Source organism: Roseicella aerolata (assembly GCF_020523605.1).
GTDB lineage: Bacteria > Pseudomonadota > Alphaproteobacteria > Acetobacterales > Acetobacteraceae > Paracraurococcus > Paracraurococcus aerolatus.
The window spans coordinates 54419-110237 of the sequence record NZ_JAJAQI010000008.1 but is presented as its reverse complement, the minus strand read 5'-3'; the positions used below and the strand labels follow the sequence as shown (position 1 = coordinate 110237).

General features: G+C 72.5%; 49 protein-coding genes and 1 tRNA gene (1 of these 50 only partly in view). 23 read left to right on the top strand and 27 right to left on the bottom strand.

All coding sequences use genetic code 11. The features are described 5' to 3' along the window. The 3 genes from LHA35_RS07345 to LHA35_RS07335 form a co-directional block, all read right to left on the bottom strand. Positions 1-772: the 5' end (the start) of a TRAP transporter permease gene (locus LHA35_RS07345; protein ID WP_226606412.1), read on the bottom strand. Its footprint begins 1175 nt before the window's first position; only the first 772 of its 1947 coding nucleotides appear in the window; it begins with the start codon at positions 770-772; the stop codon falls past the left edge of the window. 150 nt (positions 773-922) lie between these two features. Continuing rightward, positions 923-1912, bottom strand: a complete 990-nt coding sequence (locus LHA35_RS07340) for a TAXI family TRAP transporter solute-binding subunit (protein WP_226606409.1) — start codon at positions 1910-1912, stop codon at positions 923-925. Positions 1913-2010: 98 nt separating this feature from the next. Further along, complete coding sequence (locus LHA35_RS07335) at positions 2011-3078, bottom strand: LLM class flavin-dependent oxidoreductase (protein WP_226606406.1); 1068 nt, start codon at positions 3076-3078, stop codon at positions 2011-2013. Positions 3079-3158: 80 nt separating this feature from the next. Here LHA35_RS07335 and LHA35_RS07330 point away from each other — a divergent pair, with 80 nt between their 5' ends. Genes LHA35_RS07330 through LHA35_RS07320 form a run of 3 tightly spaced genes read left to right on the top strand, consistent with a single transcriptional unit; the run spans position 3159 to position 4953 of the window. Further along, a complete protein-coding gene (locus LHA35_RS07330) occupies positions 3159-4109 on the top strand; it encodes an AEC family transporter (RefSeq protein ID WP_226606403.1) in 951 nt (316 codons plus the stop codon). Between the two features lie 60 nt (positions 4110-4169). Then, entirely contained in the window at positions 4170-4418 is a 249-nt protein-coding gene (locus tag LHA35_RS07325) for a hypothetical protein (RefSeq protein ID WP_226606399.1), read from the top strand. A gap of 46 nt (positions 4419-4464) precedes the next feature. Then, positions 4465-4953, top strand: coding sequence for a hypothetical protein (locus LHA35_RS07320; protein WP_226606396.1), 489 nt, complete (start codon positions 4465-4467; stop codon positions 4951-4953). 13 nt (positions 4954-4966) lie between these two features. Here the strand turns inward: LHA35_RS07320 and pdxY are convergent, their stop codons facing one another. Then, entirely contained in the window at positions 4967-5815 is an 849-nt protein-coding gene (gene pdxY / locus LHA35_RS07315) for a pyridoxal kinase PdxY (RefSeq protein ID WP_226606393.1), read from the bottom strand. Positions 5816-6021: 206 nt separating this feature from the next. Here pdxY and LHA35_RS07310 point away from each other — a divergent pair, with 206 nt between their 5' ends. The 8 genes from LHA35_RS07310 (at position 6022) to LHA35_RS07275 (ending at position 13950) form a co-directional block, all read left to right on the top strand. Further along, positions 6022-7338 (top strand): ABC transporter substrate-binding protein, encoded by a 1317-nt coding sequence (locus LHA35_RS07310; RefSeq protein WP_226606390.1) that lies wholly within the window; start codon positions 6022-6024, stop codon positions 7336-7338. 63 nt (positions 7339-7401) lie between these two features. Further along, the gene (locus LHA35_RS07305) at positions 7402-8337 is read left to right on the top strand and encodes a branched-chain amino acid ABC transporter permease (RefSeq protein ID WP_226606389.1); all 936 of its coding nucleotides are present in this window, start codon (positions 7402-7404) and stop codon (positions 8335-8337) included. After that, positions 8334-9317, top strand: a complete 984-nt coding sequence (locus LHA35_RS07300; protein WP_226606387.1) for a branched-chain amino acid ABC transporter permease — start codon at positions 8334-8336, stop codon at positions 9315-9317. The genes LHA35_RS07305 and LHA35_RS07300 overlap by 4 nt, the downstream gene beginning before the upstream one ends. Further along, positions 9314-10138, top strand: a complete 825-nt coding sequence (locus LHA35_RS07295) for an ABC transporter ATP-binding protein (protein WP_226606385.1) — start codon at positions 9314-9316, stop codon at positions 10136-10138. The genes LHA35_RS07300 and LHA35_RS07295 overlap by 4 nt, the downstream gene beginning before the upstream one ends. Continuing rightward, positions 10131-10787, top strand: coding sequence for an ABC transporter ATP-binding protein (locus LHA35_RS07290; protein WP_226606383.1), 657 nt, complete (start codon positions 10131-10133; stop codon positions 10785-10787). The genes LHA35_RS07295 and LHA35_RS07290 overlap by 8 nt, the downstream gene beginning before the upstream one ends. Positions 10788-10908: 121 nt before the next feature. Continuing rightward, positions 10909-11880: a hydroxyacid dehydrogenase gene (locus LHA35_RS07285; protein WP_226606381.1), complete on the top strand. Its 972-nt coding sequence runs from the start codon at positions 10909-10911 to the stop codon at positions 11878-11880. An 11-nt stretch (positions 11881-11891) separates the two neighbouring features. Then, positions 11892-12494: a glutathione S-transferase gene (locus LHA35_RS07280; RefSeq protein WP_226606379.1), complete on the top strand. Its 603-nt coding sequence runs from the start codon at positions 11892-11894 to the stop codon at positions 12492-12494. A 130-nt stretch (positions 12495-12624) separates the two neighbouring features. Continuing rightward, a complete protein-coding gene (locus tag LHA35_RS07275) occupies positions 12625-13950 on the top strand; it encodes an LLM class flavin-dependent oxidoreductase (RefSeq protein WP_226606376.1) in 1326 nt (441 codons plus the stop codon). A gap of 184 nt (positions 13951-14134) precedes the next feature. Here the strand turns inward: LHA35_RS07275 and LHA35_RS07270 are convergent, their stop codons facing one another. From LHA35_RS07270 to LHA35_RS07260, 3 genes are all read right to left on the bottom strand, one after another. Beyond that, positions 14135-15784 (bottom strand): GMC family oxidoreductase, encoded by a 1650-nt coding sequence (locus LHA35_RS07270; RefSeq protein WP_226606375.1) that lies wholly within the window; start codon positions 15782-15784, stop codon positions 14135-14137. A 25-nt stretch (positions 15785-15809) separates the two neighbouring features. Next, positions 15810-16601 carry a 2-keto-4-pentenoate hydratase gene (locus tag LHA35_RS07265; RefSeq protein WP_226606372.1) on the bottom strand — a complete coding sequence of 264 codons (792 nt, stop codon included), beginning with the start codon at positions 16599-16601 and terminating at the stop codon, positions 15810-15812. A 166-nt stretch (positions 16602-16767) separates the two neighbouring features. Further along, complete coding sequence (locus tag LHA35_RS07260) at positions 16768-17529, bottom strand: ABC transporter substrate-binding protein (protein WP_226606370.1); 762 nt, start codon at positions 17527-17529, stop codon at positions 16768-16770. A gap of 40 nt (positions 17530-17569) precedes the next feature. Between LHA35_RS07260 and LHA35_RS07255 the strand changes: the two genes are divergently transcribed. After that, the gene (locus tag LHA35_RS07255; RefSeq protein ID WP_226606368.1) at positions 17570-19750 is read left to right on the top strand and encodes an ATP-binding protein; all 2181 of its coding nucleotides are present in this window, start codon (positions 17570-17572) and stop codon (positions 19748-19750) included. Between the two features lie 19 nt (positions 19751-19769). On the opposite strand, the gene LHA35_RS07250 is transcribed toward LHA35_RS07255, so the two are convergent. The 3 genes from LHA35_RS07250 to LHA35_RS07240 form a co-directional block, all read right to left on the bottom strand. Next, the gene (locus LHA35_RS07250) at positions 19770-20795 is read right to left on the bottom strand and encodes a zinc-binding alcohol dehydrogenase family protein (protein ID WP_226606366.1); all 1026 of its coding nucleotides are present in this window, start codon (positions 20793-20795) and stop codon (positions 19770-19772) included. Then, a complete protein-coding gene (locus tag LHA35_RS07245; RefSeq protein WP_226606363.1) occupies positions 20792-21970 on the bottom strand; it encodes an epoxide hydrolase family protein in 1179 nt (392 codons plus the stop codon). The genes LHA35_RS07250 and LHA35_RS07245 overlap by 4 nt, the downstream gene beginning before the upstream one ends. A gap of 83 nt (positions 21971-22053) precedes the next feature. After that, on the bottom strand, positions 22054-23139 hold the full coding sequence (locus LHA35_RS07240; RefSeq protein WP_226606361.1) for an AI-2E family transporter: 1086 nt from the start codon (positions 23137-23139) through the stop codon (positions 22054-22056). Positions 23140-23386: 247 nt separating this feature from the next. Between LHA35_RS07240 and LHA35_RS07235 the strand changes: the two genes are divergently transcribed. From LHA35_RS07235 to LHA35_RS07225, 3 genes are all read left to right on the top strand, one after another. Next, positions 23387-25336, top strand: a complete 1950-nt coding sequence (locus LHA35_RS07235; RefSeq protein WP_226606359.1) for a PhoX family protein — start codon at positions 23387-23389, stop codon at positions 25334-25336. Between the two features lie 117 nt (positions 25337-25453). Next, complete coding sequence (locus LHA35_RS07230; RefSeq protein WP_226606357.1) at positions 25454-25891, top strand: NUDIX hydrolase; 438 nt, start codon at positions 25454-25456, stop codon at positions 25889-25891. Further along, complete coding sequence (locus tag LHA35_RS07225) at positions 25888-26433, top strand: phosphatase domain-containing protein (protein ID WP_226606355.1); 546 nt, start codon at positions 25888-25890, stop codon at positions 26431-26433. Before LHA35_RS07230 ends, LHA35_RS07225 begins: the two co-directional genes overlap by 4 nt. Before the next feature lie 130 nt (positions 26434-26563). Here the strand turns inward: LHA35_RS07225 and LHA35_RS07220 are convergent, their stop codons facing one another. From LHA35_RS07220 to LHA35_RS07205, 4 genes are all read right to left on the bottom strand, one after another. Then, entirely contained in the window at positions 26564-26896 is a 333-nt protein-coding gene (locus LHA35_RS07220) for a carboxymuconolactone decarboxylase family protein (protein WP_226606528.1), read from the bottom strand. Between the two features lie 84 nt (positions 26897-26980). Further along, positions 26981-29326, bottom strand: a complete 2346-nt coding sequence (gene clpA, locus LHA35_RS07215; RefSeq protein ID WP_226606353.1) for an ATP-dependent Clp protease ATP-binding subunit ClpA — start codon at positions 29324-29326, stop codon at positions 26981-26983. A 219-nt stretch (positions 29327-29545) separates the two neighbouring features. Beyond that, positions 29546-29893, bottom strand: a complete 348-nt coding sequence (gene clpS / locus LHA35_RS07210) for an ATP-dependent Clp protease adapter ClpS (protein ID WP_226606351.1) — start codon at positions 29891-29893, stop codon at positions 29546-29548. A gap of 286 nt (positions 29894-30179) precedes the next feature. Further along, positions 30180-30701, bottom strand: coding sequence for a phasin family protein (locus LHA35_RS07205; RefSeq protein WP_226606349.1), 522 nt, complete (start codon positions 30699-30701; stop codon positions 30180-30182). A 438-nt stretch (positions 30702-31139) separates the two neighbouring features. On the opposite strand from LHA35_RS07205, the gene LHA35_RS07200 reads away from it, so the two are divergent. Beyond that, positions 31140-32267: a D-alanyl-D-alanine carboxypeptidase family protein gene (locus LHA35_RS07200; RefSeq protein ID WP_226606347.1), complete on the top strand. Its 1128-nt coding sequence runs from the start codon at positions 31140-31142 to the stop codon at positions 32265-32267. 177 nt (positions 32268-32444) lie between these two features. Here LHA35_RS07200 and LHA35_RS07195 read toward each other — a convergent pair whose 3' ends face one another. The 4 genes from LHA35_RS07195 to LHA35_RS07180 form a co-directional block, all read right to left on the bottom strand. Further along, on the bottom strand, positions 32445-33551 hold the full coding sequence (locus LHA35_RS07195) for a DSD1 family PLP-dependent enzyme (protein WP_226606345.1): 1107 nt from the start codon (positions 33549-33551) through the stop codon (positions 32445-32447). A 139-nt stretch (positions 33552-33690) separates the two neighbouring features. Further along, complete coding sequence (locus LHA35_RS07190) at positions 33691-34431, bottom strand: transposase (RefSeq protein WP_226606343.1); 741 nt, start codon at positions 34429-34431, stop codon at positions 33691-33693. 199 nt (positions 34432-34630) lie between these two features. Beyond that, the gene (locus LHA35_RS07185; protein WP_226606341.1) at positions 34631-34885 is read right to left on the bottom strand and encodes a hypothetical protein; all 255 of its coding nucleotides are present in this window, start codon (positions 34883-34885) and stop codon (positions 34631-34633) included. 111 nt (positions 34886-34996) lie between these two features. Next, the gene (locus LHA35_RS07180) at positions 34997-35917 is read right to left on the bottom strand and encodes a DMT family transporter (protein WP_226606339.1); all 921 of its coding nucleotides are present in this window, start codon (positions 35915-35917) and stop codon (positions 34997-34999) included. Between the two features lie 382 nt (positions 35918-36299). On the opposite strand from LHA35_RS07180, the gene LHA35_RS07175 reads away from it, so the two are divergent. From LHA35_RS07175 to LHA35_RS07165, 3 genes are all read left to right on the top strand, one after another. Further along, positions 36300-36911, top strand: coding sequence for a class I SAM-dependent methyltransferase (locus LHA35_RS07175; RefSeq protein ID WP_226606336.1), 612 nt, complete (start codon positions 36300-36302; stop codon positions 36909-36911). A gap of 587 nt (positions 36912-37498) precedes the next feature. Beyond that, a complete protein-coding gene (locus LHA35_RS07170; RefSeq protein WP_226606334.1) occupies positions 37499-37834 on the top strand; it encodes a PRC-barrel domain-containing protein in 336 nt (111 codons plus the stop codon). A gap of 8 nt (positions 37835-37842) precedes the next feature. Continuing rightward, positions 37843-39087 (top strand): MFS transporter, encoded by a 1245-nt coding sequence (locus LHA35_RS07165; RefSeq protein WP_226606333.1) that lies wholly within the window; start codon positions 37843-37845, stop codon positions 39085-39087. On the opposite strand, the gene LHA35_RS07160 is transcribed toward LHA35_RS07165, so the two are convergent. The 7 genes from LHA35_RS07160 to LHA35_RS07130 all read right to left on the bottom strand — a co-directional run bounded on the left by LHA35_RS07160 (position 39082) and on the right by LHA35_RS07130 (position 46720). After that, the gene (locus LHA35_RS07160; RefSeq protein WP_226606331.1) at positions 39082-39534 is read right to left on the bottom strand and encodes a gamma-glutamylcyclotransferase family protein; all 453 of its coding nucleotides are present in this window, start codon (positions 39532-39534) and stop codon (positions 39082-39084) included. The two genes, LHA35_RS07165 and LHA35_RS07160, sit on opposite strands and share 6 nt — an antisense overlap. 177 nt (positions 39535-39711) lie before the next feature. Beyond that, a complete protein-coding gene (locus tag LHA35_RS07155) occupies positions 39712-40686 on the bottom strand; it encodes a Bug family tripartite tricarboxylate transporter substrate binding protein (protein WP_226606329.1) in 975 nt (324 codons plus the stop codon). Positions 40687-41066: 380 nt separating this feature from the next. After that, a complete protein-coding gene (gene pgmG / locus LHA35_RS07150; protein ID WP_226606327.1) occupies positions 41067-42482 on the bottom strand; it encodes a phosphoglucomutase/phosphomannomutase PgmG in 1416 nt (471 codons plus the stop codon). A 48-nt stretch (positions 42483-42530) separates the two neighbouring features. Further along, entirely contained in the window at positions 42531-43850 is a 1320-nt protein-coding gene (locus LHA35_RS07145) for a UDP-glucose dehydrogenase family protein (RefSeq protein WP_226606325.1), read from the bottom strand. Between the two features lie 375 nt (positions 43851-44225). Further along, entirely contained in the window at positions 44226-45101 is an 876-nt protein-coding gene (gene galU, locus LHA35_RS07140) for a UTP--glucose-1-phosphate uridylyltransferase GalU (protein ID WP_226606322.1), read from the bottom strand. A gap of 193 nt (positions 45102-45294) precedes the next feature. Continuing rightward, complete coding sequence (locus LHA35_RS07135; RefSeq protein WP_226606319.1) at positions 45295-46008, bottom strand: J domain-containing protein; 714 nt, start codon at positions 46006-46008, stop codon at positions 45295-45297. Positions 46009-46018: 10 nt separating this feature from the next. Next, positions 46019-46720: a vWA domain-containing protein gene (locus LHA35_RS07130; protein ID WP_226606316.1), complete on the bottom strand. Its 702-nt coding sequence runs from the start codon at positions 46718-46720 to the stop codon at positions 46019-46021. Positions 46721-46946: 226 nt separating this feature from the next. Between LHA35_RS07130 and LHA35_RS07125 the strand changes: the two genes are divergently transcribed. The 3 genes from LHA35_RS07125 (at position 46947) to LHA35_RS28600 (ending at position 52377) form a co-directional block, all read left to right on the top strand. Next, a complete protein-coding gene (locus LHA35_RS07125; RefSeq protein ID WP_226606315.1) occupies positions 46947-48452 on the top strand; it encodes a hypothetical protein in 1506 nt (501 codons plus the stop codon). 428 nt (positions 48453-48880) lie between these two features. Continuing rightward, a complete protein-coding gene (locus LHA35_RS07120) occupies positions 48881-49753 on the top strand; it encodes a Hint domain-containing protein (RefSeq protein WP_226606314.1) in 873 nt (290 codons plus the stop codon). 14 nt (positions 49754-49767) lie between these two features. Further along, positions 49768-52377, top strand: coding sequence for a tetratricopeptide repeat protein (locus tag LHA35_RS28600; protein WP_338050846.1), 2610 nt, complete (start codon positions 49768-49770; stop codon positions 52375-52377). 23 nt (positions 52378-52400) lie between these two features. Here LHA35_RS28600 and LHA35_RS07105 read toward each other — a convergent pair whose 3' ends face one another. Further along, complete coding sequence (locus LHA35_RS07105) at positions 52401-54686, bottom strand: NADP-dependent malic enzyme (RefSeq protein ID WP_226606313.1); 2286 nt, start codon at positions 54684-54686, stop codon at positions 52401-52403. A gap of 303 nt (positions 54687-54989) precedes the next feature. Continuing rightward, positions 54990-55075, bottom strand: a tRNA-Leu gene (locus LHA35_RS07100). Positions 55076-55104: 29 nt separating this feature from the next. Between LHA35_RS07100 and lipB the strand changes: the two genes are divergently transcribed. Further along, positions 55105-55776 carry a lipoyl(octanoyl) transferase LipB gene (lipB, locus tag LHA35_RS07095; protein WP_226606310.1) on the top strand — a complete coding sequence of 224 codons (672 nt, stop codon included), beginning with the start codon at positions 55105-55107 and terminating at the stop codon, positions 55774-55776. The last annotated feature ends 43 nt before the right edge of the window (positions 55777-55819 follow it).

Here is a 55819-nt window from a genome sequence, read left to right as displayed (position 1 = left end):
CCGCCGGGCGGTAGCCGATGCGCTTCATCAGCGGGATGGTGATGGCGCCGGTGGTGATGACGTTGGAGACGGAGGAGCCGCTCATCGAGCCGAAGAGGCCGGAGGTGATGACCGCGACCTTGGCCGGCCCGCCGGTGTAGCGGCCGGCGATGGCGGCGCCGAGATTGCCGAACAGCCGCCCCGTGCCGCTGCCCTGCATGAAGGCGCCGAAGATGATGAAGACGGCGATGGTGGTGGCGACGATGCCGGTCAGCGGGCCATAGACGCCGCCCGCGGTCGGCACCAGCCAGGAGGCCTCCAGGATCTCCTCCGGCGTGAAGGCGCGCGAGTTCAGCACGCCCGGCAGCAGATGGCCCCACTGCATGTAGGCGAGGCTGGCGATGACCATCCAGGCCAGGCCGACCTCGACCGCGCGGCGCGTCGCCTCCAGCAATGTCGCGATCGCCAGGATGGAGAGCACCACCATGCCGGGGGTGAAGGGATCCACATATTCCATGCGGTCGGAGACGACATCCCAGTTCGCCATCACCCAGGCATGCGGCGCGGCGGCGGCGGCGGCCCAGAGCCAGTCGAACAGGCTGGGGCGATGCCGCGGGGAGGCCCTGCGCGCGGGATAGAGCAGGAAGAGCGGCGGGACGAAGACCAGCAGGTGGAAGCCCCGCATGGTGATCGGTTCGGGGAAGCCGAAGCCCCCGAAATAGAGATGGATGGCAGCGGCGGCGGCCATCCAGAGCGTCAGGGCGAGTTTCAGGGGCACGGCCAGGTCGCGCATCGGATGTCCTGCAGTCGGTCGGTCGCGGGGCCGCGTGTGGGTCTTGCGCCGCCGGGAGGGCGGCTGGTCTTGCGCCGCGCAGGCGATGGCTGGGTCCTGCGCCGCAAAATGGCGACGGGCGCGGGGGCGGCAGGCGCCGCCCCCGCCGCCTCAGGCCGGCATCACGCCGGCTTCCCGGAAGGCCTTCGCCGCGCCCGGATGCAGCGGCACGCCCTGATACTTCCAGGAGGTCGCGGGATCCCAGGCGCCCATGCTGGCATGGATGGTGACCAGCCGCTGGCCCTTGTTGCGGATCAGCGTGCGGGTGACCTTGGTGGCCACCTCCTCCGGCAGGCTCTCATGCACCAGGATGACGCTGTCCATGGTGGTGACCGGCACCTCCCCGCCCTGCAGCCCGGGATAGGTGCCGGCGGGGATGACGCCCTCGGCATAGGCGTACTGGTCGATCAGGTGCCGTCGCAGGTCCGCCGGGAATTCGACCAGCCGGCTGGCGCGGCGGCCCTGGGCGATCTCGGTCAGCACCGCCGCCGGCTTGGCCAGCGCGGCGTAGAGATAGTCCACCTGCCCATCGGCATAGGCGGCGCTGATATCGGCATAGCTGCCGTTCAGGTAGCGGCCGCCCTCGGCACGGATCTTCTCCGGGCTGGTGCCGTAGAAGCGCAGGATCCGCTGCAGCGTCATCTCGTCGGTCGAGGAGCGCTGCGGACAGCCGATCCTCAGCCCCTTCTGCGTCAGGATGGCCTTCATGTCCTCCGGCCCGCCATCGGCGCGGCGGAGGAAATTGTGCTCGGTCGGGGAATAGCCGGTGCCGAGGCAGCGCAGCGCCTCGTGCTTCTCGGAATAGGGTTCCTCGCCGCGGCGGGCGGCGGCGGCGAAGGTGTCGATGCCCCAGCCCATGGGCGACTGGTTGCGGTTGACGCGGGTGGAATTGGCCAGGCCGCCGCCGGGGACGACGCGGATCTGGATCTCCGGGTTCTCGTCCTTGATCAGGGCGGAAAGGCCGGCCGCCATGGTGTACCAGCCGCCGCCGAGCGAGCCCGCCACCCATTCGATGCTCTGCTGCGCCCGCGCCGTGCGGAGGAAGGGCAGGGCAAGCGGCGCGGCCAGGGCGCTGCCGGCGAGGAGGCGGCGGGTGAGCATGGGCGAGGTCTCCCGGGGGTGAATCGCGGGGGATGATGGCCGTGGCCGGGCGCGGCGGCAACCGCAGCGCAGCATGCCGCCGTCCCGCCCCGCGCGGCTCAGCGGAAGGCGCGCATGATTCGGCCCCAATCCTCGATTGCCTGCTCCTGCCCCGGGACGATCTGCACGGTGAACTCGGTGTAGCCGGCATCGCGCAGATCGCCGATCCGGCGCTTCAGCTCGGCCTCGGTCGCGGTGAAGCTGCTGATGCGGATCAGCTCCCCGGTGACGAAGGGCCGCTCCTCCTCCTTCACGAACATCAGGTGGCCGCGGTGGTTCTCCAGCCAGGGCGCGTCCTGCGGCGCGAAGCTCTTCGCCAGCTCCACATAGCCCGCCACCGCCGCCCGGCAGCTCTCCGGCACCGGGGAGATGTTGGGCAGGCCCGACAGCGCCTCATCCGCCGCGCGGTGCAGCAGCACCGCGGCGCGCGGCCCGGCCTGCGCGATGGCGCGCGGGCTGTCATGCGGCTCCCCCTCCTCCAGCACGCAGCCAAGGACGAAGGCGGTCGCCTCCGGCGCCCCCGGCTGGCCGGCCGCCTGCCAGGCCTGCCGCATCTCCCCCAGCATCGCGACCGCCGCCGGCACGTCGGAGAAGAAGTTGATCCAGCCGGCGCCGAGCCGGGCCGTCAGCGCCCGCGCCCGTGGCCCGGCGGCGGCCAGGTGCAGACGCATCGGCGTGCGGATGTCGATCAGCCCCAGCTCCGGGTTCAGCAGCCGGATCTTTCGGAGTTGCCCCTCGATGCGTGTCTCGACGGTCTCCCCCGCCAGGAGCCCGAGCATGACGCGGATGTATTCCTCGAACTCGCCAAGCCTCATGGCGCCGAGACCCATGGCCCGCCGCCCCGTGAAGCCGGTGCCGAGGCCCATATCCACCCGGCCCGGCGCCAGCTTGTTCAGCGTGGCGAAGGCATTGGCGGTGACGGCCGCGATGCGGTTGGAGGGGATGAGCACCCCGGTGCCGAGCCGGATGCGGCTGGTCTTCATCGCCGCGGCGCCCATGGCGACGAAGCAGTCCGCGCTCAGCATCTGGGTGTCGTAGAACCAGGCGGAGCGGAAGCCGAGCGCCTCGGCCCGCTCGGCCAGCCGCCAGCTCTCGGCATCGGTCGGCATGGCGATCCCGAATTCCATGGCGCGTCCTCCCTTCCCTTTCCCCAAGCCAAGCGCGCCCGGCGGCCGGGGGCAAGCTGGCGCCGGCGGCGCCAGCCGCTATGGTGCCGCTCGTGCTCGGCTTCCTTTCCCTCTGCCTGCCGATCTTCGCCGTGGTCGGCCTGGGCTGGGCCGCCGTGCGGCGCGGCATGATCGCCCCCGCGGTTACCGATGCGGTGGGCATCTTCGCCTTCCACTTCGCCCTGCCGGCCATGCTGCTGCGGCTGATGGCGGCCCAGCCCCTGGCCCAGAGCTTCGAGCCACGCTTCTTCGCCGGCTACCTCGCCGCCTGCCTGGTGGTCTTCTTCGTCCTCATGGCCGGCGCCATGCTGCTGGCCCGGCGCCGGCGCGGCCAGGGCGCGGCGATCGGCGCCGCCGCGGCCATGGGCAATGTCGGCTATCTCGGCCCGCCCCTGCTGCTGCCCCTGATCGGGGAGCGCGGCGCCGGCCCGGTCGCCATGGCGATCATGAGCGAGGTGGCGATCGTCATCGCCCTCGGCAGCGTGCTGATGGCCCCGATGGGCGAGCGCGGGGTGCTGGTGCGCGTGCTGCGCTCCCTGATGTTCAACCCGGTGCTGCTCTCGATCGGCGGCGGGGCGGTGCTGGGGGCGCTGGGGGTGGCGATCCCCGGGCCGCTGGACCGCTTCCTCGGCTTCCTCGGCGCCGCGGCGGGGCCGACCGCGCTCTTCGCCCTCGGCGGCACGCTCGGCCGGCTGAGCCTCGACCGGCGGCTGGCGCTGGCGGCCAGCGCGGCGACGTTCGGCAAGCTGGTCGCCTACCCGCTGCTCGCCTGGCTCTTCCTCGGCCCGCTGCTGGGGCTGGAGGCCTTCTGGGTGCAGGCCGGCGTCCTGCTGGCGGCGATGCCGACCGCGACCAATGCCTTCGTCCTCGCCCAGCGCTTCCATACCGGGGCGGATGAGGTCTCGGCCGTGGTGCTGCTCTCGACCGTGATCGCCGCGGTGGCCTTCCCGGCGACGGCCTGGCTGCTGACGGGGCCGGCGCCCGGGCCGTAACATTCGGTCTCTCGACCGTCACTTGCGCCCCAGCCCTCGCGATCTGTAGGGCGGTCTGGCATGAGACGCGGCATCACGACCTTGGCGGCCCTGCTGGCCCTGATCCCGCTCCTCGGGGCCTGTTCGGCCGCCGGGCCCGGGCCGGCCGGGACGACCGCAGGCCCGGAGGACATGCTGCCGCCCTTCGGGCGGACCGCCCCCCGGGCGCGGGAGCCGTCCTCCGAGCGACCGCCCTGGCTGCCGACCCTGCCGCCCAACCTGCCGCGCTACCGGGTGCCGGATGACGGGCACCGCGACAACCTGGCCTGAAGCGCGCCGGCTTGCGGCGTGGCGGCGCCGGCCTCACCTCCGCCGCATGCGCCGCCACCTGCTGCTGCTGCCGCTGGCGCTGCTGGCCGCATCCGGCGCCGCCGCGCAGGCGCCCTTCCGGCTGCCGGAGGGCGAGCGGATGCGCCTGGCCACGCAGGGCCTCGGCTGGACCGTGCTGCGCGACCTGGCGGCGCCGCGCGGCGCGGCGGAGACCGGGATGCTGCTGATCCGCGCCCAGCGCCCGGTGCCGCCCGCGGCACGGCGGGGCCATCTGGCCCGCACGCTGCGCCACCTGCGCCCCTTCCACTTTGATGCCCTGCCCGCCGCGACGCGCACGGAGATGGCCGGCCTGCCGGCCGACCGGCTGGAGGCGCGCGGCATCGGCCAGCCGAGCGGCGTGCCGGTGGTGGTGCGGGCGACCTGCCTCTATGGCCCGGCGCGGAGCTGGCTGCTGATCGCCTCCGCCCCGGTTGCGGACTGGCCGGGGCTGGAGCCGGAGCTCACGCGCCTGCTGGACGGCTTCCGGCCGGGGTGAGGCGGCGCGCCCCTCAGCACGCCTCCGCCGGGAAGAGATGGCCCGGCGCCACGAACTCCTCCTGCGCCGCGACCGTCAGCAGCTCGCGCGAGCCCGCCTCTGCCGTCCGCCGCAGCAGGCCATGGATCGAGGCGGCCGCCCGTTCCAGCGCGACGCGCGCGCTGCCCGTGCTGAGCCGGTGGTAGAGGAACAGGGCCGCGATCGCATCGCCCGCGCCATTGACGGCAAGCGGCAGCAGCGGCGTGCGCACCCGCCAGACCTCCCCACCCTCCGCCACCAGCAGGTCGAGCGCATCCGCCGGCGTCTCCGCCACGCGCAGGGAGGTCACCAGCACGCAGCGCGGCCCGCCCGCCTGCAGCGCGGCGACCGCCGCCCTGGCCCCGGCGAGGGTCGCGACCTCCCGCCCGGTCAGCCATTCCAGTTCGAACTGGTTGGGGGTCGCGATATCGGCCAGGGCCAGCGCCTGGTCGCGGAAGAATTCCGGGATGCCCGGCCGGACGAAGACGCCGCGCCCGACATCGCCGATCACCGGGTCGCAGCACCAGAGCGCGGCGGGATTGGCCGCCTTCACCCGCGCGACGGCATCGAGGATCGCCTCCCCCGTCGCGGCATCCCCGACATAGCCGGTCAGCACCGCGTCGCAGCGCGGCAGCACGCCGCGCTCCGCGATGCCCTGCACGCAGTCGCCGATCAGCGCCGCGGGCAGGACCTGGCCGCGCCAGGCGCCATAGCCGGTGTGGTTGGAGAATTGCACGGTGTGGATCGCCCAGACCTCGGCGCCGAGCCGCTGCAGCGGGAAGACCGCGCTGGCATTGCCGACATGGCCATAGGCGACCCAGGACTGGATCGAGAGGATGTTCACGGCACCGGACGCTAGAGCAAACCGCGCCGGCGCGGAACCATGCCGACACGGGTTTTCGCGCCTGCCGGTACGAACCGGCGGGGCCGGGCGCGCGCAATGGTGCGGGGCGCGGTGGCCGGGGCGGCCACCCGCCCCCTTCACACCCCGGCGACGCACCGGCATGCTGTCCGGCAATCCGGCCCCGACACGGAAGAGGAAACGCCGCCATGCCCCACGCCGTCAGCCGCCGCGCCGCCCTGCTCGGCGCCGCCGCCACCTCCGGCAGCCTGCTCTTCGCCGGCGGCAATGCCGGGGCGCAGCAGAAGCCGAGCGAGCTGCGCGTCGGCATCACCACCTTCCTCTCCGGCCCCGCCTCGGTCTTCGGCGTCCCGGCCCGCCAGGCCGCCGATCTGCTGTTCGAGGAGATCAACCGCGCGGGCGGCATCGGCGGCATCCCGGTCCGCCCCTTCTATGTGGATGAGGGACCGGGGACCGACCACCTCGTCGGCGAGTACCGCCGCCTCGTGCAGAACGAGGGCGTGCACATCATCTTCGCCTCCATCTCCTCCGGCTCCTGCCTCGCCTGCACGCCGCTCTCGGACGAGATGCGCAAGACCACCCTGCTCTGGGACTGCGGCACCCAGCGCATCTTCGAGGAAGGCAAGCACCCCTACGCCTTCCGCACCCAGGGCTACGGCACGCCGGAAATCCTCGCGCCGCTGCTCTACCTGCTGAAGACCAAGCCGGACTTCCGGACGCTGGCCGTCATCAACCAGGACTATGCCTGGGGCCGCGATTCCTGGGAGCTGTGGAAGGCCGGCATGGACGCGCTGAAGCCCGGCGTCCGGGTGGTGGCGGAGCTCTTCCCGCGCTTCAACTCCACCGACTTCTCCACCGAGATCACCCGCATGCTGGCGCTGCGGCCCGATGTCATCCTCTCGACATCCTGGGGCGGGGAGCTGGTGACGCTGATCCGCCAGGCCTCCGAGCGGCGGCTGCTGGACCGCTCGACCTTCGTCCTGCCGGTGGCCGAGGCCTCGTTGCAGCAGCTCGGCCGCGCCATGCCGCAGGGCCATGTCATCGGCGCCCGCGGCGACCACTGGAACAACCACCCGAAGCCGAAGGACCCGGCGCGCTTCCAGCGCTTCGTGGACAGCTACCGGCAGCGCCACAACGAATACCCGATCTATCCCTGCCACCACATGGCCCAGGCCATCGCCGCCATGCAGGCCGGCTTCGCCCGCGCGATCGAGGCCAAGGGCGGCGGCTGGCCGAACGACCAGGAGCTGGCGAACGCCTTCCGCGGCCTGACCTTCGACAGCCCGACCTCCACCATCACCCTGCGCGAGGACGGCCAGGGGCTGGAGGACCAGATCGTCGGCCTCAGCAGCTTCACCGACCGCTTCCCCTTCGCGGTGCCGAAGGACATGGTGATCTTCCCGGCCGCCATGGTCTCGACGCCGGTCGGGCAGAAGAGCGTGGACTGGCTGAAGACGCTGAAGCCCGACATGCTGGCGCAGGTGCCGGCGCCGATCGCGGGCTGAGGCAAGAGATGCGGGGGAAGGCGCTTCCCCCGCACCCCCTTCGTTTTCTGTGAGTTTTGCCGCATGGGCCAATGGTTCGCTGAGAATGGGCTGCTGATCGGGCTGGCCCTGCTGGATGGGCTTGCCTATGCCGCGCTGGTCTTCATGGTCGCCGTCGGCCTGAACATGGTGTTCGGCGTGCTGCGCATCGTGAACGTGGCGCATGGCAGCCTCTTCGCCATCGGCGCCTATGCGGCGGCCTCGATCGGCCTCTTCCTCGCCTCGCTCGGCCTGCCGCCCATTGCCGGCTTCGCCGCGCTGCTGCTGGCCGCGGCGCTGGTCGGCGGCATCCTCGGCCCGCTGATCGAGCGGCTGGTGCTGCGCCGGATCTACGGGCAGGAGGAGGTGCTGCAATTGCTGGTCACCTTCGCCCTCTTCATGATCCTCGAGGATGTGCAGAAGCTGATCTGGGGCGTGCAGCCCATCTTCCAGGACGCGCCGATGAAGGCGCTCGGCACGGTGGACGTGCCCTTCGGCGAGGATGTCATCCCCTTCACCGCCTACCAGCTCTTCGTCCTGCCGGGCGTCGCGCTGGCGACGCTCGCCGGCCTCGCCTGGTTCCTGCGGCGGACCCTGACGGGCCGGGTGATCGTCGCCGTTACCACGGACAAGGAGGCGGCGATGGCCATGGGCATCGACGCCGCCAAGGTGACGCTGCTGACCTTCACCTTCGGCGCGGCGCTGGCCGCGCTCGGCGGGGCGCTGGCCTCCCCCACCACCTCGCTGGTGCCGGGGATCGGGGCGCAGACCATCGTGCTCTCCTTCGCCGTGGTGGCGACGGCCGGGCTCGGCCAGATCGAGGGCGCAGCGATCTCCGCCCTCATGATCGGCCTCGGCCGCTCCATCGCGGTCTACCTGGCCCCGGAATTCGAGGTGGTGGTGCCCTATCTCATCATGGTGGCGGTCCTGCTGATCCGGCCGCAGGGGCTGTTCGGCCGGCTGGAGACGCGGCGGGTATGAGCGCCTCCGACCGCGACGCGCCGGGCGTGGCCGCGCCACGCCCCTCCATGCGCCTGCCGGAGGCCGGCCTGGCGCTCGCCGGCGCCGCCGCCCTGGTCCTCGCCGCCTGGGCGGTGCCCTGGCTGAAATTCGTCCTCACCATCGCCCTCGCCAAGGGCGTCGCCGTGCTCGGCATCCTGCTGCTGCTGCGCGCCGGGCAGGTCAGCTTCGGCCACAGCATGTTCCTCGCCGTCGGGGCCTATACCGTCGCCTTCCTGGCGCCCGCCGTGCCGGAGGCGCTGCTGCTGCTGCCGCTCGGCGCGCTGCTCGGCGGCCTGCTCGGCCTCGTCATCGGCCTCTTCATCGTGCGCTACCGCGACATCTTCTTCAGCATGCTGAACCTGGCGCTCAGCATGGTGCTCTATTCGCTGCTGGAGAAGCTCTACGACCTCACCAAGGGCACGGACGGCATCCGCGTCTCGGCCCTCACCTTCGCCGGCGCGGTGCCGGACCGCGAGACCCAGGAATGGGTCATGTTCGGCCTCGCGCTGGCGCTCGCCCTCGGCTTCGGGCTGCTGGTGCGCGCCTATCTCGCCTCCCCCATGGGCCGGGCGCTGGCGGGCATCAAGACGCGGGAGACGCGGCTGGAATTCATGGGCGTCTCGGCCCGGCGCGTGCTGCTCTTCGCCTATGTCTTCTCGGCCGTCATGGGCGGCGCGGCCGGCACGCTGGTGGCGATGACGACTCGGCACGTGACGCCGCAGCTCGCCTACTGGACCTCCTCGGGCGAGCTGGTCTTCATCGCCATCCTCGGCGGTGCCGGCAGCGCGCTCGGGCCCTTCCTCGGCGCGACGGCCTTCGAGCTGGTGCGGGTCTATGCCGCGGCCGCGGTGGCCGATGCCTGGCAGATGATCCTTGGCGGCGTCCTGCTGCTCGTCATCCTCTTCGCGCCCGGGGGGCTCTGGGGCATGCTGACCAGCCGGCTGCGGGGGCGGGCATGAGCGCGTCCGATCATCGCAGGGCCGAAGCGGCCGGAGATCCGGATCGGCCGCGCGAGGCGACACGCGCGCCGCTCCTCTCCGCCCGCGGCTTGCGCCTGGCCTTCGGCGGCGTGAAGGCGGCGGACGGCATCGACCTCGATGTCATGCCGGGCGAGTTCCTCGCCATCATCGGCCCGAACGGCGCCGGCAAAACCACCTTCATCAACATGACGACGGGCTATCTGCGGCCGCAGGCCGGCAGCATCGACTATGACGGCCAGCCCATCCTCGGCCTCTCGCCGCGGGCCATCGTCAAGCGCGGCATCGGCCGCAGCTTCCAGCTGCCGCAGCTCTTCTCCGAGCATACGGTGCTGGAGAATGCGGCGCTCGCCATCGCTGCCCATGCCGGCCTCTGGTCGCCGCTGACCCCGTTGCTGCGCCCGCGCTACCGGGAGGAGGCGATGGCGCTGCTCGACCGCTTCGGCCTTGCCCCCCTGGCCGAGGCGCGCGCCGATGCGCTGAACGAGGGCGCCCGCAAGCTGGCCGACATCGCCATGGCGGCCGCCCTGCAGCCGCGGCTGCTGCTGATGGACGAGCCGACCAGCGGCGTCGCCGCCACCGAGAAGATGGGCATCGTCGAGACGCTGGTGCGCGTGCTGCGCGACACCGGCGTCACGGCCGTCTTCGTCGAGCACGACATGGAGGTGGTGGAGCGCTTCGCCGACCGGGTGGCGGTCTGGAGCCAGGGCCGCATCGCCGCCCTCGGCCCGCCGGAGCAGGTGCTGAACGACCCGGCCGTGCTGCGCGACGTCATCGGCATAGAGCCCGCCCACCATGCTTGAGCTGCACAATGCCTCGGTCGACATCGCCGGCGTGCCGGTGCTGCGCGACGTGCACCTGGTGGTGCCGCCCGGCGGGCGCGTGGCGCTGATCGGCCGCAACGGCGCCGGCAAGACCACCACGCTGCGCACCCTGATGGGCCTGCTGCCGATCCGCGCCGGCCGCGTGCTGATCGACGGGCAGGAGGTGACCGGCCTGCCCGCGCATCGCCGCGCCGCCCTCGGCATCGGCTATGCGCCGGAAGAGCGGCGGCTCTTCGGCAGCTTCTCGGTGCGGGAGAACATGCTGCTGCCGGCCGAGGTGCTGCGCCTGCCTTCGGCCGAGACGGCGCGGCGGCTGGACGGCGTCTTCACCCTGCTGCCGGAGCTGAAGGACCTCGCGCCGCGGCGCGCCGCCGGCCTCTCGGGCGGCCAGGGCAAGATGGTGGCGCTTGGCCGGGCGCTGATGGTCGGGACGCGGGCGGTGCTGCTGGACGAGCCCTTCCAGGGCCTCGCCCCGGCCCTGGCGCTGCGCTATGCCGAGGCGCTGAAGCGCCTGCACCAGGCGCTGCCCGACGTCGCCATCCTGATCACGGAGAGCAATCCGGAACTGCTCCGGCCCTTGGTGGAGCGCACCTTCGTGATCGAGCGCGGAGAGATCGCCCCGGCCTGAGGCCCGCACCCGGTGCCGCGCCGGTGCGCCAGGGCACGGAGGCCGGGCCGCGGCCCCCCTTTCCCGCGCGGCGGATTGCCGCCACCCTGGGCGAAATACCCATGGGGGGAATCGTCCGCCGATGCCGCATCGCATCCTGCTCTGCCGCAGCCTGCACCCGGCCGGGATGGCCGTGCTGCAGGCGCGCACCGATCTCGACATCGTCGCCCTGCATGATCCGCCCGTCGAGCAGTTCCACCAGCACCTCTCCTCCGCCGATGCCGTGCTCTGCTGGCTTGAGCGGGTGGATCGCGCCGCGCTCGCCGCCGCGCCGCGGCTGAAGGTCGTCTCCCGCTACGGTGTCGGCTTCGACACGGTGGACATCCCCGCCTGCACCGAACGCGACATCCCGGTGATGGTGACGAATGGCGCCAACGACCTCTCGGTCGCCGAGCATGCCATGATGCTGATGCTGGCGGTCGCCCGCCGCGCGGTGGAGCATGACCGGCACGTCAAGGGCGGCGGCTGGTGGTCCAGCATGAATCCGGGGATGGTGGACCTGGCCGGGCGCAGCGTGCTGGTCGTCGGCTATGGCCGCATCGGCAGCCGCGTGGCAAATTACTGCCGCGCCTTCCAGATGAAGGTCATGGTGATGGATCCGGGCTTCCACCCCGCCCGCATCGCCGCCGACGGCTTCATTCCCGCGCGCGACTTCCATGCGGCGCTGGCGCAGGCCGATGTGGTGACGCTGCACTGCCCGCTCTCGCCGGCCACGCACCACCTGATGGACGAGGCCGCCTTCGCCGCCCTGAAGCCCGGCGCCATCCTGGTGAACACGGCCCGCGGCCCGATCGTCTCCCAGCCCGCGCTGGTCGCGGCGCTCGGGGCCGGGCGGCTGCAGGGCGTGGGGCTGGATGTGCTGGAGGTGGAGCCCTCCGACGCCGCCAACCCGCTCTTCGCCCTGCCCAATGTCGTGGTCAGCCCGCACAACGCCGCCAGCACGGAGGAAGGCCTCGCCCGCATGGCACGGCAGGCGGCGCAGAACATCCTGGACGTGCTCGACGGCCGGCGCGATCCGGCCTTCATGGTCAATGCCGAACTCGCCAGGCAATAAGGAGTCCTCGCATGAAGATCTACTTCTCCCCCGCGTCCCCTTTCGTCCGGAAGGTCACCGTCGTCGCGGCGGAGCTCGGCATCACGCTGGAGCGCCTGCCGAGCGCGGTGCACCCGATCAACCGGGACCGCACGGTGGTCGCGGACAACCCGCTCGGCCAGGTGCCGACGCTCCTCGCCGATGACGGCACCGTCCTCTTCGACAGCCGGGTGATCTGCGAATACCTGGACAGCCTGAAGGGCGGCGGGCTCTTCCCGGCACCGGGCCCGGCGCGTTGGCGGGCGCTGACCGAGCAGAGCATGGGCGACGGCATCCTCGATGCCGGCATCCTGCTGCGCTACGAGGCGCTGACCCGGCCGGAGGAGAAGCAGTCGGCCGAGTGGAAAGCCGGGCAGATGGAGAAGATCACCGGCACGCTCGACGTGCTGGAGAAGCAGGCGGCGGGCTTCGGCGAGCGCGTGGATATCGGCACCATCACCATCGGCTGCGCGCTGGGCTGGGTGGATTTCCGCCTCGGCGACATGGGCTGGCGGACCAGCCGGCCGGCCCTGGCGGCGTGGTTCGAGCGCTTCGGGCAGCGGCCCTCCATGGCCGGGTCGAAGCCCTCGGCCTGAGCGGCGGCCCCCGCGGATGGGGAGGCTTCCCGCCTCCCCATCGGCCCGGTGCATGGGAATCATTCGCAGGCGGCGCTGCCCTGCTTCCCCTCCGCTGCGCTAGGCTTCCGCCAAAGGCGGAGACGACCTCATGCCCGCGAAGCAACTGCACCTGGGCGCCTTCATGCGCCCCATCAGCATCCATACCGGCGCCTGGCGCTACCCGGGCGCCTGGCCGGACGCCAATTTCAACCTGAACGCCTATGCCCGGCTGATCCGCAAGCTGGAGGAAGGCAAATTCGATGCCTTCTTCATGGCCGACCACTACGCTGTCCTGAACATGCCGGTGGAGGCGCTGAAGCGCAGCCACACCGTCACCTCCTTCGAGCCACTGACGCTGCTCTCGGCGCTCGCCATGGTGACGGAGCGCATCGGGCTGATCGCGACGGCCAGCACCACCTACAACGATGCCTGGCATGTCGCGCGGAAATTCGCCTCGCTGGACCATATCAGCGGCGGCCGCGCCGGTTGGAATCTGGTGACCACGGCGAATCCCGATGCCGCGCTGAATTTCGGCCAGGACGAGCACATGGCGCATGGCGAGCGCTACAAGCGCGCGCGGGAGTTCTTCGAGGTCGTCACCGGCCTCTGGGACAGCTTCGCCGACGATGCCTTCATCCGTGACGTCGAGAGCGGTCTCTTCTGGGACCCCGCGCGGATGCATGTGCTGGGGCACAAGGGCGAGGAGCTTTCGGTCCGCGGCCCGCTGAACATCGCCCGCCCCATCCAGGGCTGGCCCGTCATCGTGCAGGCCGGCGCCTCGGAGGCGGGGCGGCAGATCGCGGCCGAGACGGCGGAAGCGGTCTTCGGCGCCTCCGCCACCATCGAGGAAGCGCGCGCCTTCTATGCCGATGTCAAGGGCCGGATGGATCGGCTCGGGCGGAACCGCGAGCACCTGAAGATCCTGCCCGGCTGCTTCGTGGTGGTAGGCGAGACGCTGGAGGAGGCGCAGGCGATCCGCGCGAGGCTCGACAGCCTGGTGCATTATGAAAGCGCCATCGCCTCGCTCTCCGTCGCCCTCGGCGTGGATGCCTCGCGCTTCGACCCGGACGGACCGCTGCCCGAGGTGCCGGAGACCAACCAGAGCAAGAGCGGGCGCGAGCGCGCCATCCGCCTGGCGCGGCGGGAGGGGCTGACCGTGCGCCAGCTCGCGCAGCGGCTCGGCGGCTATGGCGGCCTCGCCATGGTGGGCACGCCGGCGATGATCGCCGACCAGATGCAGGAGTGGCTGGAGACGGAGGCCTGCGACGGCTTCAACGTCATGTTCCCCTACCTGCCCGGCGGGCTGGAGGCCTTCGTCGACCGCGTGGTGCCGGAGTTGCAGCGGCGCGGCCTCTTCCGGCGCGAGTATGAGGGCCGGACGCTGCGCGAGCATCTCGGCCTGCCGCGCCCGGCGAACCGCTTCTTCCCGGGCTGAGCCCGCGGGGCGGCGCCGCGCCGGAGGCCGGGCGGGCGCCTCCGGGGCTCAGGCCGTCCGCACGGATCCGACCCAGGGTCGGCGGCCGTGCGGCCGGCGTGACTCTTCTGTTGGGCGCGCAGCCGTCCCGCCAACCCTGCGCGCGATATTTGCCGCGGCAAGTCAGGACTTTCCGCGGCGGGTATCAGGCTGCCTCGGCGATCGCCTCCCGCCCGCGGATGAAGTCGGCCGCCTTCTCCGCGATCATCAGCGTCGTCGCATAGGTATTCGCCGAGGGCATGCTGGGCATGATGGAGGCATCCACCACCCGCAGCCCCTGCATGCCGTGCACCAGCAGCCGGTCGTTCACCACCGCGCTCGGGTCCGTCTCCGGCCCCATCCGGGCCGTGCCGATCAGGTGGTAGGTTGTGCTGCCGTTCCTCTTGGCGAAGTCCAGCAACTCGTCCTCGCTCTGCACCTGCGGCCCGGGCAGCGTCTCCGCCTCGACATAGCGCGCGAGTTCCGGGGTCCCCAGCATCCGCCGCAGCAACCGCATGCCGCCGAGATGGACGCGGATGTCCATCGGGTCGGAGAGGTAGTTCGGGTTGATCTCGGGATCCTCGAAGACGCTGGCGCTGCGCGCCCGCACCCAGCCATGGCTTTCCGGCCGGTGCTGCCAGGCGCCGGCGGTCACGCCGGGATAGTCGTCCAGCACATAGACCTTGCCCTCGGCATAGCTCCCCGGCGTGAAGACGCATTGCAGGTCGGGCTCGTCCAGCCCCTCGAAGCTCTTCCAGAAGACATGCACATGGCTCGGCGCGGTCGCCAGGATGCTCGGCTTGCCCATGGCCCAGCGGGCGATCTGCACGCCGAGCTTGAGGCCGCGCGCAAGCTCGTTCAGCGTCTCCACGCCCGGCTTCGCGCGCATGACGAAGCGGGAGGCGTAGTGGTCGCGGAAATTGGCACCGACGCCCCGCAGTTCGTGCACCACCGGCACGCCGATACGGCCCAGCAGATCGGCCGGGCCGACGCCCGAGACCTGCAGCAGCCGCGCCGTGTTCACCGTGCCGGCCGAGAGGATCACCTCCCGCCGCGCCCGCACCTCCTGCGGCGGCGCCTCGGGCGCGCTCAGGTAGCGGATGCCGACGGCGCGCCTGCCCTCGAACAGGATGCGGCTGGCGCGGGCATTGGTGCGCACCTCGAGATTCTTCCGCGCCAGCGCCGGCTTCAGGAAGGCGCGCGCGGCAGAGACGCGCCGGCCCTTGCGGATCGCCCGCTGGAAATAGCCGACGCCGGCCTGGTTGCCGCAATTATAGTCCTGGGCGCGGGGAATCCCGAGGCCGAGGCAGCCCTGGATGAAGGCTTCCGAGACCGGATGGATCCAGTCCATGTCGGTCACCGGGATGCCGTCCTCGTTGCGGCCGCGGCTGTCATCCGAGGCGCCGATGCGGTTCTCGCTGCGGCGGTAATAAGGCAGGCAATCGGCATAGCCCCAGCCGCGATTGCCGCGCTGCGCCCAGTTGTCGAGATCCGCCGGCTGGCCGCGGTTGTAGATCATGCCGTTGACCGAGGAGGAGCCGCCGAGGGTCCGCCCCTGCACCGTGCTGATCCGCCGCCCGCCGGTCATCTCCAGCGGCTCGGTCTTGAACTGCCAGGTGACGGAGGGGTCGGCCAGCGTCTTGATGAAGCCGGCCGGGATATGGATGTAGGGGTTGCGGTCGGGCGGCCCGGCCTCCAGCACGCAGACGGTGACGTTCGGGTCGGCGCTCAGCCGGTTGGCGAGGACCGAGCCGGCGGCGCCGGACCCCACGATGACATAGTCGAAGGTGTCGGCATCGGCGTGGGCATCGGTCATCGCGGCGGATCCTGGGCTTCCGCTGTCAGGATACGAAGCGGAGCGACAGGCTGCCAAGCCGGCCGAAATCGGCGGTCACCGCGTCGCCCGGCGCGAGTTCCAGCGGCACGGCGCATGTGCCGGTGGTGACGCACTGCCCCGCGCGCAGCGCGACCCCGTGGCGGGAGAGCTCGTTGGCCAGCCAGGTCAGCGCGATCCGCGGGTCGCCCAGCACATTGGCCCCGATCCCTTCCCGCTCATAGCGCGGGGCGACGGTGCAGTGGACGCGATGCGCCGCGAGGTCGATCTCGCGCCAGTCGGCCGGCGCCTCCGGCCCCAGCACGAAACGGTGGGCGCAGGCATTGTCGGCGATCAGCTGCGGCCCGCCGGCGGTGACGAAATCGGCGAAGCGGCTGTCCGGCACCTCGATGCCGAGATGCAGCGCGGCGACCGCCGCCATCACCTCCGCCTGGCCGTATTCCGCCGCGCGCGGCGGCAGGTCGCGGCCCATGCGGAAGACGAATTCCGGCTCGGCGACCCGCATGGCGTTGTCGGAGAGGCTCAGCGCGCTGCCTTCCGGCACCACCATCTCCGCCAGGATCCGCCCGGCCAGCGGCCCATCGACGCCGATATGCGTCTGGCCGGCCTTGCTGGTGGCGGCGATCTTCCAGCCAAAGAGCGGCCGCGCGCTGCGCGCCTCCAGCCTCGCCTGGATGGCATAGCCCTCGGCCCGGCTCGCGGGCCGCAGCGCCTCCGGCAAGGCCGGGATGCGCGCCCCGGCCTGCCAGGTTGACCAGATCAGGTCGGATGCGGCCTGCACCGCGCTGTCTCCGAGCATCATCCCTCCCCGGCGCGCCGGCCGCGCCACTTGTCGTCCCGAGGCGCCGCAGGCCCTGGCTCCGGGGCATCCTGGCGCCGGACCGGGCAGGTGCGGAAGCCCTGCATCGCCGTCCGGGCGCGCGGCGCCGCGCCCCCGGGCCTTCCGGCCCGTCCCGTGACCGGCTCTATCGCAGCAGGATCGGCGTCAGCCCGTTCCGCTCCGCGGCCCGCGCCAGCGTGCCGTCCTCCCGCGCGGCGGCCACGAAACCGTCCACCACCGCAAGCCAGGCCGGATCGCCCTTCGCCACCGCATGGGCGTAGCGGGTCTCGCCGAAGCCCTGCGGCGGCTCGATGATCCGCACCCATTCCTGGGTCATGACCATGCGCCGCGTATAGGGGAAGTCGGACATGAAGACGTCCACCCGCCCGCTCTGCAGCTCGGCCTCCCGCGTCTGCGGCGGCGCCAGGCTGACCAGCGTCGCGTGCCGCAGGGTCTGGCGCATCAGCGGTTCCATATAGGTGCCGGCGGCGACGGCCACGGAATTGCCGGGCTGGTCGATATCCTCCCAGCGCGTGATCACCGGGTTGTCCCGCGTCGTCACGGCATAGACGGCGCTGCTCAGATAGGGCCGGGCGAACTCGACCCGCGCCGCGCGCTGCGGCGTCATGCCGATGCCGAACATGGCGACGTCGCAGGTCCCCTGCTCCAGCCGGCCCATGAAGTCGCGGAAATTGGTCTCGACGAAGACCGGCCGCACGCCGAGCCGCCGCGCGAGGTCGCGCGCCAGGTCGATATCGATCCCGGCCAGCTCGTCATTGCGCGGGTTGCGCCAGGTGATGGCGAAGTAATCGGGCCAGATGCAGACCCGCAGCTCGCCACGCGCCCGCACCGCCTCCGCCCGACTCGTGGGCTGGGGCTGGGTCTGAGCCTGGGCCTCAACCGGCATCTCGCAACAGGCGAGTATTGCCGCTAACCATGCGCCCCAGATGGCTCCCCTGCGCCCCCGAACCCTGGCCACGTTCCGCTCTCCAACCTCTCGGCCCTGGCGCATCTGGCGTGGCCGGGCCGCCATCCTCGGACTCGCCATCGCGCTGTCCGCCGCGTTCCTCGCCCTCTATCTGATCCTCGCGGAACGTGGCCAGCGGGATTCCATCGTGGAGAGCCGCCGCGTGGTCGCGGCCGTGGCCGCGGGCCTGACCGACCAGTTGAGCCGCGCGCTGGAGACGACGGACCTCGTCCTGCTCGACATGGCCTCGGGCCCGGCGGAGGGCGGGGCGCCCTGGGATGCCGGCAGGATCGGCCTGCGCCTGCGCGAATTGCCGCATCTGCGCGCCCTGCTGGTCACCGACAGCCTCGGGCGGGTGCAATTCTCGAGCGTGCCGAGCCTGGTCGGCACGGAGCTGGCGGACCGGCCCTGGCTCCGGCGCATCACCGGGGGGGGAACGCGCCTCGTGGTCGGTGCGCCGGAGGCCGGGCGTTTCCTCGGCGAGCCCGGCCGCAGCGTGCAGGAGGCCCGGCGCTGGACGATCCCCCTGGCCCGTCCGCTCACGGGCCCTGAGGGGAGCATGCAGGGCGCGGTGCTGGCCCTGCTGAACCCGGGCTACCTCTCCGCCATCGGCCAGCGCATGGCGGAGGCCTTCGGGGTGACGGTGCGCTTCTTCGCGCTCGATGGCACCTTGCTGGCGACATCCGGCGGCGGGCCGGAGGGTGTCGGCCTGGCGCACCCGCGGGCCTGGCTGTTCCGGGACTTCCTGCCGCAGCTCGACAGCGGCACCCGGCAGGGCCCCGACAGCGCCGGCATCCCGGCGGTCGCCAGCTTCGGCGTGGCCGTGCCCGGCTTGGTCGCGGTCGAGATCTCGCAGCCGATGGAAGCCGTGCTGGCGCCGGCGCGCCGGCGCGCGCTGGAACTCGGCATCGGCATCGGCGGCGTGGCCGCCAGCACCCTGCTCACCCTGGCGCTGGTATTCGGCTTCAGCCAGGCGATCGGCCGGAAGCAGGAGGCGGTGCAGCAGGCCGAGCTGCTGCGCGAGGCGGCGGAGCGCGAGGCGCTGGCGCTGCGCGCCAGCCGGGCGGAGACGCAGCGGCTGCTCGGCGGCCTGCCCACGGTGACCTTCCAGGCCGAGATCGCGCCCGACCGGCCCGACCGCTACCGCTATATCGGCGGCAATATCGAGGCGGTCACCGGCTGGCCGGCCGCCGAGCTGCAGGAACTGGCCGCCTGGCGGGAGCGGCTGGCGCCGGAGGGGGGCGGGTTCGGCGGCTTCCTCCGCCGGGTCGCCGAGGAGGGCACCGCGACGCGGGAGGACCGCTTCCGCCAGCCGGACGGGTCCTGGCGATGGCTGCGCACCGTGGCCATGCTGCTGGAGCGGCGGCCCGACGGCGCCGCCGAGATCGTCGGCCATGTCTCCGACCTGACCGCCGAGCGGGAGGCGAATGCCCGGATGGCCGCGGCGGGGCGGCTCACCTCCCTGGGCGAGATGGCGACCGGCCTGGCGCATGAGCTGAAGCAGCCGCTGGCGATCCTCTCCATGGCCGCGGAGAACCTGGACCGGGCGCTGGAGAACGGCCGGCTGGACAGCGCGCGCCAGCGGGCCCGGCGCATCATCGACCAGGCCGGCCGCGCGGGGCAGATCATCGAGCATCTGCGGCATTTCGCGCGCGGCACGCCGGGTGGCCTGCCGCCCGAGCCGGTCGCGCTGGAGAGGGCGGTGCAGGGCGCGCTTGCCCTGGTCGGCGGGGCGCTGCGGCAGGCTGCCGTGGAGGTGACGCAGGCGCTTGGCGATCCGCCCCCGACCGCGATGGGGCAGTTGGTGGCGCTGGAGCAGGTGCTGGTGAACCTGCTGCTGAATGCCTGCCATGCCCTGGAACGCCTGCCGCCGGGCGCGCCGCGGCGGATCACGCTGGCAGCCGAGGCCCTGTCGGAGGACGGGCTGGTCCGGCTGCGGGTGGGGGATAGCGGCGGCGGCATCGCGCCGGAGGTGCTGGCACGGCTCTTCGAGCCCTTCGTCACCACCAAGGGGCCGGAGAAGGGCATGGGCCTCGGCCTCTCGATCTGCCACGGCCTCATCCGGTCCATGGGCGGCAGCATCACGGCACGGAATGCCGCGGAGGGGGCGGAGTTCACCATCACGCTGGCCTCCGCCCCGGCCGCGGCGATGGCCGGGTAGCCCGGGGTTCCGGCGGCCCCTATCCCCCGAACCCCGCCAGCACGATCTTGCCGACCGCCCGGCCGGATTCGATCGCCGCATGCGCGCGGCGCAGATTGGCCGCGTTGATCGGGCCGACATTCCGCGCGCTGGTCGGCCGCAGCCTGCCCGCATCGACCAGCGCCGCGACCTCGTCCAGGATCTCGTGCTGGCGGACCATGTCCTTCGTGCGGAACATCGGCCGGGTGAACATCGCCTCCCAGTGCACCGCCGCGCTCTTGAACTTCAGCAGCCGCAGGTCGAGCGGCTCCGGGTCGTCGATCAGGCCGATGCTGCCCTGCGGCGCCAGGATCATCGCCATCTCCGCCCAGCGGGCGGCATCCGTGTGGGTGGAGAAGATCCAGGGGCAGGGCCCGGCCTCCAGCGCCTCCATCTGCGGCGGCAGCGGCCGGCTGTGGTCCACCACGTGATGCGCGCCGCATTGCCGCACCCAGGCCGCGCTCTCGGGCCGCGACGCCGTCGCCACCACCGTCACCTGCGTCAGCACGCGGGCGAGCTGAATGGCGATGGAGGGCACGCCGCCCGCCCCGCCGATTACCAGCAGCACATGGCCGGCGCCCTCCGCATCGCGCGGGATGCGCAGGCGGTCGAACAGCATCTCCCAGGCGGTCAGCGCCGTCAGCGGCAGGGAGGCCGCGGCGGCGTGGTCGAGGCTCGCCGGCTTGCGGCCGACGATCCGCTCATCGACCAGCTGCAGCTCGGCATTCGAGCCCTGGCGGTCGAGCACGCCGGCATAGATCACCGCATCGCCCGGGCGGAACAGGGTGCAGTCCGGCCCCACCGCCGCCACCACGCCGCTCGCGTCATAGCCCAGCACCACCGGCTTCTCCGGCGCGGCCTCGAAGCTCATGCGGCTCTTCATGTCGCGCGGATTGACCGAGACGGCCTGGACCCGCACCAGCAGGTCGTGCCCTTGCGGCGGGCCGGGATCGGGCAGGACCAGATCCTCGAGCGCGTGGGGATCCTCGATCGGCAGCGCCTTCCGCGTGAAGCCGACGGCCCTCATGCCTTGTCCTCCCGCAGCGCGCGGAAGAAGGCGGCGACCTCCCCGGCCAGCGCCGCGGGCTGCTCCAGCGCCGCGAAATGCCCGCCCTTCCCCATCTCGGTCCAGCGCCGAATATCCGTGTAGGTCCGCGCCGCGAGGCTGCGCGGCGGCCGCAGGATCTCGCGCGGGAATTGCGCGTAGCCGGTCGGCACGTCCACCGTCTTCCCCTCCGGGATCGGCCAGGGCCCGTGCATCCGCGCATAGTAGGGCCAGAAGGAGGCGCCGATGCAGCCGGTGAACCAGTAGAGGGAGATGTTCGCCAGCATCCGGTCGCGGTCCACCGCACTCTCGATCCGGCCGTCATGGTCGGTCCAGGCGTGGAATTTCTCGGCGATCCAGGCGGCGAGGCCGGCCGGGCTGTCGGTCAGCGCGGCGGCCAGCGTCTGCGGCCGCGTGCCCTGGATCCACTGGTAGCCGGTATTCTCCTTGAGGAAATGCTCCAGCTCGGCGCGGTAGCGCGCCTCCGCCGGGTCGTCGCTCTGGGCCAGCGCCGGGTCGCGCCGGATGGCCAGCAGGTTGATGTGGATGCCGAGCAGCTTTTCGGGATGCGTGGCGCCGAGGCAGGAGGCGGTGAACCCGCCCCAGTCGCCGCCCTGCGCGGCGAAGCGCCGGTAGCCCAGCACCTCGGTCATCAGCGCGGCGAGGCAATCCGCGATGTCCTGGATGCCGAAGCGCTTCTGGCCGGGCGCGAAGGACAGCCCGTAGCCTGGCAGCGAGGGCGCGATGACGGTGAAGGCATCCGCCGGATCGCCACCGAAGGCGGCCGGGTCGGTCAGGCGCGGGATGATGTCGAGGAACTCGAAGACCGAGCCGGGCCAGCCATGCATCAGCAGCAGCGGCGTGGGGTTCGGCCCCTTGCCCGGCACATGCAGGAAATGCAGGTCGATGCCGTGCAGCGGCACCTTGTATTGGGGAAAGGCGTTCAGCGCCGCTTCCTGGCGCCGCCAGTCGAAGCCGTCCCACCAATAGGCGATGAGGTCGGCGAGATAGGCGGCATTGGTGCCATAGGCCCAGGGGTCGCCACCTGCGGGAATCGGCGCCTGGTCCGGCAAGCGGGTGCGCACCAGGCGCTCGGTCAGGTCGGCGAGCGCCGGGTCGGGCACGGCCAGCGTGAAGGGCTGCGGCTGCGCTGCCATGGGCGGGGTCCTCCTGGGTTGGCGGCAGGATGGCGCGGCTCCGTCCCGTCGGGAAGCCCGGCGCGGCGGCCCGTCCCTGCCGCTCAGGCGTCGCGCCGCGCCGCCTCCCGCCAGGCCTGCAGCAGCGTCGTCGCCACCGCCATCACCGCCGGGCCGATGAACAGCCCGAGGAAGCCGAAGGCCAGGAAGCCACCGAAGACGCCCAGGATGATCAACGACATCGGCATGCGGACGCCGAAGCCGATCAGCCAGGGCTTCAGGACATTGTCGATGGTGCCGACGAAGAGGCCGAGGCCGATGACGAAGGCGCCCCAGACCGGCTGGTCCTGCTGGAACAGCCGGAGGGCCGCCCCGCCCCAGATCAGGATCAGCAGCGGCGCGCCGATCTGGCTGATGGCGAGCAGCAGCGCGACGAAGCCCAGCATCGCCGCACCGGGCACGCCGGCGATGGCAAGGCCGAGGCCGAGCAGCACCGCCTGCACCACCGCCGTCCCCACCACGCCATAGCCGACCCCGCGCACCGCTCCGGCCGCGACCTCCAGCGCGCGTTCCGCGGCGGCACCGCCGAGATTGCGGAAGATCTCGCGCAGCGCCGCGGCCAGCGCCTCTCCCTGGCTCCAGAGCATGGTGGCGACGACCAGGGAGAGGATGACCTGCACGGCGCTGTCGGCCAGCGCCCCGGCAACGCCGAGGACGGCCTGGCGCAGCGTCGCGGAATAGGGCGCGAGCAGGATGCCGAGATCGCCGCCGGCGCGCACCGCCTCGTCCCAGAAGCTGCCGGCCCTTTCCCCGATGGCCGGCAGGCGCGCCAGCCAGGCCGGGCGCTCCGGCGCGGCGGCGAAATAGGCATGCAGCTGCGCCGCCCCGTGCCCGAGCTGATCCGCGAGGCCGGGTGCCAGGGCCAGGACGGGCAGCGCGACGAGGAGGATGGCGAGCAGCAACAGCAGCGTCGCCGCCAGGCCGCGGCGAAGGCCATGCCGCACCAGCGCCTGGCGCAGCGGCCAGGCGGCGATGGCCAGCGCCCCGCCGAACAGGATGGCGGTGGTGAAGGGCCGCAGGATCGCCAGCACGCCGAGGAGCAGGCCGAGGACCAGCAGCAGGGCGATGCTGCGCTCGATCAGCGCCACGGTCTGGCGCCCGTCCGACGTCCGATTCAGGTCATCCGGCATTCGCCGCTCTCCCCCCCCTTGCGCGCCAGGACCCGCTGGGCCGGGCGAGGGTCCGGCCTGGTGGCATGGTCCGAGAAAGCGGGCCAGCCGGCGCAACCGCCGCGATTCCATCCCGAGCCAGGCAGGCTGTCCAGCGCTGCCGCCAGGGGACGGCGCGCCGGGCGGTGTCACGGTACGGTCGCTGGACTTGGCCGGCGGCAGCCGCTTGAGTCGCGCCGCATCCAGGCCGCCAACCTCCGGGAACACCATGCAAGAGCGCGACCGCAGCAACCCGCCCGTCGAGATCGAGGATATCGGCAGCAACCCCGATCCGCGCCGGCCGATCGGGGCGCTGATCGCGGAGCGCCTCTCGCGCCGCGGCCTGCTCGGCGGCACGGCCGCGGCCCTGCTGCCGGCCCTGCCGGCCGCGGCGCAGGATACGGGCAACACCCCGAATGGCGGCCCCTCCAGCCTCACCTTCCCCGAGCTGCGCCACCAACTCGCCCAGCGCGACGCGGTCGCGGAAGGGCATGAGATCCAGCTGGTGATCCGCTGGGGCGACCCGATCCTGGCCGATGCGCCGGAGCACGACCCGCACCGCCAGACGCCGGAGGCCCAGGCCCGGCAATTCGGCTACAATAACGACTACCTCGACTTCTTCCCCCTGCCGCAAGGATCCCGCGCCTCGGATCGCGGCCTGCTGGTGGTGAACCACGAATATACCAACACCAACCTGATGTTTCCGGGCCTCGGCAGCGGGCGGGAGGCACGGGCGCGCGTCACCGCCGGACAGGCAGCGGTCGAGCGCGCGGCGCATGGCCTCTCGGTGGTCGAACTCAGGAAAGAAGGCGGCCGCTGGTCCTATGTGAGGGACAGCCGCTGGAACCGCCGCATCACAGCGGAGACGCCGATGCGCATCAGCGGCCCCGCCGCCGGACATCCGCGGCTGCGGACGGAGGAGGACCCGGCCGGCACGCGGGTGCGCGGCACCCTCAACAACTGCGCCGGCGGCAATACCCCCTGGGGCACCGTCCTGACCGCCGAGGAGAATTTCAACCTCTATTTCGGCGGGGAGGCGGCGACCGCCGGCCCGCAGGCCGCGGCCTACCGGCGCTACGGCATCCTGAAGGATCCGGTCTATGGCTGGGGCCGCCACGAGCCGCGTTTCGACCTCGACCGCACGCCGAACGAGCCGAACCGCTTCGGCTGGGTGGTGGAGTTCGACCCCTATGACCCGCAGAGCGTCCCGGTGAAGCGCACCGCCCTTGGCCGCTTCAAGCATGAGGGCGCGACGCATGCCATCAGCGCCGATGGCCGCGTCGTCTTCTATTCGGGTGACGATGAGCGCTTCGAATACGTCTATAAATTCGTCACCGCCCGGCCCTGGACCCCAGGCGACCCCGCGGCCAACCGCGACCTGCTGGATGCGGGCACGCTCCATGTCGCGCGGTTCGAGGCGAACGGGACCATGCGCTGGCTGCCGCTGGTGCATGGCCAGGGCCCGCTGACCGAGGCGAACGGCTTCGCCTCCCAGGCCGAGGTGCTGATCGAGGCGCGCCGCGCCGCCGACCTGCTGGGCGCGACGCCGATGGACCGGCCGGAGGATGTCGAGGCCAACCCGGTGACCGGCCGCGTCTATGTCATGCTGACCAACAACGGCAGCCGCAAGGCGGAGCAGGTGAACGCGGCCAATCCGCGCCCGGCGAACATCCACGGCCATATCGTCGAGATCATCCCGCCCGGCGCCGGGACCGGCCGCGTGGACCATGCCGCGGAGGAGGCGCGCTGGGGCATTTTCCTCGCCGCCGGCAAGCCGGGGATCGACCCGGGCACCCAGTACCACCGGGCGCTGAGCAACGAGGGCTGGCTCTCCTGCCCCGACAACTGCGCCTTCGACAGCAAGGGGCGCATCTGGATCGCGACCGATGGCGCCCCGATCACCTCCGGCGTTGCGGATGGCCTCTATGCCGCCGACACGGTGGGGCCGGGCCGCGCCCTGACCCGCCTCTTCTACCAGGCGCCGGCCGGGGCGGAGGTCTGCGGGCCGTGCTTCACGCCGGATGAGCGGACCCTCTTCCTCGCCATCCAGCATCCGGGGGAGGACACGGGCAGCACCTTCGACCGCCCGACCACCCGCTGGCCCGACTTTCGTGAGGGGGCGCCGCCCCGCCCCTCCATCATCGCGATCGTGCGGAAGGATGGCAGCGTGATCGGTTGATACCCCGGCGACCCTGGAAATTGCGCGTCCGCATCATCAATTCTCGCCACGGGAGCAACGTACAGGCAAGTTATCCGTAGATGTCCGACCTCACGCATGCGTAGCCTCGGTCAAACGATGTCGCGCCGAACCAGCACCGCCCGCCGCCGGCAATGCGCCGCCCTTCCCCTCTCCCGCCGGGGCGATGACCTGTTCGTGCTGCTGGTGACCAGCCGGGAGACCCGGCGCTGGGTCGTGCCGAAGGGCTGGGTGGAGAAGCGGCACAGCCCTGCCGACCAGGCCGCCCAGGAAGCCTATGAGGAGGCGGGGATCCGCGGCCGCGTCGCCTCGGCCCCGATCGGCCGCTACGCCTATGCCAAGCGCCTGCGCGACGGTGCCAGCGTGACCTGCGAGGTCGAGGTCTTCGCGCTCGAGGTCGAGCAACTGCTGGAGGACTGGCCCGAGAAAGGGCAACGCGAGCGCCGCTGGTTCAGCCTGCCCGACGCGGCCGCGGCGGTGCAGGAAGGCGGGCTCGGCAGCCTCATGCTGAGCCTGGCGGCACCGACCGCGGCGTGAGGATCGATGCGCTGCCGCTGCCGGGCGGCGGCCTGCTCGGCATCACCCATTGTCCCGGCCGCCGCGGCGGCACGCTGGCGGGGGACCTCGCCGCCATCCGCGTCTGGGGCGCCACCCACCTGCTGACCCTGCTGGAGGAAGCGGAACTCCCGCCCGGCCTGCCCGGGGCGGCGGCTGGCGCCGGGCTTGCCTGGCACCGCCTGCCGATCCCCGACATGCGGCCGCCGGGCGTGGCGGCACGGGCGGCCTGGCCCGGCATCGCCGCGGCCCTGCGGTCGGTATGGGCGGCGGGCGGCCATGTCGCGGTGCATTGCGCCGCCGGCCTCGGGCGCAGCGGGACAGTCGCGGCCTGCCTGCTGCTGGAGGCCGGCATCGCCCCCGGCCAGGCCATTGCGATGGTCCGTGCCGCGCGGCCGGGGGCAATCGAGACCCCGGAGCAGGAAGGCTTCGTGATGGCGGGGGGCTTCGCCCCCTGCCCTTCCACCGGGCCAGCACCGGGCCTGAACCGGCCCGGATCCCTTGCCGACCGGCGCAATTCCTGACCTGCAGGCGGCATGGGCGACGGCTCAGGCCGCGCCCGCGGCCCGCGGCGCAGGCCGCGCAGCCAGGCCGCCGCAGGTGGCGCCGGCGCCCAGGGCCGCATCACTGCGGCAGCATCAATGCGGGACGGCGTCAGTCCTCGCCTGCCGCATCCAGCACATGCAGCGCATAGGTGAAGGCGGCGCCGGCATTGAGCGCAATCGCCACGCCGAGCGCCTCGGCCATCTCCTCCTTCGTCGCGCCGGCATGCTTCGCCTTGCGCACATGCGCATCGATGCAGCCGTCGCAGCGCGTGGTGACGGCAACCGCGAGCGAGATGAGCTCCCGGGTCTTCGCATCCAGGTGCTTCGTGGTGGCGGCACCGCGGTTCAGGGCGCCGAAGCCCTTGACCAGTTCGGGGTGCAGCGCGTTCAGCGCCTTCCCCTGTTCCCGCGCCGCGGCGTTGTAGGCGTCCCATTCCTTGATCGCGCTCATGCGTCTCTCCCCTGAAACGGAACGGGCGCGGGGGATGCCCCCGCGCCCGCCCGCAACACCATGCCGGATGGCCGCTTACTCGGCCACCTCCGGCTCCTTCTCCGCCTCGCCATCGCCCTCCTCGGGCCTGGGCAGGGCGGGCGGCGCGGCCTCGACATACTCGAAGGCCAGCTCGCCATCCTTCAGGTTCACCTTCACCGCGCCGCCCTTCACCAGCTTGCCGAAGAGCAGCTCCTCGGCCAGCGGCTTCTTGACGTTCTCCTGGATCACGCGGGCCAGCGGCCGCGCGCCGTAGAGCGGGTCGAAGCCCTTCTCCGCCAGCCACTCCTTGGCGGCGGAGGAAAGCTCGATCGTCACGTTGCGGTCGGCGAGCTGCGCCTCGAGCTGCATGACGAATTTCTCGACCACCCGGCCGACGATCTCCGGCGTCAGGCCGGAGAAGGGCACCACCGCGTCCAGCCGGTTGCGGAATTCCGGCGTGAACATGCGCTGGATCGCCTCGGTATCCTCGCCGACGCGAACCGGGCTGCCGAAGCCGATCGCCGGCTTCGCCATGTCCGCCGCGCCCGCATTCGTCGTCATGATCAGGATGACGTTGCGGAAATCGACGGTCTTGCCGTTGTGGTCGGTCAGCTTCCCGTGGTCCATGACCTGCAGCAGGATGTTGTACAGGTCCTGGTGCGCCTTCTCGATCTCATCGAGCAGCAGCACCGCATGCGGGTGCTGGTCGATGGCGTCCGTCAGCAACCCGCCCTGGTCGAAGCCGACATAGCCCGGCGGCGCGCCGATCAGCCGGGAGACCGAGTGCCGCTCCATGTATTCCGACATGTCGAAGCGGATCAGCTCGATGCCGAGCGTCTTGGCGAGCTGCTTCGCCACCTCGGTCTTGCCGACGCCGGTCGGGCCGGAGAACAGGTAGTTGCCGATCGGCTTCTCCGGGTCGCGCAGCCCGGCGCGGGAGAGCTTGATCGCCGCCGAGAGCGCCTCGATCGCCCGGTCCTGCCCGAAGACCATGGCCTTCAGGTCGCGCTCGAGGGTCTTCAGCGTCTCCTTGTCGTCGTTGCTGACGGTCTTCGGGGGGATGCGGGCGATCTTCGCCACGATCTCCTCGACATCCTTCAGCGTGACGGTCTTCCGCCGCTTGTTCTCCGGCAGCAGCATGCGGGAGGCGCCGACCTCGTCGATCACGTCGATCGCCTTGTCCGGCAGCTTCCGGTCATGGATGTACTTGGCCGAGAGCTCGACGGCGGCGCGGATCGCTTCCGGCGTGTAGCGGACCTTGTGGTGCTTCTCGTAGTTGGTCTTCAGCCCCTGCAGGATCTTGACCGCGTCCTCGAGGTTGGGCTCGTTCACGTCGATCTTCTGGAAGCGCCGGACGAGCGCCCGGTCCTTCTCGAAGTAGTTGCGGTATTCCTTGTAGGTAGTGCTGCCGATGCAGCGCAGCGTGCCCTGGGCCAGCGCCGGCTTCAGCAGGTTGGAGGCGTCCATGGCGCCGCCGCTGGTCGCGCCCGCGCCGATCACCGTATGGATCTCGTCGATGAAGAGGATGGAGCCGGGCTGCTGCTCCAGCTCGTTCACCACGGCCTTCAGCCGCTCCTCGAAATCGCCGCGGTAGCGGGTGCCGGCGAGCAGGCTGCCCATGTCGAGCGCGAAGATGGTGGACTTGCCCAGCACCTCGGGCACGTCGCCCTCGATGATGCGCTTGGCCAGGCCCTCCGCGATGGCGGTCTTGCCGACGCCGGGATCGCCGACATAGAGCGGGTTGTTCTTGGTGCGGCGGCAGAGGATCTGGATGGTCCGCTCGATCTCGCTGTCGCGGCCGATGAGCGGGTCGATCTTGCCCTGCTGCGCCTTCTTGTTGAGGTTGACGCAGTAGTTGGAGAGGGCGTCCTGGCCGCGGCCGCGCGCCGGCTTCTCCTCCTTCTCCTGCTCCTCGTTCGGGGTGCTGGTGGGCGTGCCCTGGACGGGGCGGCTCTGCGCCCGGCCGGGGGCCTTGGCGATGCCGTGGGAGATGAAGTTGACGGCATCCAGCCGGGTCATGTCCTGCAGCTGCAGGAAGTAGACGGCATGGCTCTCGCGCTCGGAGAACAGGGCGACGAGGACATTGGCGCCCGTCACCTCGTCCCGGCCGGAGGACTGCACATGGATGGCGGCGCGCTGGACCACGCGCTGGAAGCCGGCGGTCGGCTTCGGGTCGCCCGCCCGCTCGGTGACGAGGCCAGCGAGGTCCTTGTCGAGGAACTCGGTCAGGTCGCGCTTGAGCTTGTCGTTGTCGACGCCGCAGGCCCTGAGGACCGTGGCCGCATCGGTGTCGTCGGTCAGGGCGAGGAGGAGGTGCTCCAGTGTCGCGTATTCGTGCCGGCGTTCATTCGCGAGGCCGAGGGCGCGATGGAGCGTCTGCTCGAGGTTGCGTGACAGCATGCTAGAGACGCTCCCAATGAGAACCGACGTCCCGGTCATCGCCCGGGGACGGCGGGGGTTCCCCCAGTTGAACATCTTGGCGCTCCGGCTCCCTCGGGCATCCCCGCCGTTCGGCGGGGTGGGCGGCGCGTGACGGCCTGACCTCGCCGGGATCATTCCAGGATCGTGCGCCGCGATGGTGTCATTCCTGCGTCACCGCAGCCGGAACGACCGGCCGGGCTACTCCTTCTCGATGGTGCACTGGAGAGGATGCTGGTTCTGCCGGGCCAAGTCCATCACTTGCGTGACCTTGGTCTCGGCGACCTCATAGGTGTAGACGCCGCAGACGCCGACCCCGCGACGATGCACGTGCAGCATGATTCGTGTCGCCTCCTCCCGGTTCTTCTGGAAGAAGCGTTCCAGCACATGCACGACGAACTCCATCGGGGTGTAGTCGTCGTTGAGCATCAGCACCTTGTACATCGCCGGCTTCTTGGTGCGCGGACGGGTCTTCACCACGACGCCGGTATTCGGCGTGGTGTCGCCGGGCGTGTTCCCTCCGTTCGGTCGCTTGTCTTGGTCGCTCATCGGTATTCCTGGTGGACAGGGGGCTCGCCTGGCTGAAGGGCATCCCGGGGCCGGCCGAAACCTGTCCCGGCGCGGAGGATACCGCCGCGCGCGTCGCAAGGTGAAGTGCCACGCGCAGGCTTGCCGCAGGATATGGGCGCCGGCAGCCACGAGCGGAAGAGCCGCCCGGGGAAACGAGAAGGGCCCGGCCGGGCCGCCCCGCCCCCGGAATGGGGGCCGGCGGCCCGGTCCGGGCCCGTCAACTCACGCCCCGGCCGCAGCGGCCGGGGCCTCCGCGACCGCCTGATCAGGCGGCGAGCGGCTTGCCGAACTTCTCGACCGCGAGCGTCATGCGGGCGGAGAGCGGCGCGAAGGACGCCTCGGCCAGCTTCAGCGCGGCTTCCTGCAGCTTCGCGGTCTCGGCGAAGGACTTCTCCAGCGCGGCGCGGGTGTAGGAGGTCTGGATCTCGGCGGCCTCCTTCAGGCTCTTGACCGTGGTCAGCGCCTTGGCGCCGGCGACCGTGTGGTCGGCCAGGCCCTGCACCATGGCGAAGGTCTGCTTGCTGAGGTCCTGCACGCCGGCGACATAGACCTGGGTCGCCTTCGCCATCGCCTCGAGATTGCCGCGGGAGAACTCCGCCGCCTCTTCCGCCGCCTTGAACAGCCCCTCGGTCGTCTTCGTCGCCTGGTCCATCGTTTTCTCCACGGTCACCTGCGCCTCGGCGGCGCTCGCCTCAAAGGTCTTGCGGGCCTTCGGGGCGGTCTCAGTCACCGCCTCGTTGACCAGCTTCTTCACGTCAGCCACTTTGGCCTCGGTTGCCGTCGCCATCGCCTTGCTCCTCCGCACCGCCATCTTCGCCTCACTTCCGTTTGGCGCTGGTCGGGTGATGCCCCACTGGGTGCGCCGCTTTGCTGCACTGCAACATCACCGCTTTTAGACGACTGCCCGATGCAGCGGCAAGAATTTTTTGCGCTGCACAAAAACGGCTCTCATCACACTATTGCGAGGCTTGAAACTCACGGCGCCCCGTTGCATCGCGCCAGCGGCGAAAGCCTGACAGGACACTGCACCTCTCGAACGCAAGTTATTGCTTCATAAAGGTTCCTCCTTCATTCCAGTGGACAGTCGCGGTGCTGGCACCGTATCGTGTCATGGATTCGCAGGCATGCCGGGGGGGCGGTGCCGCGCATCAGGGGGCTGCCTATGTCGGGGACCAGCGCGTTCTGGCGCTCAAGGGCCATCAGTGCCCTCACACTCGCCTGTGGATTGGGGATCGCAACACCAGCCATCGCACAGATAGGCAGCGACCGATACGCCGCCATCGTCGTCGATGCCCGGAACGGCAACACGCTCATCGCCGCCAACCCGGATGAGCGGCGCTACCCCGCCTCCCTCACCAAGATGATGACCGTCTACATGGCCTTCGAGGCCCTGCGCGACGGCCGGATCGAGCTCTCCTCGCCCATCCGCGTCTCCTATTCGGCGGCCTCCATGTCGCCTTCCAAGCTCGGCCTGGTGGCGGGGCAGACCATCACGGTCGAGGAAGCGATCCTCGCCCTGGTCACCAAATCCGCGAACGACGCCGCCGCCGCGCTGGGCGAGTTCCTGGGCGGCGGCTCCGAGGATCGCTTCGCCCAGATGATGACGCTGCGTGCCCGCTCGCTCGGCATGCGCAACACCACTTTCCGCAACGCCTCCGGCCTGCCGGATTTCGACCAGGTCTCGACGGCCCGCGACATGGCGCTGCTGGGCCAGCGGCTGATCCGCGACTTCCCCGAGCGCTATTCCTACTTCTCGACACCGCACTTCGTCTTCCGCGGCCGGACCTACTGGAACCACAACCGCCTGCTGCAGGAATATGACGGCACGGACGGCATCAAGACCGGCTATGTCAATGACAGCGGCTTCAACCTGGTCGCCAGCGTGCAGCGGGACGGCGTGCGGCTGATCGCCGCCGTCTTCGGCGGCCGCACGGGCCGGGAGCGCGACCGTCATATGATGGCGCTGCTCGATCAGGGCTTCGCCACCATGGGCGTCTCCCCGCGCGAGACGATGGTGGCCCGCCGCAGCATGCCGACCGTGGTCGCCGGCGCGCAGGCCGCCCGCCCCGTCACGCGCGTCGCCGCCCGTCCGGCCCGGGCCGCCGCAAAGCCGGCGGTCACCGCCAGCCGCGCCGCGCCGCAGACCCGCGCCGCACCGCAGACCCGGGCCACGCCACCGCGCGCCACCCTGCTGCGCGTGACCTCGGTGAAGCCCGCCCGGCAATCCGCCCGGATCGAGCAGGGCGATGGCGGCGGCCGTAGCGCCGCCCAGCCGGCCAGGCGCCCGGCCTCCGGCACTGCCAAACCCGCGGCCAAGCCGGTCGCCGCCGCGGCCAAGCGGCGCCCCAGCTGACACCGCCCGGCGCCCGCCCCGCGGGCGCCCTGGCCTCCCGACGCCCGCCGCGCGGGCGTGCCGGCCTCCCGGTGGGTGGGCATGGCCTAGCGCCGCCCCGGCCAGGGCGGCCGGTTTCGGACATCGCCGGCCGCGCCGCCGCGTCCCCCGCCAGGGAAGGACGCGGGCCGCGCCATCTCAGGCCATCGCCCCGCGCGCCGCGATCGGCCAGAGGCACTCCACCCGCCCCTGCCGCACGCCGACATACCAGTCGTAGCGATCCACCGTCGGGTCGCAATGCCCGGGCACCAGCCGCAGCTTGTCGCCCAGGGCCGGCGCCGCCCCGTCCTCCACCAGCAGCTTGCCATGCTCGTCCGAGGCGGAGACGTAGCGCAGCCCCGGCCGGCCATGCACCAGCGGCAGGCCGGAATCCACCGCCACCGCCTTGTGCCCGGCATCCAGCACGGCGACGCCCGGGATCGCCCGGCTCATCACCGTGCTCAGCACGAAGAGGCTCTGCCGGAAGGGCGGCGGCGCCTCGTTCCGCGCATAATCGGCATCCATGAAGGCATAGGACCCCGCCTGGATCTCGGTATAGACGCCGCTCGCGGCCTCCAGCGCGAAGGTGCCGGTGCCGCCGCCGCCGACGATCGGGCAATCGAGGCCCCGCTGGCGAAGCTGTTCCACCGTCCGGCGCGTGACCTCGGCGGCATGGGCGATCGCCGCCTCCCGCTCCCCGGGCGTCCGCTTGTGCTGGGCGCTGCCGTGGTAGCTCTGCAGCCCGCCGAAGCGCAGATGCGGGCTGGCCGCGATCCGCTCCGCCAGCGCCACGGCCTCCGGCCCCGGCTCCACCCCGCAGCGGGAGGCGCCGCAATCGATCTCCACCAGCACGGGGATGCGCACCCCGGCCGCCTCGGCCGCCGCGGCGATCTCCACCACCTGCAGCGGGTCGTCGGCGCAGACCGCGACCTCGGCGATGCGGGCCAGGGCGGCCAGGCGCGCGAGCTTGGCCGCCCCCACCACCTGGTTGCTCACCAGGATGTCCGGCACGCCACCCCAGGCCAGCGCCTCCGCCTCCGCCACCTTCTGCACGCATTGCCCGACCGCGCCGCGCGCCATCTGCAGCCGGGCGATCACCGCCGATTTGTGGGTCTTGGCATGGGCGCGCAGCTTCACGCCCGTCGGCGCCAGCAGCGCCGCCATGGCGTCCAGATTGGCCTCGAAGGCATCCAGGTCGAGGATCAGGGCGGGGGTGTCGACCTCCTCCTCCATCATGCCCGGCTCGGCGGGCGGCGGCTGCAGCATGGGCGTGCGACTCCGGATCTGCGACGTGGTGGCGGCAAAAGAGCCACATGCTGCCGCCGCCGGCGACCCGCCACGCATGATCTGGCGCAAAGGTCACCGCAGGCAGGCCCCTGCCCCTCCCCTCGGCGCCTGCCGCGCCTCACGCCGGCTCCAGCGAGGGGGAGATCCGGCTGCGGCCGCCCATGAAGCGGTGCATCGCCTGCAGCAACCGCAGCAGGGCCCGCGGTGGCCGCCAGTGCGGATGCGCCAGCATATATTTTGCCGCGCGCAGACAGACCGGCATGTAAATTTCGGACAAATCCGGGTCCGGCAGGTATTGCGAGGGCGCCGGCAGCGCGCTGTGCAGCCGCAGCCGCCGCGCCAGCACGATGGCCCGCAGCCCCATGATCCGCACGCCCCGGCGGAAGGCGCAGCAGATCCGGTGCAGCAGCCCGGCCAGCGCCGCCGGCGCGCCGGGCGCCGCCGCCTCCCGCAGCAGCCGCATCCAGAGCTCGGCCTTCGTCCAGCGGCGATAGGTGCGGGAGATGGTGTCGGCCTTCCCGAACCCCTCCGGCAGCGCGGACCAGGGCGCCCGCCCGCCGCCCCGGCTGTCCGGCCGCTTCAGGGTGACGGCGCGGAAGACCGCATCCAGCCGGGCGCGCACATCCGCCATCTTCCGCCCGGGCCGGGACGGCCCGCCGAGGCCGCAGCCCTGCGCCGCCAGGATGGGGGCGAGCACCGCCCATTCCGCATCGGTCAGCGGCGCCCAAGGCCGCGGCGGCGTCAGGCCGGTGAGCGGGTCCAGATACAGCCGGCGCACCAGGTCATGGCGCAGCAGGAAATCCGGCGGGAGGATCTCGGAGGGGATGGTCTCGGCGGGGCGGCGGCGACGGCGGGGCATGGGGGCGGTCCGGCTGGGGGAGCGGGACCCGGAACGAAACCAGAAGATAGGAAAAAATGCAAGGAGAACGGGGCTCCGCCCGTCGGCAGCCGTACCGCCGACCCCGCCAGGAGGGCCTTGCCCTCCCGGGCCACCCATCAAAGGCCGAAGGGCCTTTGGAAACCAGGAGTCTGCCCCTCCCGCGCGGGAGGGCGGGCGGTCAGCCCCGCCCCGCCCGTGCCTGGTTGAGCGCGAGCAAGCGGGAGAGCGCCTCCTCCTCCGCGATATCGGCCGGAAACCCATAGGCGGCGGCGACGGCGGCATCGAGGGCGGCACGCAGGTGATCGAGCGAGGCACCCTCCGGCCGGCCGCGGGTGTTGTAGAGGGCGGTCAGGGTGCGCTGCTCCAGCAGGGCGGCGGCGATGGCTTCCTGACGACGACCTGGCCCGACACCAAGAATCCGTAAGAAATGCACTCACTCCGGTTCGACAAGCAGACCCCGGGGTTCGAAGGGCCCTTCGGCCCTTGGCGGGGTGCCCGGAGGAGCAGCGCCCTTCTGGCGGGGTTGCGGGGCGGCGCCCCGCCCTCAGGCCCGGCGCGCCCGCCGCTGCGCCAGCCAGATGCCCGCCGCGATCAGCCCGATGCCGATGGCGTGGTAGGCCCGCGGCCGCTCGCCGAGCAGGAGGATGGCGAGGATGGTGCCGAAGACCGGGACGAGAGGCACCGCGAGGCCGGCGGTGTTCGCCCCCACCAGGGCGACCACGCGGTTGTAGCAGAGATAGGCGAGGACCGAGGCGAAGACCGCGACATAGAGGATCGCCAGCAGGGCGGGCGCGGTGAGCGGCAGCGGCCGGCCGGCCAGCGTCTCGGCGACATGGAAGGGCAGCAGCAGCGCCGCGCCGGTGACGAAGGTGGCGGCGACGAAGCTCAGCCCGTGCACGGCGGGACGCTGGCGCAGCAGGGCGGTATAGGCGGCGTAGCTGGCGATGCCCGCCAGCATCCAGACATCGCCGCGGTTCAGCGCGAGCCGCGCCAGCACCGCCGGGTCGCCATGGGTGATGAGCACGAGCGCGCCCGCCAGCGAGACGGCGATGCCGATGCCCTGCCGCGCGCTGACCCCTTCGCGGAACATCAGGAAGGAGGCGAGGACGATCAGCACCGGCATGGCCGTCTGCAGCATGACGATGTTGAGCGCGGTGGTGGTCTGCGCCGCGATGTAGAGGCAGGTGTTGAATACCGCGACGCCGAGCACCGAGAGCGCCAGCATCACCCGCCAGTGCCGCCGCATGGCCGGCAGGTCGGCCTGCAGGTGGCGCCAGGCGAAGGGCAGCACGATGGCGGCGCCGACCACCCAGCGCCAGAAGGCCAGCGCGATGGGCGGCACCTCCCCGGCCACGGCGCGGCCGACGATGGCGTTGCCCGACCAGAAGAGCGCGGGGAACATCATCAGCAGCCAGGCCCGGTCGAAGGGGCCGCGCCGGTCTGGTGCCTGGGGGGTGTTCTGCATGGCCTGGGGTTCCCGTGCGCCGCGGCCTCCGGCGGAGGGGCGGGGCTCGCCGCCGGGTGCCGCTCCGCCGTGGTGATCCTTCGGGTCGCGGGGTCGCGCCCGGGCATTCCTGCCTGCCCGCGGCCTGCTGTAGCAGCCGCGCGCCGGGCGCGCATCCCGACGGGGGCGGGGCATGCGTTGCCGGCGGCACAGGCCATGGCGCCGCGCCACCCCGGTGCGGTCCGGGCGGCATGGCCGCCGACGGGCGGTGGGCGGCGGACAGCGCCCTCCCCGCCCCGGGCATGGAACGAAACGCCCCGGCGGACGTAACCTTCGTCGTGCCGGGCCCTCCCCGTGGGCGGGGTGTTCCGGCGCGCCCATCCAGCCAGGGGAGGAGCAGCCGATGCCGCGGTTCACGGAGGACTGGGTCAGCGGGCATTTCCCGCAATGGGAGCAACTGTTCTTCCACCTGCTCGGCTGGGACCCCGCGGCACCGCGCCGGGTGGTGGAGATCGGCTGCTTCGAGGGGCGCTCCACCCTCTGGTTCCTGCAGAACCTTCTGCGCCACCCGGAAAGCCGCATCACCTGCATCGACACCTTCGCGGGCGGCGCCGAGCATTCGGAGGCGCAGACCGCCGGCCTGTTCGAGCGGTTCCGCGCCAATCTGGAGGAGAGCGGCCAGGCCGGGCAGGCCGAGGTGCTGCGGGGCGACAGCTTCTCCGGCCTCTCGGCGCTGATCGCCCGCGGCACGGCGGTGGACCTCGCCTATATCGATGGCTCGCATGAGGCGCCGGACGTGCTGGCGGACCTCGTGCTCGCCTTCCGCCTGCTGGTGCCGGGGGGCGTCATCCTCTGCGACGACTATCTCTGGTCACGCGAGCCGCCGGCGGAGGTGGATGCGCTGGGCTGCCCCAAGCTGGCGATCGACGCCTTCACCACCATCTACCGGCGCCGGCTCGAATTCGTGCCCTGGAACTGGCACTGGCAGGTCGCCTTCCGGAAGGCCGCGACCTGATCCGACCCGGTGCGCCCGGGCTGTCGCCGCCTGCCGGCGGATCGGCGCGCGCTGTCGGCCGGCCGCATCGGGACGGGGCGCGACGGATGGCGCGGCAGGCCGGCGGCCCGTCGCCGGGCCAGTCCCCTGGCATGACGCCCGGGTTGGGCGACCGACCGGCGCCGCGTCCGGTCGTGCCGGCGGGCGCCCCCCGGGGCGGCGACGGCGGCGGGAACGACCCGGCGCCACGGCTGTTCAACGGCCACTCGCCACGCGCAACGGAGGATCCGATGGCCGCCGCCCGGATCGCTGCCTTCCCCGCACCGCCATGCCGCAATGGTCCCGCCCCCCGTCCCGATGCGGGTCCGCGCGTCCCGGGCCGGCGCCGCGGCGGGCTCGGCCTGCAGCGGATTGCGTTCATGTCTGAACGCCCATCCGCTGGTGCTCCTCGTTTTCCGCGCAGAGTCTCGCTCCCGGGCGTTCATGCCCTCCCGCGATCTGCTCTGGCCCTCTGCCTGCTGGCCTGGGCGCCGGCCCTGCGGGCGCAGGAGACGCCGCGCGCCCCGTCGGCGCCGCCCGCGCAGGGCGAAGGGATCGCCCCGGACTCGGTGGTCCGCCTGCTCGGACGGGAGGTGAAGGACAAGACCGGGGAGGTGGTCGCCCAGGTCGTCAACCTGCTGGTGGATGCCGCGGGGGAGCCCCGCGCCGCCATCCTCGACTATGGCGGCTTCCTCGGCGTCGGCAAGCGGCGGATCGCCGTGGCCTGGCGCGCGCTGCGCTTCACGCCCGGCGCGACGACCGGCGCCGTCACGCTCGAGCTGGACCGGGAGCAGCTGAAGAACTTCCCCGAATACAAGCCGGACGCCCCCATCCTCGCTGCGGTCCCGCCACTTGAGGCCGAGGCGCCGCCCGCGGCGGGCGCGCCGCGCCAGGCCCCGGAGTAGCGCCGAGCATGGCGGACCGGCGGAGCGCGCGCGGGCTGGATTGGCTGAACTTCTTCATCGCCGATGTGCAGACCGGCTTCGGACCCTTCGTCGCGGTCTACCTGGCGGCGCAGGAATGGACGGAATTCGAGATCGGCCTCGCCCTCAGCGTCGGCGCCTTCACCGCCATGATCAGCCAGGTGCCCGCCGGCGCGGTGGTGGATGCAACGCCGCGCAAGCGCCTCGCGGCCCTCGCGGCGCTGGTCAGCCTCGCCCTCAGCGCCCTGCTGCTGGCGGCCTGGCCGGCGCCCCTGCCCGTCCTGTTCTCCCTGGTGCTGCACGGCTTCGCCAGTTGCGTGCTCGCCCCCGCCGTCGCCGCCATCAGCCTCGCCCTGGTCGGCCGGAACGGGCTCGGCGAGCGGCTGGGGCGCAATGCCCGCTACCGGGCGATCGGCAACGGCCTGTCGGCCGGCGTCATGGGGGCGGTCGGCGCCTATGTCTCGGGCGCCGCGGTCTTCTGGCTGACCGCGGCCCTGACCCTGCCGGCCATGGCGGCATTGTCCCGCATCCGCGCCGCCGAGCTGGCACCAAGGGAGGAGGCGGCGCAGGCGGCGGAAGCCGCCGGGCAGGGCGGCTTCCGGACCCTCCTCACCAATCGCGGGGTGCTGGTCTTCTCCGCCTGCTGCGCCCTGTTCGCGCTCTCGAACGCCGCCATGCTGCCGCTGGTGGGCACGGAGGTGACGGCGCGGGCGGGGTCCATGGCCAATCTGGTGATCGCCGCCTGCATCGTCGTGCCGCAGCTCGTCGTCGCCGTGATCTCGCCCTGGGTGGGCCGGCTGGCCGAGCGCCGCGGCCGCCGGCTGGTCCTGCTGATCGGCCTCGGTGCCCTGCCGGTGCGGGGGCTGCTGCTGTCGCAGGTCGAGGAGCCCGTCGCGCTCGTGCTCGTGCAGGCGCTGGATGGGCTCGGCGCCGCCACGCTCGGCGTGCTGCTGCCGCTGGTCGCGGCCGATCTGACGCGCGGCACCAACCGCTTCAACACCTGCATGGGGGTCTTCGGCCTGGCGAACGGCATCGGCGCCACCGTGAGCACCGCGGCGGCAGGCGCGGTGGCGGCGGGCTATGGCGTCGGCGCGGCCTTCCTCGCCCTGGCCGGGGCGGGGCTGCTGGCCGTCCTGCTCGCGCTGCTGGCCATGCCGGAGACCCGGCCGGCGCCGCCGGCCGCGCCGGAGCCAGTGGCACCGATCGCCCTCAGGCCCGAACGCAGCCCCTCATAGGCAGGGGCCGGGATGGGGTGGGGACTGCCGGCCCGCCGCTGCCCGAAGGACCGTGGCCCCGGCCACCGTCGTGGCGGGCCAGGAAGGCCGGCCCCCGCAGCCGCACGGCCAGGGCGTCTCCGCCGCCCGCCAGCGCGCCGCGACCCAGGCACGGGCGCGCCGCGGTCCCCTTTCCGTCTCCACCCGGACCGGCACCAGCCGGTAGGAGGCGCCCTCATAGGCGGCCAGCCGGGCGAGCGCCACCGGCCCGCAGCGCAGCAACGCGCCCGCGGTCGCCGCGCCGGGATCGCGCCGCAGCGTCGGATAGGGCGTGCCGCGCAGCATCACGCGCGCAAAGCCCGGCAGGTGGGCCGGGCGGAGCCGGCGCGCCAGGCCCCGCTCGCCCGCCATGCGGTCCAGCACCGCCGGCCGCAGTAGCGTGCCGTAGAGGAAGAGGGGCAGTGTCATGCCGTTTTCCGCGTGGAGGCCGGTGCATGGCCGCGGCGTCCGGCGCCGCCGGTGGCGCCTGCAAGCCGGGCACATGACGTCCCGACCTGCGGCCCGCGGCCCATGCCGCGACGCCAAGGCCCGGAGGGCCGCCGGCGTTCGAGGCATGACATGCGTCAGCATGTCATGCCCCAGGCGTCACTCCACCTGCATCTGCAATTCCGCAACCAGCGGCCGCACCTGGGCGAGCTGGGCGCGCACCGCGGCGCCGAACTCCTCGGCCGAATTGCCGCCCGGCTCGGCGCCGAGCTCCTGGATGCGGCGCACCACCTCCGGGTGCCGGGCCGCCGCCGCGATCTCCCGCTGCAGCCGCGCCAGCACCGCGGGCGGCGTGTTGGCGGGCGCGAAGAAGCCGTTCCAGCCCAGCAGTTCGATGCTGGGATAGCCCTGCTCGCGCGCCGTCGGCACCTCGGGCAGCGCCGTCGCCCGCTGCGCGGCCAGGGTCGCGATCGGCCGCAGCGCGCCGGCGCGGATGTTGGAGAGGGAGGAGGAGAGCTGGTCGCCGCCGAACTGGACGCGGCCCGCCAGCAGCTCCTGCACCAGCGGCGCGGCGCCGCGGAAGGGCACATGGTCCATGCGGATCCCGGCATCGCGCTTCAGGATCTCGCCGACCAGGTTGATGGTGCTGCCCGGCCCGGTGGAGCCGTAGAAGAGATCGGTGCGCTGCTTCGCGACGGCGACGAACTCCTTGAGGTCCTTCGCCGGCACCTGCGGGTTGACCAGCAGCATCATGGGCACGTTGGCGCCCATGGAAATCGGGGCGAAGTCGCGCTCGATGGCATGCGGCGCGCGGCCGGCGAATTCCAGCGCGGCGGTGGTGGTGCAGAAGGTCAGGTTGTGGAAGAGCAGGGTGTGGCCGTCCGTCGCCTTGGCGACGACATCGGCGCCGATCGAGCCGCCGCCGCCGCCGCGGTTCTCCACGACCACGGACTGGCCGAGCGTCTCGGTCAGGCGCTGGGCATAGAGCCGGACCAGCAGGTCGGTGGTGCCGCCCGCCGGAAAGGGCACGATGATGCGGACCGGCCGGGTCGGCCATTCCTGGGCCCGCGCCCTGCCCGCCATCGCCAGCGCCGCGCCCGCGCCGAGCAGCCCGCGCCTCGTCAGTCCCGTCATGCCTTTTCCCTCCCGACCGGGCAACAGGCTGCCCGGGGAGAGGATGCGGACAGGCCCGAGGACGGGTCAATCCGGCGCGGCGCCACCATGGCACGGGCCGGCGCCCGCGCCGCCCGGCCGCATGCCGGCCCGCCTGCCCAGGGACCGGCATGGTTCCGGATGCGGCGCGCAGCCACCCCAGCCGCGCCGCGCGCGTGCAGGGGGCAGGGGGCAGGCGCCAGGATGCCTGCCGCCCGGCCTCATGCCAGCGGCATGACTGTCCCGTTCATGCCGAGCGCCCGAACGGGCGCCGCCGCAAATGCGGCGCAGCCAAGGTTTGCGGAGCAAACCGCCCGGCGATTAAGGGGCCGTTGATGGGTCAACATCAACGGCCGCTGGTATCAGTGCCCGGCATTCTCCCCGGAGAAGTCGGGCGCCGCGAGGCCGCTGGCCGTGAGCTGCTGCACCAGCCCCTGCTTCAGCCGCTCCAGCCCCGCCTCGGAGGTCGCCTCGCAGCGCGCGACCAGCACCGCCTGGGTGTTGGAGGCCCGCAGCAGCCACCAGCCATCGGGTGTCAGCACGCGCACGCCGTCCACGTCCTGCACCTTGGCGCCCTCGGCGGCGAGCCGCTCCTTCACCTCCCGCACCACCTCGAACTTCCGGTCCTCCTCGCAGTCGAAGCGCAGCTCCGGCGTGTTGATCACCTGCGGCAGGCCGGAGCGCACCTGCGACAGCGTCGCGCCCATCCGGGCGACGATGCCGAGCAGGCGGACGGCGGAATAGGGCGCGTCGTCGAAGCCGTACCACTTGTCCGCGAAGAAGATGTGGCCGGACATCTCGCCCGCGAGCGGCGAGCCGGTCTCGGCCATCTTCGCCTTGATCAGGCTGTGGCCGGTCTTCCACATCAGCGGCTGGCCGCCGGCCTTGGCGACCTCGTCGAACAGCACCTGGCTCGCCTTGACGTCGGCGATGACGGTGGCGCCCGGCTTCGCCTTCAGCACGTCCCGCGCCAGCACGACGAGGAGCTGGTCGCCGAAGAGGATATGGCCTTCGTTGTCCACCACGCCGATGCGGTCGGCATCGCCGTCGAAGGCGATGCCGAGATCGGCGCCCTCGCGCGCCACCTCGGCGATCAGCTGCTCGAGGTTCTTGGCGACGGTCGGGTCGGGGTGGTGGTTCGGGAAGGTGCCGTCCACCTCGCCGTTGATGACGTAGTGCTCGCCCGGCAGCCGCGCCGCCAGCACCTTGGTGATGTTGGCGCCCGAGCCGTTGCCCGGATCCCAGACCACCTTCAGCTTGCGCTCGCCGCCGTCATAGTCCTGCAGCACGCGGGCGGCATAGGCCTCGGCCACGTCCACCTGCCGGTCGCTGCCCTCGGTCGAGACGGGGACGACATCCCCCTCCCGCGCCATGCGGCCGATCTCCTGGATCTGCGCGCCGAAGAAGGGCTTCTTGCCCAGCATCATCTTGAAGCCGTTGTAGTCCGGCGGGTTGTGGCTGCCGGTGACCATGACGGCGCCGTCGGTGCCGAAATGATAGGCGGCGAAGTAGAGCATCGGCGTGGCGACCAGGCCGATGCGGATCACCTCCAGCCCGCAGGCGCGCAGCCCGGCGACGAGCTGCGGCTCCAGGTCCGGGGAGGAGAGCCGGCCGTCATAGCCGACCGCGACCTTCGATCCGCCGGCGCGCGAGACGAGGCTGCCGAAGCAGCGCCCGATTGCGAAGGCATCCTCCGGCTGCAGCGTCTTCCCGACGATGCCGCGGATGTCGTACTCGCGCAGCACGGTCCGGTCGAAGCTGTGATGGAAGGCGGTCATGCAATCTCTCCGCATGGTTCTGCCGGGCGGGGGCCCGGCACGGCAGTCTCAGGGGCGGCCGATCGAGGCATACTGGAACCCCGCCGCCCGCATCGCTTCGGGATCATAGACGTTCCGCAGGTCCAGCAGAACATTCCCGCGCATCGCCTGCCGCAGCCGTTGCGGTGCCAGGGCGCGGAATTCGTTCCACTCGGTCAGCAGCACCAGCGCATCGGCGCCGGTCACGGCGTCCAGCGCGCCGGTCGCGTAATGGACGCCGCCGGGCAGCAGCGGCTTCGCATGCGCCATGCCGGCCGGGTCGAAGGCGCGGATCCTGGCCCCCGCCTCGACCAGCCGCGGCACGACGACCAGCGAGGCGGCATCGCGCATGTCGTCGGTCTCCGGCTTGAAGGTCAGGCCGAGCACCGCGATGGTCCTGCCGGCGACGCTGCCCCCACAGGCGGCGATGACGCGCTCCGCCATCCCTGCCTTGCGGGCCTCGTTCACCGCGATGGTGGTCTCGACCAGCCGGATCGGCGCGCCGAAATCGGCGGCGGTGCGGGCCAGCGCGAGGGTGTCCTTGGGGAAGCAGGAGCCGCCATAGCCCGGCCCGGCATGCAGGAATTTGCGCCCGATCCGGCCATCCAGCCCCATGCCGCGCGCGACGTCATGCACATCGGCGCCGACCTTCTCGCAGAGATCCGCGATCTCGTTGATGAAGGTGATCTTGGTGGCGAGGAAGGCATTGGCGGCGTATTTGACCAGCTCCGCCGTCTCGATCCGGGTCGCCAGGATCGGCACCTCGATCAGGTTCAGCGGCCGGTAGAGCCGCTTCAGCACGGCGAGCGCGCGCTCGCCGCCCGCCCCCTCATTCACCCCGATCACCACGCGGTCGGGCCGCATGAAGTCGCCGATCGCGCTGCCCTCGCGCAGGAATTCCGGGTTGGAGGCGACCTCGATGGCGAGGTCGGGGCGTGCCTTGCGGACGATCTCCTGCACCTGCCGGCCGGTGCCGACCGGGACGGTGGATTTCGTCACCAGCACCAGCGGGCCCTTGGCGGCCCTGGCCACCTGCTCGGCGGCGGCGAAGACGAAGGAGAGGTCGGCATGGCCGTCGCCGCGGCGCGACGGCGTGCCGACCGCGAGGAAGACCGCATCCGCCCCCTCCACCGCCTGCGCCAGGTCGGTGGTGAAATGCAGCCGGCCGTCCCGGGCATTCTCCTGCACCAGCGTGTCGAGGCCGGGCTCGTAGATCGGGATGCGGCCGTCCCGCAGCGCCGCGATCTTCGCCGCATCGGTATCGAGGATGCAGACATCCACGCCGAACTCGGCAAAGCACGCGCCGGAGACCAGCCCGACATAGCCGCCCCCCACCATGGCAATGCGCATCAATCCACTCCTCGGGTCCCATGGCGGGTGCCGGCGCACCGCCCGGCCCCCCTCTACAGCGGAACGCGTTCAGATCCGAAGGCCAATCCGCCTGCAGGTCATTGGTTGCGTGAGAAGAGCCAGGCTCCGGCGCGAAGGGGTCGCCGCGAAGCAGGCCGTGCGGGGCGCTCCCTTACCGCCTGTCGGCGATCCGCGCCGGCCAGCGTCCCGCGGCCATGCCGCGGACCCGCCGGGCGGGCGGCACCTGCCCGGCACGGCAATGGCAGCGGACCACCTTCGCATCCGAACGGCAATCCGCCGCAGGTCCCTGCCTGCGTGCCGCGTCACGCCCCCGGCCCTTCATGGCCTTCGGCGATCCGCCCCGGCACGCCAGGATCAGGCGTAGCGCTTCAGGAATTCGCGCACCGCCGGGGCCATGTCCGGCCGCGCCAGGGCGAAGGCGATCTGCGCCTCCAGCCAGCCGGCCTTGTCGCCGCAATCGAAGCGCCGCCCCTCATAGCGCAGGCCATGGAAGGGCTGGGTGCCGATCAGCTTCGCCATGCCGTCGGTGAGCTGCACCTCGTTGCCCGCGCCGCGCTCCATCTTCGAGAGATGGCCGATCACCTCCGGCATCAGCACGTAGCGGCCGATGATGGTGAGGTTGGAGGGCGCCTTCTCGACCGGCGGCTTCTCCACCAGGCCCTTGACCGAGACCAGCCGGCCCTTGTCCTCGGCCACGTCGAGCACGCCGTAGCGGTTGACGCGGTCGCGCGGCACCTCCTCGATCGCCACCACATTGCCGCCGGTCTCGCGGTAGGCCTCGGCCAGCTGAGCGGTGCAGGAGGTCTCGCACATCATGAGGTCGTCGGGCAGCAGGATGGCGAAGGGGTCGTCGCCGATGAAGCTGCGGGCGCACCAGATGGCATGGCCAAGCCCCATCGGCACCTGCTGGCGGACCGTGACCATCGCGCCCGGCTCGATCGCCTGGGCGCGCAGATCGGCCAGCTCCTTCGCCTTGCCGCGCTCCTCCAGCGTCTTCTCCAGCTCATAGGCGACGTCGAAATGCTCGACGATGGAGGTCTTGCCGCGGCCGGTGATCAGGCAGAACTGCTCGATGCCCGCCGCCCGCGCCTCGTCGATGGCGTACTGGATCAGCGGCCGGTCCACCACCGGCAGCATCTCCTTCGCCAGGGCCTTGGTCGCCGGGAGGAAGCGGGTGCCGAGACCGGCAACCGGCAGAACGGCCTTCTTCAGGGGCTTCAGTGCAGACACATGCCTCTCCTGGCAATGGCGATGTGGGGCGGCGGGCAGCCGCCGGCCCGGCAACGGGGCGGGAGGAGTGCCACGCGCCCCACGGCCCGGCAAGGCGGGCCGGAGCTTCCACAACGCCGGTTACCGCGTGATGAAGGCAGGTCTGTGGCCGATATCCCGCCCGGTGTCGGGCACTTTACATGCCCATTCATTTTTATGGCAGCAGCACGTCGCGCGCCTGGTTGATCCGTGCCGCCAGCCAGTCGCTGCCGCCCTGGTCGGGATGTGCCGCCCGCATCAGCCGGCGATGCGCCGCGCGGATCGCCGCTTCATCCGCCCCCTCGGACAGGCCGAGCACCGCCAGCGCCTCCTCCCGCGTCATCCGCCCGCCCGCCCCGCTGCCGGGCGGCGGCGAGGCCGCCTCGGCCGCCCGCCAGTCGGGCTCCACCCGGTCCAGCCAGGCCTCCAGCAGCGGCACGCTCTCCGGATCCTGGCCGCGGCAATCCGCCAGCAGCGCGAGCAGCTCGGCGAGGGTCAGCGCCGCCAGGTCGCGGCCGGTCTGCCGGCCGCGGCGCACCTGGCCGCTCATCCGCCCGCTGGCATGGTCGAGCCGCATGATGAGGGTCGCGGTCTCGACCGCGGTCTCGCCCGGCGCGCTGCCCTCCCCCGCCCCCTCCCGCCGGCCGAAGCGGCGGGCCGAGAACCAGCCATGCCCCCAGCGCCAGAGCAGCGGCGCGAAAAGGCCGAGCGTCCAGAGCGCCTGGGCGCCGCGGCCGGTGGTCAGCACCAGCAGCAGCACCCCGGCCCCGAGCGCGGCGCCGCCCCAGATCGCGCCCTTGCGGATGGTCTCGACCCGGGCCCCGGCGAACAGGCGCATCAGCCACAGCAGCAGGAGCAGCAGGCCGGCACCGACGGCGAGCCAGACCATGGCGCGGCCCTCAGCTCTTCGGCGCCGGCAACTGGCCGGCGATCTTCTGCGCCGCGCCGCCCGCCAGCCGGGTCAGCGCCGAGCGGCCGCCCGCGGCATAGACGGCCACCGCGCGCAGCAGGTCGCGCAGCGCCGCGGCGCTCGCCGTGTCGAAGGGCGCATAGGCGCCGCCCGAGAGCCGGGCGATCTGCTTCAGGGCATTCGCCGCCTCCGGATGCCCGCCCTCATGGAAGGTGAAGACCGGCGTGCCGTGCAGGCCGAGCTGGCCGGCGGCGTGGCAGAGCGGATCCACCGCCTCCTCCACCGCGTCGCCGACGAAGACCAGCGCATTCACGCGGTCCCGCTTCGTCTCGGCCAGCACATGGTCCAGCACGCGCTGGATCTGGGTCTGGCCGCCGAGGCACTGCACGCCGGCCATGCGCCGCGTCAGCTCCTGCGAATCCGTCAGGAAGGGGGTCGCGGCGAATTCCATGAAGCCGCGGTAGTAGGCGAGCTGGATCGCCAGCCCGCCGAGATCCCGCGTCGCCTGGAACATCTCGCCCTGCAGCTGGCAGGCGCGGTCCCAGGTCGGCTGGCGGGAGGCGGTGGCATCGATGGCGAAGACCAGGCGGCCGCGCCTTCCGGAGGCCGGCCGCGCCTGCGGCATGCTCTCCACGCGCCTGAGGAAGGCCGCGACGGCGGCCGTGGCCGGCTTGTCGGGCAGGTTGCTCATGCAGGGGAATGTGGGCCGGCGGAGGCGGGATCGCCAGTACGACCTGCAGGGAGGAGCACCGCCGCGCGCGCTTGTCACATCCGCGGCCATGGCGCGGGGCGGCCTGCCTTCCCTATGGTTGCGCCCCGGATCGGGGCATCCTGGCGCCCGCAGGAGTCGGCGGGCCACGTGATCCGGCATTGCCGGCCGGCAGCCGGGGCATGGGCGTTCGGGCGGAGGGTGCGGGATGCGGTGGCTCTGGGGCGCGGCGCTGGCAATCGGCCTGACGGGGGGCATCGCCCTCGCGCAGCAGAAGCCGCCGCCGCTGGACCCGCCGCGGCCGGCGGCGCCGGGCGGGCCATCCGACGCGGCGCCGGGCTTCGACAAATTCGGCGAGCCGATCCCGCCCGCCCGGCCCCCCTCCTCCGCGGCGCCGGGCGCGCAGCCGCCGGGCGCCGCCCCGCCGCCGCTCGCCGCGGCGCCCGCCGATGCGCTGCCCGCCCTCGCCCGCTTCCGCGCGCTGCTCGGGTCCAACACCACCCTCGCCTATCGCGCCGCCGAGCCGATCGACCCGGCGACCGGCAGCGTCCGGCTGCTCGGCGCGCGGCTGACGCGGGAGGGCGCCCGGGCGGAGATCGAGGAACTGACCCTCGACGGGCTGGCCGAGGACCGCATCGGCGCCGCGAGTGCGCGGGAGGTGGTGCTGACCGGCAGCGACGGGCTGGTGACACGCATCGCCCGGCTGGAACTGCGCGGCCTGGCCGCGCCCGGCGGCGGGGCCCCGGATGCGCTGGCGCTCGATTCGCTGCGGCTGGAATCGGTGGTCGGCCTTGGCGACCCGCAGATGGCGATCGGCGAGGCCACGCTGGAGGAATACGGCCAGGGCCGGCCGGGGCGCCTCACCATCACGGGGCTCGACCTGCTGTCGCCGCAGGCCGGGTTGCTGGACCGGCTGCGGGTCGGGCGCATCACGCTGCGCGGCCTCGACCTCGCCGCCGCCGTCGCGGCCATGGCGGCGCAGGAGGCCCCGCCGCGCGCCGCGGGCGGCTATGCGCTGGAGGTGGAGGAGGTGGCGGCGACGCTCGCCGACCAGCCGGTCGCCTCGCTCGGCGCCCTCCGCATCCAGGGCGACCCGCCCGCCGGCGGCATCGAGGCGGGGCGCGTCGCGCTGCGCGAGTTGCGGCTGGAGCCCTTCCCGGGCCTCGCGGAATGGCTGCGGCGCTTCGGCTATGCGGCGCTCTCGGCCGACCTGACGGCCGAGAGCCGCTACGACCGCGCCGCCGGGCGGCTGGAGATCGGCTTGCTCTCGCTCGCGGGGCGGGAGATGGGCGTGCTCGGCCTCTCGATCACGCTGGATGGCGTGACGCCGGAGGCGGCGGAGGGGGCGGAGTGGGAGCAGCTGGCGCTGGTCGGCTTCGCGCTGCGCTATCTCGACCAGTCGCTCTATGGCCGGGCGGTGCGCGACCAGGCGCAGCGGCTGCGCCTGCCCGAGGCGCGGGTGCGCGAGCAATGGGCGAGCCAGGCGGCCGCGGCGCTCTCGGCCGGGCCGGGCGGCGGCTCCGCGCGTGGGCCGGCGGGCGCGCTGGCGCCGGTGCTCGGCGCGGTGCAGCGCTTCCTGCGCGGTGAGGCGCGGGAGGTGGAGATCACCGCCCGGCCGCCGCGGCCGGTCCCGCTTGGCGACGTTCCGGCGGCGCTGATGGGCGGGCCGGCGGAGACGCAGCGGGTGCTCGGCCTGGGCGGGACCGCACGGTAGCGCCGCGGGCTGCCCCACTCCCCGGCGCGGCGCCGTCCCGGACCGGGCATCGGTCCGGTCCGGCCGGCCCGCATCCCGCCGGAGCGCCGGGGCCTCCGCTCCGGCGCACGCCCCCCCCCATGCAGGGGACATTGCGGGGCTGGCGGCGCATGGGCGGCCGGCGGGGAAGACTGGTTACCCTCCGTTTACACTCATCTCGGAGAGTTGCGGCGCCGCCTGCGCCACCGCCCGGGCGCCGCGTTGCGGCCCCAGTCTCCGTCCGTGCTGCGCATGAATTCCGGCATTCCTCCCGCAGAACATGTAATTTTGATTAGTGTATCAACTTCTGGTTGCTAATCCCATACTTTACATTGTATCCGTTCCGGCGCCGTCGGCCGGCATGAAAGACACCCCCGCAGCCGCCGATCCAACCCTGCTGGAGCATCTCGATGGCGCAAGACAGTGGCTGGTTCATCCATTCCATCAATGCCAAGAACGACCGGACGGTCGGCAACACCACCCCCAACGCCACCATCGACACGGGCGCGACGGGCGCCGGCCCGTCGCTCCAGGCCGGCGAGACCTTCAAGGTCGGCGGCACGACCTTCACCTATGGCGGACATGCCAAGGTCGGCCAGGTGAACGGGTTCTGGGCGACCAGCGGCGAGGGGAAATACTTCTTCTCGAAGGCCGCCGCCGATAACCGGTCGGTCACCTACACGTCCGGCGAGACGGTGATCTGCTTCTATCCCGGCACCCTCATCCGCACCCCGGCGGGCGAAGTGGCGGTCGAGCGCCTCGCCATCGGCGACCTGGTACTGACCGCCGAAGGCCAGGCGAGGCCGGTGCGCTGGATCGGCCGGCAGACCGTCTCCACCCGCTTCGCCGATCCGCTGCGCGTGCTGCCGGTCCGCATCGCCGCCGGGGCGCTGGCGGAAGGACTGCCGGCGCGCGACCTGCTGGTCTCGCCCGACCATGCGATCCTGCTGGAGGGCGTGCTGGTGCAGGCCGGCGCGCTGGTGAACGGCACCACCATCCGGCGGGACGCGGATGTGCCGGAGACCTTCACCTATCTCCATGTCGAACTGGCCGATCACTCCCTGATCCTGGCCGAGGACGTGCCGGCCGAGACCTTCGTGGACCATGTCGAGCGCCTGGCCTTCGACAATTGGGAGGAGCACGAGGCGCTGTACGGCGCCGCGGCGCCGATCATGGAAATGCCGCTGCCGCGCGCCAAGGCGCAGCGCCAGGTGCCGCCGGCGCTGCGTAGCCGGCTCGGGCTGCGGGCGGCGCTGCTCGCCGGCCTGGCCGCCGCCGCCTGACGGGGGAGAACGGCGTGACCACCGGCCAGCCCCCGGCGCCGCAGGCGGCGACCAACCCGCTGCGGAGCCTGCTGGATCTCGGCCGCGCCGCGCGGGCGCGTGGGGATCACGAGGCTGCCTTGCGGCATTGCGCGGAGGCCGCGGCGGTGGCCGGGCCGGGCAATCCCTGGCCGCGCCTCGACGCGGCGGCCTCGCTGCGCGCCCTCGGCCGCGCCGCAGAGGCGGAGGCCACCTATCTGGCCGTCCTCGCCGACCATCCCGGCCAGGTCGAGGCGCTGCGCGGCCTCGGCCAGATCGCCCGGGCGCGGGGCGAGCATGAAGCGGCGCTTGCGCATCTCGCCGCGGCGGCGCGGGCGGCCGGGCCGGGCAATCCCTGGCCACGCCTGGATGCGGCGGCGCTGCTGCGCAGCCTCGGCCGCGCCGCGGAGGCGGAGGCCGCCTATGCCGCGCTGCTCGCCGACCATCCCGGGCAGGTCGAGGCGCTGCTCGGCCTCGGCCATCTCGCCCGGGCGCGCGGCGACCATGCCGCGGCGCTCGGCCACTACAGCGCCGCGGCGGCGGTGGCGTCGGCCGGCAATCCCTGGCCGCGCCTCGACCAGGCGGCGGCCCTGCGCGGCCTCGGCCGGGCGGAGGAGGCGGAGGCGCTCTGCGCCGCGGTGCTGCGGGACCATCCGGGAAACCTCCAGGCCCTGCTCGGCCTCGGCCTCGCGGCACGCGACCGCGGCGACCGCGCGGCGGCGGCGGCGCATTTCCGCCGGGCGACGGAAGTCGATCCGCGGGCGGGCGCCGCCTGGACAGAGCTGGCGGCCGAGTTGCGGGAGGCCGGCGACCACGACGGCGCGCGGGCGATCGCCTGCCGCCTGACGGCCGCCGATCCCGCCGACCTGCAGGCCTGGATGGGCCTCGGCCGGACCGAGCGCGCCGCCGGCCGGCGGGAGGCGGCGCTGGCCGCCTTCCGCCGCGCCCATGCCGCCCGGCCGGCCGACCCGCACCCGCTGGTCGAGATGGCCACCGAGCTGCGCGCGCTGGAACAGCCGGAGGCGGCGGAGCGGCACCTGCTGCTGGCGCTGGAGCGGGACGGCGCCTGCCTGCAGGCGCTGGAGCAGCTCGGCGAGCAGGCCCGGCTCATGGGCGACCATGCCGCGGCGCAGGCGCGCTTCCGGCAGGCCACGGCGATCCGTCCGGCGAGCCCCTGGGCCTGGCTCGGCCTGCTGCGCAGCCTGTCCGACCAGGGCCGCGGGGCGGAGGCAGCCGCGCTGCTGGCCGAGGCGGAGGGGCATTGCGGCCCCTTGCCGGAGCTGGAGGCCGGGCGGATCGAACTGCTGCGGCAGCAGGGGGAATGGCCCGCGGCGCTGGCCCGGGCGCGGGCGGCGAGCGCGGCGGCGCCGCGCCATATGGGCCTCTGGATCCAGCGCTTCCGGGTGGAACGGCTGCTCGGCACGCCGGCGGAGCTGGCGGCCTGCTTGGCGGCGGCGCCGGTCGCGACCCTGGCGGACCGGGCGCGGCTCGCGCAGTTCCGCGGCCAGGCGGCGGAGGAGGGCTGGGACATCGCCGGCGCGCTCGATGCGTATGAGCGGGCGCTGGCACTGCGCCCGGAGGATGCCTGGGCGCTGTCGGACCTGGCACGGTCGCGCATCCTGGCGCTCGATCCGGCCGGCGCGCGGCGGGACCTGGCGCGGCTGGCGCGGCTGACGGCGGGCGAGGCGCGGCTGCAGGGGCGCTCCAGCAACCTCTCCCAGACGCATCTCGGCCAGATCCTCGACGAATTCGCGCTGGACGGCGCGGCGCTGGCGCGACTCACGGCGCTGCGCGAGCTCGGCCCGGAGGCGCGGATCGCACCGCTCTGCGCGCTGGTGGGCGAGGCGCCGGACTACACCCCGGCGGCGATGCTGCTGCTGATCGCGCTGCGCCAGGCGGGGCGGCTGGCGGCGCCGGCGGCGGGGCCGGCGCCGGCGATCCCGGCGCGCCTCGCGCAGTACTGGGATTCCGGGGCGCCGCCGGCGGAGATCGCCGTGCTGGTGCAGGGCTGGCGGGCGGCGCATCCGGGGCATGCGCATGTGCTGTTCGATGATGCGACCGCGCGCGTCTTCCTGCAGGCCCATTGCGCGCCGGAGGTGCTGGCGGCCTACCGGAGGGCGCGGGAGCCGGCGCAGAAGGCCGATATCTTCCGCCTCGCCTGGCTCTTCGCGGAGGGCGGCTGGTATGCCGATGCCGATGACCGCTGCCTCGCGCCGCTCGACAGCCTGGCGCCTGCGGGCGCGGGGCTGGTGCTGTACCAGGAGGAATACGGCACCATCGGCAACAACCTGATCGGCGCGGCGCCGCAGCACCCGGTGATCGGGCTGGCGCTGGAACTGGCGGTCGCGGCGATCAACCGCGGCGATGCCGACATCCTGTGGTTCTCGACCGGGCCGGGGCTGCTGACGCGGGCCCTGGCGCGGGTGATCGCGGGCTCGCCGCTCGGCCTCTCCGCCTGGCTGCGGCGGCTGCGGGTGCTGACGCGCGTCGAGATGCAGCGCGCCGTCGGGATGCATTGCCAGGTGGCGTACAAGAATACCGAGCGGCACTGGAGCCGGACGGCCTTCGCGCATCGGCGCCGCCGGGCCGGCGCGGAGGCGGCCTGAATGGAGCATTCAGGCCGCCGGCATCACCCCGCCGCAGCCCGCATCGCGTTCGCCTGCTGCACCGCGACCGCCGTCAGGTTGACGATGCCGCGGGCGGTCACGCTCGGCACCAGGACATGGATCGGCTTCTTCATGCCGATCAGGATCGGGCCCACCTGCAGCCCGTCCGCCGCCGCCTTCAGCAGGTTGAAGCTGATATTGGCGGAATCGAGGTTGGGGAAGACCAGCAGGTTGGCGGTATCCGCCAGCGTGCTGTCCGGCACGGCGCGGGCGCGGATGGCCGGCACCAGCGCGGCATCCGCATGCATCTCGCCATCCACCTCGAGGCCCGGCGCCCGTTCCCGCAGCAGCTTCAGCGCCTGGCGCATGGTCCGCGCGGTGGGCGCGTTGGAGCCGCCGAAATTGGAATGCGAGAGCAACGCGACCTTGGGCGTCAGGCCGAAGGCCTCCACCTGCTCGGCCGCCAGCAGCGTCATCTCGGCGATCTGCTCGGCATTCGGCTCGACCAGCAGATGGGTGTCCACGAAGAAGAGCGTGCCGGTCGGGATGATGACCGCCGAGACAGCATAGACGCGGGAGGCGGCGTCGCTCTTGCCGATGACGTCAAAGGCGTAGTGCCACTGCCGCATCCAGTTGCCGGTGCCGCCGACCAGGGCGGCATCCACCAGCCCGGCCTCCAGCAGCAGGGAGGCGGCGACGGTCGCGCGGGTGGTGACGCGGCGCGCCGCGGCCTCGGGCGGGACGCCGCGGCGGCCCACGCGGTGCTGGTACAGCTCAATGAGCGGCGCGAATTTCGTGGTGTCGGCGACCGGGTCGAGGATCTCGACGGATTCGGAGAAATCCATGCGCAGGCCCATGGCGCGGGCGCGGGCCTCGATCGCTTCCCGCCGGCCCAGCAGCACCGGCTCGGCGATCCCCTCATCCAGCACCGTCTGCACCGCGCGCAGCGTGCGCTCATCCTCGCCCTCGGAATAGACCACGCGGCGCGGCGCCTTGCGGTCGGCCTCGAAGAGCGGGCGCATGAGGTAGCCGGAGCGGAAGACGAAGCGCTCCAGCTCCCGCCGGTAGGCGGCGAAATCGGCGATCGGGCGGCGGGCGACGCCGCTCTCCATCGCCGCGCGGGCGACCGCCGGGGCGATCTCCAGGATCAGCCGCGGGTCGAAGGGCTTCGGGATGATGTAGTCCGGGCCGAAGACCGGGGCATGGCCGCCATAGGCCGCGGCCACCACCTCGGAGGCCTCGACCCGCGCCAGCTTCGCGATCGCATCCGCGGCCGCGACCTTCATCGCCTCGTTGATCGCGGTCGCGCCGACATCGAGGGCACCGCGGAAGATGAAGGGGAAGCAGAGGACATTGTTGACCTGGTTCGGGTAGTCCGATCGGCCGGTGGCGACGATCGCATCGGGGCGCGTGGCGCGCACCGCCTCTGGCAGGATCTCCGGCTCCGGATTCGCCAGCGCCATGATCAGCGGCTTCGGCGCCAGCCTGCCGAGCCACTCCGCCTTCAGCACGCGCGGGGCGGAGAGGCCGAGGAAGACATCGGCACCGTCCAGCACCTCCTCCAGGGTCCGGGCCTTGGTGCGGCGGGCGTAGCGGGCCTTGTAGGGGTCCATCCCCTGCTCGCGCCCCTCATGCACCACGCCATGGATGTCGCAGACGGTCACGTTCTCCCGCCGCAGCCCCATCTCCACCAGCAGGTCGAGGCAGGCAAGCGCCGCCGCGCCGCCGCCGGTATTGACCAGCCTGATCTCCTCGATCCGCTTGCCCTGCAGCAGCAGCCCGTTGCGGATGGCCGCGGCGACGATGATGGCGGTGCCGTGCTGGTCGTCATGGAAGACCGGGATCTGCATCCGGGCGCGGAGCTGGCGCTCCACCTCGAAGCATTCCGGGGCCTTGATGTCCTCAAGGTTGATCGCGCCGAAGCTCGGCTCGAGCGCCGCCACCACCTCGATCAGCTTCTGCGGGTCACGCTCCTCCACCTCGATGTCGATGGAATCGATGCCGGCGAATTTCTTGAAGAGGACCGCCTTGCCCTCCATCACCGGCTTGGAAGCCAGCGCGCCGATGGCGCCGAGGCCGAGCACGGCGGTGCCGTTCGAGACTACCGCCACCATGTTGCCGCGGGCCGTGTAGTCCCAGGCGGCATCGGGATTGGCGGCGATCTCCTCGCAGGCCGCGGCGACGCCGGGGGAATAGGCGAGGCCCAGGTCGCGCTGGGTGGCCATGCGCTTGGTGGGCTCGACGCTGAGTTTCCCGGGGCGCGGCAGCCGGTGGTAGTCCAATGCCGCCTTGCGGAAATCCTCGTCCATGCCTCGCCCCTCGATTGAGGGTGGAAGATGCGGGCGAAGGACCGAAGCCGCAACCATTGGAACGGCAAAGAACCGGTTTGCCGCGCCACCGGGCCAGGGAGGCCGCTGGACACGCTCTGCGCCCAGGCGGGACCTGGGCCGCTTACCGGTGGGGGATCGTCCGGGGTCGTGGTGCTGTCCCGGTGCCGCCGGCCCTACAGGCGGCACGCCGCCTCGCCCAACCCGCAGCGGCGTGCTAGGCGCAGCCGGGCGGCACGACCATCAGGACAGGGCCGGCGAGTTCAGGAGCAGAGAGAGAGAGAGTGGTGCGGTCGAGAAGATTCGAACTTCCACGGGGTTTCCCCCACCAGCACCTCAAGCTGGCGCGTCTACCATTCCGCCACGACCGCAGAACCGGGCGAGGCCGGGGCTATAACCGATGAGCGCAGCGGGAGCAACGGTGGGCGCCACCGGAAAACACATCCCGCGGCCGGAATTCCGCATCACGGACGGACTGACCCCCTACCCCGCGGCGCTGGCCGCCATGGAAGCCCGGGTTGCCGCCATCCGCGCCGGGGAGGCGGGGGAGCTGGTCTGGTTCGTGGAGCACCCGCCCACCTACACCGCCGGCACCTCGGCCGGGCCCGGGGACCTGCTCGACCCGCGCTTCCCGGTCTTCCAGGCCGGGCGCGGCGGGCAGTGGACCTATCACGGGCCGGGCCAGCGGACCGCCTATGTGATGCTGGACCTGGCGCAGCGCGGCCGGGATGTCCGCGCCTATGTCCATGCCCTGGAGGAATGGGTGATCCGGGCGCTGTGGCGCTTCACCGTGAAGGGCGAGCGGCGGGAGGGCCGGGTCGGCATCTGGGTGGAGGACAAGGCGCGCGGCACGGAGGACAAGATCGGCGCCATCGGCGTGCGGGTGACCCGCTGGGTGACCTGGCACGGCATCGCGCTGAATGTCGATCCGGACCTTGGCCATTTCGGCGGCATCGTGCCCTGCGGCCTCAGCCAGTACGGCGTGACCAGCCTGCACCGCCTCGGCATCCCCGCCACCATGGAGGAGGCGGATGCGGCGCTGATGGCGGCCTGGGACGAGGTGTTCGGCTAGAGCGGATCGCGGAGGGGCGTGAACGCCCGGGAGCGTGAATCTG

What these genes read in the sequence shown, in the direction of transcription:
- LHA35_RS07340 (WP_226606409.1), bottom strand. Translation starts at nt 1,912, where the DNA reads ATGCTCACCCGCCGCCTCCTCGCCGGCAGCGCCCTGGCCGCGCCGCTT.
- LHA35_RS07335 (WP_226606406.1), bottom strand. Translation starts at nt 3,078, where the DNA reads ATGGAATTCGGGATCGCCATGCCGACCGATGCCGAGAGCTGGCGGCTG.
- LHA35_RS07330 (WP_226606403.1), top strand. Translation starts at nt 3,159, where the DNA reads ATGGTGCCGCTCGTGCTCGGCTTCCTTTCCCTCTGCCTGCCGATCTTC.
- LHA35_RS07325 (WP_226606399.1), top strand. Translation starts at nt 4,170, where the DNA reads ATGAGACGCGGCATCACGACCTTGGCGGCCCTGCTGGCCCTGATCCCG.
- LHA35_RS07320 (WP_226606396.1), top strand. Translation starts at nt 4,465, where the DNA reads ATGCGCCGCCACCTGCTGCTGCTGCCGCTGGCGCTGCTGGCCGCATCC.
- LHA35_RS07310 (WP_226606390.1), top strand. Translation starts at nt 6,022, where the DNA reads ATGCCCCACGCCGTCAGCCGCCGCGCCGCCCTGCTCGGCGCCGCCGCC.
- LHA35_RS07305 (WP_226606389.1), top strand. Translation starts at nt 7,402, where the DNA reads ATGGGCCAATGGTTCGCTGAGAATGGGCTGCTGATCGGGCTGGCCCTG.
- LHA35_RS07300 (WP_226606387.1), top strand. Translation starts at nt 8,334, where the DNA reads ATGAGCGCCTCCGACCGCGACGCGCCGGGCGTGGCCGCGCCACGCCCC.
- LHA35_RS07295 (WP_226606385.1), top strand. Translation starts at nt 9,314, where the DNA reads ATGAGCGCGTCCGATCATCGCAGGGCCGAAGCGGCCGGAGATCCGGAT.
- LHA35_RS07290 (WP_226606383.1), top strand. Translation starts at nt 10,131, where the DNA reads ATGCTTGAGCTGCACAATGCCTCGGTCGACATCGCCGGCGTGCCGGTG.
- LHA35_RS07285 (WP_226606381.1), top strand. Translation starts at nt 10,909, where the DNA reads ATGCCGCATCGCATCCTGCTCTGCCGCAGCCTGCACCCGGCCGGGATG.
- LHA35_RS07280 (WP_226606379.1), top strand. Translation starts at nt 11,892, where the DNA reads ATGAAGATCTACTTCTCCCCCGCGTCCCCTTTCGTCCGGAAGGTCACC.
- LHA35_RS07275 (WP_226606376.1), top strand. Translation starts at nt 12,625, where the DNA reads ATGCCCGCGAAGCAACTGCACCTGGGCGCCTTCATGCGCCCCATCAGC.
- LHA35_RS07270 (WP_226606375.1), bottom strand. Translation starts at nt 15,784, where the DNA reads ATGACCGATGCCCACGCCGATGCCGACACCTTCGACTATGTCATCGTG.
- LHA35_RS07265 (WP_226606372.1), bottom strand. Translation starts at nt 16,601, where the DNA reads ATGCTCGGAGACAGCGCGGTGCAGGCCGCATCCGACCTGATCTGGTCA.
- LHA35_RS07260 (WP_226606370.1), bottom strand. Translation starts at nt 17,529, where the DNA reads ATGCCGGTTGAGGCCCAGGCTCAGACCCAGCCCCAGCCCACGAGTCGG.
- LHA35_RS07255 (WP_226606368.1), top strand. Translation starts at nt 17,570, where the DNA reads ATGGCTCCCCTGCGCCCCCGAACCCTGGCCACGTTCCGCTCTCCAACC.
- LHA35_RS07250 (WP_226606366.1), bottom strand. Translation starts at nt 20,795, where the DNA reads ATGAGGGCCGTCGGCTTCACGCGGAAGGCGCTGCCGATCGAGGATCCC.
- LHA35_RS07245 (WP_226606363.1), bottom strand. Translation starts at nt 21,970, where the DNA reads ATGGCAGCGCAGCCGCAGCCCTTCACGCTGGCCGTGCCCGACCCGGCG.
- LHA35_RS07240 (WP_226606361.1), bottom strand. Translation starts at nt 23,139, where the DNA reads ATGCCGGATGACCTGAATCGGACGTCGGACGGGCGCCAGACCGTGGCG.
- LHA35_RS07235 (WP_226606359.1), top strand. Translation starts at nt 23,387, where the DNA reads ATGCAAGAGCGCGACCGCAGCAACCCGCCCGTCGAGATCGAGGATATC.
- LHA35_RS07230 (WP_226606357.1), top strand. Translation starts at nt 25,454, where the DNA reads ATGTCGCGCCGAACCAGCACCGCCCGCCGCCGGCAATGCGCCGCCCTT.
- clpA (WP_226606353.1), bottom strand. Translation starts at nt 29,326, where the DNA reads ATGCTGTCACGCAACCTCGAGCAGACGCTCCATCGCGCCCTCGGCCTC.
- clpS (WP_226606351.1), bottom strand. Translation starts at nt 29,893, where the DNA reads ATGAGCGACCAAGACAAGCGACCGAACGGAGGGAACACGCCCGGCGAC.
- LHA35_RS07205 (WP_226606349.1), bottom strand. Translation starts at nt 30,701, where the DNA reads ATGGCGACGGCAACCGAGGCCAAAGTGGCTGACGTGAAGAAGCTGGTC.
- LHA35_RS07195 (WP_226606345.1), bottom strand. Translation starts at nt 33,551, where the DNA reads ATGCTGCAGCCGCCGCCCGCCGAGCCGGGCATGATGGAGGAGGAGGTC.
- LHA35_RS07190 (WP_226606343.1), bottom strand. Translation starts at nt 34,431, where the DNA reads ATGCCCCGCCGTCGCCGCCGCCCCGCCGAGACCATCCCCTCCGAGATC.
- LHA35_RS07180 (WP_226606339.1), bottom strand. Translation starts at nt 35,917, where the DNA reads ATGCAGAACACCCCCCAGGCACCAGACCGGCGCGGCCCCTTCGACCGG.
- LHA35_RS07175 (WP_226606336.1), top strand. Translation starts at nt 36,300, where the DNA reads ATGCCGCGGTTCACGGAGGACTGGGTCAGCGGGCATTTCCCGCAATGG.
- LHA35_RS07165 (WP_226606333.1), top strand. Translation starts at nt 37,843, where the DNA reads ATGGCGGACCGGCGGAGCGCGCGCGGGCTGGATTGGCTGAACTTCTTC.
- LHA35_RS07160 (WP_226606331.1), bottom strand. Translation starts at nt 39,534, where the DNA reads ATGACACTGCCCCTCTTCCTCTACGGCACGCTACTGCGGCCGGCGGTG.
- LHA35_RS07155 (WP_226606329.1), bottom strand. Translation starts at nt 40,686, where the DNA reads ATGACGGGACTGACGAGGCGCGGGCTGCTCGGCGCGGGCGCGGCGCTG.
- pgmG (WP_226606327.1), bottom strand. Translation starts at nt 42,482, where the DNA reads ATGACCGCCTTCCATCACAGCTTCGACCGGACCGTGCTGCGCGAGTAC.
- LHA35_RS07145 (WP_226606325.1), bottom strand. Translation starts at nt 43,850, where the DNA reads ATGCGCATTGCCATGGTGGGGGGCGGCTATGTCGGGCTGGTCTCCGGC.
- LHA35_RS07135 (WP_226606319.1), bottom strand. Translation starts at nt 46,008, where the DNA reads ATGGTCTGGCTCGCCGTCGGTGCCGGCCTGCTGCTCCTGCTGCTGTGG.
- LHA35_RS07130 (WP_226606316.1), bottom strand. Translation starts at nt 46,720, where the DNA reads ATGAGCAACCTGCCCGACAAGCCGGCCACGGCCGCCGTCGCGGCCTTC.
- LHA35_RS07125 (WP_226606315.1), top strand. Translation starts at nt 46,947, where the DNA reads ATGCGGTGGCTCTGGGGCGCGGCGCTGGCAATCGGCCTGACGGGGGGC.
- LHA35_RS07120 (WP_226606314.1), top strand. Translation starts at nt 48,881, where the DNA reads ATGGCGCAAGACAGTGGCTGGTTCATCCATTCCATCAATGCCAAGAAC.
- LHA35_RS07105 (WP_226606313.1), bottom strand. Translation starts at nt 54,686, where the DNA reads ATGGACGAGGATTTCCGCAAGGCGGCATTGGACTACCACCGGCTGCCG.
- lipB (WP_226606310.1), top strand. Translation starts at nt 55,105, where the DNA reads ATGAGCGCAGCGGGAGCAACGGTGGGCGCCACCGGAAAACACATCCCG.